At 43.4% G+C, this 56,608-nt stretch carries 62 protein-coding genes, 7 tRNA genes, 3 rRNA genes and 2 pseudogenes (1 of these 74 running past the window's edge); 66 read left to right on the top strand and 8 right to left on the bottom strand.

The features are described from left to right. The 54 genes and pseudogenes from rplL to NSS92_RS13405 form a co-directional block, all read left to right on the top strand. Window positions 1–237 carry the 3' portion of a 50S ribosomal protein L7/L12 gene (gene rplL, locus NSS92_RS13670; protein WP_008345418.1) on the top strand. The gene continues 129 nt to the left of window position 1, outside the view, so only the last 237 of its 366 coding nucleotides appear in the window; its start codon lies beyond the left edge, outside the window; its stop codon occupies window positions 235–237. Between the two features lie 96 nt (window positions 238–333). Further along, on the top strand, window positions 334–939 hold the full coding sequence (locus tag NSS92_RS13665) for a class I SAM-dependent methyltransferase (RefSeq protein ID WP_024425591.1): 606 nt from the start codon (window positions 334–336) through the stop codon (window positions 937–939). Window positions 940–1,194: 255 nt separating this feature from the next. After that, complete coding sequence (gene rpoB, locus NSS92_RS13660; RefSeq protein WP_007496297.1) at window positions 1,195–4,776, top strand: DNA-directed RNA polymerase subunit beta; 3,582 nt, start codon at window positions 1,195–1,197, stop codon at window positions 4,774–4,776. Between the two features lie 61 nt (window positions 4,777–4,837). Beyond that, window positions 4,838–8,437: a DNA-directed RNA polymerase subunit beta' gene (gene rpoC / locus NSS92_RS13655; protein WP_041115160.1), complete on the top strand. Its 3,600-nt coding sequence runs from the start codon at window positions 4,838–4,840 to the stop codon at window positions 8,435–8,437. A gap of 145 nt (window positions 8,438–8,582) precedes the next feature. Further along, on the top strand, window positions 8,583–8,831 hold the full coding sequence (locus NSS92_RS13650; RefSeq protein WP_340868619.1) for a 50S ribosomal protein L7ae-like protein: 249 nt from the start codon (window positions 8,583–8,585) through the stop codon (window positions 8,829–8,831). Window positions 8,832–8,944: 113 nt separating this feature from the next. Next, window positions 8,945–9,364, top strand: coding sequence for a 30S ribosomal protein S12 (rpsL, locus tag NSS92_RS13645; RefSeq protein WP_003216962.1), 420 nt, complete (start codon window positions 8,945–8,947; stop codon window positions 9,362–9,364). Window positions 9,365–9,485: 121 nt separating this feature from the next. Continuing rightward, entirely contained in the window at window positions 9,486–9,956 is a 471-nt protein-coding gene (rpsG, locus tag NSS92_RS13640; RefSeq protein WP_003216884.1) for a 30S ribosomal protein S7, read from the top strand. A gap of 54 nt (window positions 9,957–10,010) precedes the next feature. Then, complete coding sequence (gene fusA / locus NSS92_RS13635) at window positions 10,011–12,089, top strand: elongation factor G (protein WP_267588125.1); 2,079 nt, start codon at window positions 10,011–10,013, stop codon at window positions 12,087–12,089. 118 nt (window positions 12,090–12,207) lie between these two features. Continuing rightward, window positions 12,208–13,398, top strand: coding sequence for an elongation factor Tu (gene tuf, locus NSS92_RS13630; protein ID WP_047203802.1), 1,191 nt, complete (start codon window positions 12,208–12,210; stop codon window positions 13,396–13,398). A 109-nt stretch (window positions 13,399–13,507) separates the two neighbouring features. Further along, window positions 13,508–14,467 carry an alpha/beta fold hydrolase gene (locus NSS92_RS13625; protein ID WP_340868615.1) on the top strand — a complete coding sequence of 320 codons (960 nt, stop codon included), beginning with the start codon at window positions 13,508–13,510 and terminating at the stop codon, window positions 14,465–14,467. 218 nt (window positions 14,468–14,685) lie between these two features. Further along, complete coding sequence (gene rpsJ / locus NSS92_RS13620) at window positions 14,686–14,994, top strand: 30S ribosomal protein S10 (protein ID WP_003156464.1); 309 nt, start codon at window positions 14,686–14,688, stop codon at window positions 14,992–14,994. 37 nt (window positions 14,995–15,031) lie between these two features. After that, a complete protein-coding gene (rplC, locus tag NSS92_RS13615) occupies window positions 15,032–15,661 on the top strand; it encodes a 50S ribosomal protein L3 (RefSeq protein ID WP_024425597.1) in 630 nt (209 codons plus the stop codon). Between the two features lie 27 nt (window positions 15,662–15,688). After that, a complete protein-coding gene (rplD, locus tag NSS92_RS13610) occupies window positions 15,689–16,312 on the top strand; it encodes a 50S ribosomal protein L4 (RefSeq protein WP_007496312.1) in 624 nt (207 codons plus the stop codon). After that, on the top strand, window positions 16,312–16,599 hold the full coding sequence (gene rplW, locus NSS92_RS13605) for a 50S ribosomal protein L23 (protein ID WP_142946781.1): 288 nt from the start codon (window positions 16,312–16,314) through the stop codon (window positions 16,597–16,599). Before rplD ends, rplW begins: the two co-directional genes overlap by 1 nt. A gap of 28 nt (window positions 16,600–16,627) precedes the next feature. Then, on the top strand, window positions 16,628–17,461 hold the full coding sequence (rplB, locus tag NSS92_RS13600) for a 50S ribosomal protein L2 (protein WP_024425599.1): 834 nt from the start codon (window positions 16,628–16,630) through the stop codon (window positions 17,459–17,461). 57 nt (window positions 17,462–17,518) lie between these two features. Beyond that, complete coding sequence (gene rpsS, locus NSS92_RS13595) at window positions 17,519–17,797, top strand: 30S ribosomal protein S19 (protein ID WP_003216920.1); 279 nt, start codon at window positions 17,519–17,521, stop codon at window positions 17,795–17,797. 17 nt (window positions 17,798–17,814) lie between these two features. Continuing rightward, window positions 17,815–18,156 (top strand): 50S ribosomal protein L22, encoded by a 342-nt coding sequence (gene rplV / locus NSS92_RS13590; protein ID WP_007496316.1) that lies wholly within the window; start codon window positions 17,815–17,817, stop codon window positions 18,154–18,156. A gap of 3 nt (window positions 18,157–18,159) precedes the next feature. Then, window positions 18,160–18,816: a 30S ribosomal protein S3 gene (gene rpsC, locus NSS92_RS13585; RefSeq protein WP_003217241.1), complete on the top strand. Its 657-nt coding sequence runs from the start codon at window positions 18,160–18,162 to the stop codon at window positions 18,814–18,816. Window position 18,817: 1 nt separating this feature from the next. Beyond that, complete coding sequence (gene rplP, locus NSS92_RS13580) at window positions 18,818–19,252, top strand: 50S ribosomal protein L16 (RefSeq protein WP_003156478.1); 435 nt, start codon at window positions 18,818–18,820, stop codon at window positions 19,250–19,252. Beyond that, window positions 19,242–19,442, top strand: a complete 201-nt coding sequence (gene rpmC, locus NSS92_RS13575) for a 50S ribosomal protein L29 (protein WP_003217155.1) — start codon at window positions 19,242–19,244, stop codon at window positions 19,440–19,442. The genes rplP and rpmC overlap by 11 nt, the downstream gene beginning before the upstream one ends. 25 nt (window positions 19,443–19,467) lie before the next feature. After that, entirely contained in the window at window positions 19,468–19,731 is a 264-nt protein-coding gene (rpsQ, locus tag NSS92_RS13570) for a 30S ribosomal protein S17 (RefSeq protein WP_012008705.1), read from the top strand. A 39-nt stretch (window positions 19,732–19,770) separates the two neighbouring features. Next, on the top strand, window positions 19,771–20,139 hold the full coding sequence (gene rplN, locus NSS92_RS13565; protein WP_003216882.1) for a 50S ribosomal protein L14: 369 nt from the start codon (window positions 19,771–19,773) through the stop codon (window positions 20,137–20,139). A gap of 35 nt (window positions 20,140–20,174) precedes the next feature. Continuing rightward, window positions 20,175–20,486 (top strand): 50S ribosomal protein L24, encoded by a 312-nt coding sequence (rplX, locus tag NSS92_RS13560; protein WP_003217151.1) that lies wholly within the window; start codon window positions 20,175–20,177, stop codon window positions 20,484–20,486. 25 nt (window positions 20,487–20,511) lie between these two features. Then, window positions 20,512–21,051 carry a 50S ribosomal protein L5 gene (gene rplE, locus NSS92_RS13555; protein WP_003217159.1) on the top strand — a complete coding sequence of 180 codons (540 nt, stop codon included), beginning with the start codon at window positions 20,512–20,514 and terminating at the stop codon, window positions 21,049–21,051. Window positions 21,052–21,073: 22 nt separating this feature from the next. Beyond that, window positions 21,074–21,259, top strand: coding sequence for a 30S ribosomal protein S14 (rpsN, locus tag NSS92_RS13550; RefSeq protein ID WP_008356542.1), 186 nt, complete (start codon window positions 21,074–21,076; stop codon window positions 21,257–21,259). 31 nt (window positions 21,260–21,290) lie between these two features. Beyond that, window positions 21,291–21,689 carry a 30S ribosomal protein S8 gene (rpsH, locus tag NSS92_RS13545; RefSeq protein ID WP_007496327.1) on the top strand — a complete coding sequence of 133 codons (399 nt, stop codon included), beginning with the start codon at window positions 21,291–21,293 and terminating at the stop codon, window positions 21,687–21,689. Between the two features lie 31 nt (window positions 21,690–21,720). Beyond that, window positions 21,721–22,257, top strand: a complete 537-nt coding sequence (rplF, locus tag NSS92_RS13540) for a 50S ribosomal protein L6 (protein ID WP_142946780.1) — start codon at window positions 21,721–21,723, stop codon at window positions 22,255–22,257. Window positions 22,258–22,289: 32 nt separating this feature from the next. Beyond that, window positions 22,290–22,652, top strand: a complete 363-nt coding sequence (rplR, locus tag NSS92_RS13535) for a 50S ribosomal protein L18 (RefSeq protein ID WP_008356544.1) — start codon at window positions 22,290–22,292, stop codon at window positions 22,650–22,652. Between the two features lie 24 nt (window positions 22,653–22,676). Further along, window positions 22,677–23,177, top strand: a complete 501-nt coding sequence (rpsE, locus tag NSS92_RS13530) for a 30S ribosomal protein S5 (RefSeq protein WP_007496332.1) — start codon at window positions 22,677–22,679, stop codon at window positions 23,175–23,177. A 13-nt stretch (window positions 23,178–23,190) separates the two neighbouring features. Further along, window positions 23,191–23,373, top strand: coding sequence for a 50S ribosomal protein L30 (gene rpmD, locus NSS92_RS13525; RefSeq protein WP_003217067.1), 183 nt, complete (start codon window positions 23,191–23,193; stop codon window positions 23,371–23,373). A 30-nt stretch (window positions 23,374–23,403) separates the two neighbouring features. Next, entirely contained in the window at window positions 23,404–23,844 is a 441-nt protein-coding gene (gene rplO, locus NSS92_RS13520; protein ID WP_003216888.1) for a 50S ribosomal protein L15, read from the top strand. A 1-nt stretch (window position 23,845) separates the two neighbouring features. Beyond that, complete coding sequence (gene secY, locus NSS92_RS13515; RefSeq protein WP_267588123.1) at window positions 23,846–25,138, top strand: preprotein translocase subunit SecY; 1,293 nt, start codon at window positions 23,846–23,848, stop codon at window positions 25,136–25,138. 55 nt (window positions 25,139–25,193) lie between these two features. After that, window positions 25,194–25,847 carry an adenylate kinase gene (locus NSS92_RS13510; RefSeq protein WP_024425604.1) on the top strand — a complete coding sequence of 218 codons (654 nt, stop codon included), beginning with the start codon at window positions 25,194–25,196 and terminating at the stop codon, window positions 25,845–25,847. After that, window positions 25,844–26,590, top strand: a complete 747-nt coding sequence (gene map, locus NSS92_RS13505; RefSeq protein WP_003217210.1) for a type I methionyl aminopeptidase — start codon at window positions 25,844–25,846, stop codon at window positions 26,588–26,590. Before NSS92_RS13510 ends, map begins: the two co-directional genes overlap by 4 nt. 27 nt (window positions 26,591–26,617) lie before the next feature. Continuing rightward, window positions 26,618–26,924 (top strand): annotated as a pseudogene (locus NSS92_RS13500) (KOW domain-containing RNA-binding protein). Continuing rightward, complete coding sequence (infA, locus tag NSS92_RS13495; RefSeq protein ID WP_003217190.1) at window positions 26,902–27,120, top strand: translation initiation factor IF-1; 219 nt, start codon at window positions 26,902–26,904, stop codon at window positions 27,118–27,120. Before NSS92_RS13500 ends, infA begins: the two are co-directional and overlap by 23 nt. A 31-nt stretch (window positions 27,121–27,151) precedes the next feature. After that, complete coding sequence (rpmJ, locus tag NSS92_RS13490) at window positions 27,152–27,265, top strand: 50S ribosomal protein L36 (protein ID WP_003156543.1); 114 nt, start codon at window positions 27,152–27,154, stop codon at window positions 27,263–27,265. 21 nt (window positions 27,266–27,286) lie between these two features. After that, window positions 27,287–27,652: a 30S ribosomal protein S13 gene (rpsM, locus tag NSS92_RS13485; protein ID WP_003217023.1), complete on the top strand. Its 366-nt coding sequence runs from the start codon at window positions 27,287–27,289 to the stop codon at window positions 27,650–27,652. 20 nt (window positions 27,653–27,672) lie between these two features. After that, the gene (gene rpsK, locus NSS92_RS13480) at window positions 27,673–28,068 is read left to right on the top strand and encodes a 30S ribosomal protein S11 (protein WP_003217231.1); all 396 of its coding nucleotides are present in this window, start codon (window positions 27,673–27,675) and stop codon (window positions 28,066–28,068) included. A gap of 175 nt (window positions 28,069–28,243) precedes the next feature. Beyond that, entirely contained in the window at window positions 28,244–29,188 is a 945-nt protein-coding gene (locus NSS92_RS13475; RefSeq protein ID WP_003217009.1) for a DNA-directed RNA polymerase subunit alpha, read from the top strand. Between the two features lie 75 nt (window positions 29,189–29,263). After that, window positions 29,264–29,626 carry a 50S ribosomal protein L17 gene (gene rplQ / locus NSS92_RS13470; RefSeq protein ID WP_003216944.1) on the top strand — a complete coding sequence of 121 codons (363 nt, stop codon included), beginning with the start codon at window positions 29,264–29,266 and terminating at the stop codon, window positions 29,624–29,626. 125 nt (window positions 29,627–29,751) lie between these two features. After that, window positions 29,752–30,594, top strand: coding sequence for an energy-coupling factor ABC transporter ATP-binding protein (locus NSS92_RS13465; RefSeq protein WP_267588122.1), 843 nt, complete (start codon window positions 29,752–29,754; stop codon window positions 30,592–30,594). Then, window positions 30,570–31,439 carry an energy-coupling factor ABC transporter ATP-binding protein gene (locus tag NSS92_RS13460; RefSeq protein ID WP_039175989.1) on the top strand — a complete coding sequence of 290 codons (870 nt, stop codon included), beginning with the start codon at window positions 30,570–30,572 and terminating at the stop codon, window positions 31,437–31,439. The genes NSS92_RS13465 and NSS92_RS13460 overlap by 25 nt, the downstream gene beginning before the upstream one ends. Then, a complete protein-coding gene (locus NSS92_RS13455; RefSeq protein ID WP_340868603.1) occupies window positions 31,436–32,233 on the top strand; it encodes an energy-coupling factor transporter transmembrane component T family protein in 798 nt (265 codons plus the stop codon). Before NSS92_RS13460 ends, NSS92_RS13455 begins: the two co-directional genes overlap by 4 nt. Window positions 32,234–32,244: 11 nt before the next feature. Next, window positions 32,245–32,988, top strand: coding sequence for a tRNA pseudouridine(38-40) synthase TruA (truA, locus tag NSS92_RS13450; protein ID WP_267588120.1), 744 nt, complete (start codon window positions 32,245–32,247; stop codon window positions 32,986–32,988). 165 nt (window positions 32,989–33,153) lie between these two features. Beyond that, window positions 33,154–33,591 (top strand): 50S ribosomal protein L13, encoded by a 438-nt coding sequence (rplM, locus tag NSS92_RS13445; protein ID WP_003217042.1) that lies wholly within the window; start codon window positions 33,154–33,156, stop codon window positions 33,589–33,591. Window positions 33,592–33,611: 20 nt separating this feature from the next. Then, entirely contained in the window at window positions 33,612–34,004 is a 393-nt protein-coding gene (rpsI, locus tag NSS92_RS13440; protein ID WP_039175996.1) for a 30S ribosomal protein S9, read from the top strand. 176 nt (window positions 34,005–34,180) lie between these two features. Next, on the top strand, window positions 34,181–34,705 hold the full coding sequence (locus tag NSS92_RS13435; protein WP_267588119.1) for a GNAT family N-acetyltransferase: 525 nt from the start codon (window positions 34,181–34,183) through the stop codon (window positions 34,703–34,705). Window positions 34,706–34,796: 91 nt separating this feature from the next. After that, a pseudogene (locus tag NSS92_RS13430) lies at window positions 34,797–34,895 on the top strand (amidohydrolase family protein); the annotation flags it as partial. Between the two features lie 105 nt (window positions 34,896–35,000). Continuing rightward, entirely contained in the window at window positions 35,001–35,474 is a 474-nt protein-coding gene (locus NSS92_RS13425) for a GNAT family N-acetyltransferase (protein ID WP_324290949.1), read from the top strand. A 109-nt stretch (window positions 35,475–35,583) separates the two neighbouring features. Continuing rightward, window positions 35,584–36,663 (top strand): serine hydrolase, encoded by a 1,080-nt coding sequence (locus tag NSS92_RS13420; RefSeq protein ID WP_340868598.1) that lies wholly within the window; start codon window positions 35,584–35,586, stop codon window positions 36,661–36,663. Window positions 36,664–37,014: 351 nt separating this feature from the next. Further along, window positions 37,015–37,458, top strand: a complete 444-nt coding sequence (locus tag NSS92_RS13415; RefSeq protein WP_340868597.1) for a DUF2521 family protein — start codon at window positions 37,015–37,017, stop codon at window positions 37,456–37,458. A gap of 58 nt (window positions 37,459–37,516) precedes the next feature. Further along, complete coding sequence (gene cwlD, locus NSS92_RS13410) at window positions 37,517–38,230, top strand: N-acetylmuramoyl-L-alanine amidase CwlD (protein ID WP_034283867.1); 714 nt, start codon at window positions 37,517–37,519, stop codon at window positions 38,228–38,230. Window positions 38,231–38,333: 103 nt separating this feature from the next. Then, the gene (locus tag NSS92_RS13405; RefSeq protein ID WP_024425873.1) at window positions 38,334–39,392 is read left to right on the top strand and encodes an Mrp/NBP35 family ATP-binding protein; all 1,059 of its coding nucleotides are present in this window, start codon (window positions 38,334–38,336) and stop codon (window positions 39,390–39,392) included. Window positions 39,393–39,429: 37 nt separating this feature from the next. On the opposite strand, the gene gerD is transcribed toward NSS92_RS13405, so the two are convergent. Next, window positions 39,430–40,008, bottom strand: a complete 579-nt coding sequence (gene gerD, locus NSS92_RS13400; protein ID WP_041105690.1) for a spore germination lipoprotein GerD — start codon at window positions 40,006–40,008, stop codon at window positions 39,430–39,432. 90 nt (window positions 40,009–40,098) lie between these two features. On the opposite strand from gerD, the gene kbaA reads away from it, so the two are divergent. Next, window positions 40,099–40,701 carry a KinB-signaling pathway activation protein gene (gene kbaA / locus NSS92_RS13395; RefSeq protein ID WP_003217204.1) on the top strand — a complete coding sequence of 201 codons (603 nt, stop codon included), beginning with the start codon at window positions 40,099–40,101 and terminating at the stop codon, window positions 40,699–40,701. Here the strand turns inward: kbaA and pdaB are convergent. Continuing rightward, window positions 40,694–41,458 carry a polysaccharide deacetylase family sporulation protein PdaB gene (gene pdaB, locus NSS92_RS13390; RefSeq protein ID WP_065215437.1) on the bottom strand — a complete coding sequence of 255 codons (765 nt, stop codon included), beginning with the start codon at window positions 41,456–41,458 and terminating at the stop codon, window positions 40,694–40,696. The genes kbaA and pdaB overlap by 8 nt on opposite strands. Before the next feature lie 376 nt (window positions 41,459–41,834). Here pdaB and NSS92_RS13385 point away from each other — a divergent pair. The 6 genes from NSS92_RS13385 to NSS92_RS13360 all read left to right on the top strand — a co-directional run bounded on the left by NSS92_RS13385 (window position 41,835) and on the right by NSS92_RS13360 (window position 48,151). Beyond that, window positions 41,835–43,383, top strand: a 16S ribosomal RNA gene (locus NSS92_RS13385). A 182-nt stretch (window positions 43,384–43,565) separates the two neighbouring features. Continuing rightward, window positions 43,566–46,496 (top strand): 23S ribosomal RNA (locus tag NSS92_RS13380). 61 nt (window positions 46,497–46,557) lie between these two features. Then, window positions 46,558–46,673, top strand: a 5S ribosomal RNA gene (rrf, locus tag NSS92_RS13375). The 16S, 23S and 5S rRNA genes sit together here with 2 tRNA genes alongside, the layout of an rRNA operon. Before the next feature lie 42 nt (window positions 46,674–46,715). Beyond that, window positions 46,716–46,790, top strand: a tRNA-Asn gene (locus NSS92_RS13370). Between the two features lies 1 nt (window position 46,791). Continuing rightward, window positions 46,792–46,864 (top strand) — tRNA-Thr (locus tag NSS92_RS13365). A gap of 321 nt (window positions 46,865–47,185) precedes the next feature. Beyond that, on the top strand, window positions 47,186–48,151 hold the full coding sequence (locus NSS92_RS13360; protein ID WP_267588165.1) for a bile acid:sodium symporter family protein: 966 nt from the start codon (window positions 47,186–47,188) through the stop codon (window positions 48,149–48,151). 43 nt (window positions 48,152–48,194) lie between these two features. On the opposite strand, the gene NSS92_RS13355 is transcribed toward NSS92_RS13360, so the two are convergent. The 6 genes from NSS92_RS13355 to murQ are packed head-to-tail and all read right to left on the bottom strand — an operon-like array spanning window position 48,195 to window position 55,927. Further along, the gene (locus NSS92_RS13355; RefSeq protein ID WP_340868592.1) at window positions 48,195–49,442 is read right to left on the bottom strand and encodes an exo-beta-N-acetylmuramidase NamZ family protein; all 1,248 of its coding nucleotides are present in this window, start codon (window positions 49,440–49,442) and stop codon (window positions 48,195–48,197) included. 11 nt (window positions 49,443–49,453) lie between these two features. Continuing rightward, the gene (locus tag NSS92_RS13350) at window positions 49,454–51,373 is read right to left on the bottom strand and encodes a glycoside hydrolase family 3 protein (RefSeq protein WP_340868590.1); all 1,920 of its coding nucleotides are present in this window, start codon (window positions 51,371–51,373) and stop codon (window positions 49,454–49,456) included. 13 nt (window positions 51,374–51,386) lie between these two features. After that, window positions 51,387–52,742 (bottom strand): penicillin binding protein PBP4B, encoded by a 1,356-nt coding sequence (gene pbp4b, locus NSS92_RS13345; RefSeq protein WP_340868588.1) that lies wholly within the window; start codon window positions 52,740–52,742, stop codon window positions 51,387–51,389. A gap of 13 nt (window positions 52,743–52,755) precedes the next feature. Then, window positions 52,756–54,135 (bottom strand): PTS transporter subunit EIIC, encoded by a 1,380-nt coding sequence (locus NSS92_RS13340; protein WP_340868586.1) that lies wholly within the window; start codon window positions 54,133–54,135, stop codon window positions 52,756–52,758. Further along, window positions 54,132–55,001 carry a MurR/RpiR family transcriptional regulator gene (locus tag NSS92_RS13335; RefSeq protein WP_340868584.1) on the bottom strand — a complete coding sequence of 290 codons (870 nt, stop codon included), beginning with the start codon at window positions 54,999–55,001 and terminating at the stop codon, window positions 54,132–54,134. The genes NSS92_RS13340 and NSS92_RS13335 overlap by 4 nt, the downstream gene beginning before the upstream one ends. 14 nt (window positions 55,002–55,015) lie before the next feature. Then, on the bottom strand, window positions 55,016–55,927 hold the full coding sequence (murQ, locus tag NSS92_RS13330; protein ID WP_251216742.1) for an N-acetylmuramic acid 6-phosphate etherase: 912 nt from the start codon (window positions 55,925–55,927) through the stop codon (window positions 55,016–55,018). 220 nt (window positions 55,928–56,147) lie between these two features. On the opposite strand from murQ, the gene NSS92_RS13325 reads away from it, so the two are divergent. From NSS92_RS13325 to NSS92_RS13305, 5 genes are all read left to right on the top strand, one after another. Beyond that, window positions 56,148–56,222: transfer RNA gene (locus NSS92_RS13325), tRNA-Glu, on the top strand. A gap of 6 nt (window positions 56,223–56,228) precedes the next feature. After that, window positions 56,229–56,304, top strand: a tRNA-Val gene (locus tag NSS92_RS13320). A gap of 3 nt (window positions 56,305–56,307) precedes the next feature. Beyond that, window positions 56,308–56,380 (top strand) — tRNA-Thr (locus NSS92_RS13315). Between the two features lie 28 nt (window positions 56,381–56,408). Continuing rightward, window positions 56,409–56,493: transfer RNA gene (locus NSS92_RS13310), tRNA-Tyr, on the top strand. A 4-nt stretch (window positions 56,494–56,497) separates the two neighbouring features. After that, window positions 56,498–56,569, top strand: a tRNA-Gln gene (locus NSS92_RS13305). The last annotated feature ends 39 nt before the right edge of the window (window positions 56,570–56,608 follow it).

Here is a 56,608-nt window from a genome sequence, read left to right as displayed (position 1 = left end):
GGTGGCGGTGCTGCTGCTGAAGAAAAAACTGATTTTGATCTAGTACTTGCTGGTGCTGGAGACCAAAAAATCAAAGTTATCAAAGTGGTTCGTGAAATCACTGGTCTTGGCTTGAAAGAAGCTAAAGAACTTGTTGACAATACTCCAAAACCACTTAAAGAAGGTATTGCTAAAGAAGAAGCTGAAGAACTTAAAGCTAAGCTTGAAGAAGTTGGCGCTTCTGTAGAAGTTAAGTAATCTTCGCCTAATCTTTTGGGAAAGCTCGCTTTTACTGGCGGGCTTTTTCTTTTCTAATCTCCTGAAACGATTGAATCCAGAGGAGGTCCATTCACCATGAGTGACCACTATTATACGGAAAAGCCATCAGTGAAAAGCAATAAACAGACATGGGACTTCACCTTGAGAAACCGTACCTTTACTTTTACAAGTGACAGTGGAGTGTTTTCTAAGAAAGAAGTCGACTTTGGTTCAAGGCTTTTAATTGAAGCTTTCGAAGAACCTGACTTGGATGGCGATGTCTTAGATGTCGGTTGCGGTTATGGACCGATCGGCTTATCGTTAGCAAACGAAATGACTAGCCGTACCATTCATATGATTGATGTGAACGAAAGAGCAGTCGAACTTTCAAAGGAAAACGCTAAACATAATCGCATTGATAATGTCCGCATCTATCAAAGTGATTTGTTCTCGAATGTTCATTCCTCAGCTGCTTTTGCCTCTATACTGACCAATCCCCCAATACGGGCAGGGAAGAAAGTTGTACATGCGATCTTTGAAAAAAGTGCTGATCATTTATTGCCGGAAGGTGAGTTGTGGGTGGTTATTCAGAAAAAGCAAGGTGGACCATCTGCGATTGAAAAATTAGAGCAGCTCTTTGGAGAAGTCGAGGTTGTGCTGAAAAAAAAGGGCTACTATATAATCAAAGCTAAAAAAGTTTGACGCAGTTTCTTAGCTGTGTTAACATTATAAAATGCCAATGTGTATATTTTGCTTGATAGGCTTAAAAAACAACTATTTTGTATAAATTATGCATACTTGGGAAAACTAATAAAATCGGTATTTGTTTTTGGATGTGGTTTTCTTATTTTAGAAACCCTTTTTTCTTTTGTCTTGTAAAAGTATTTCTTTACTGACATTTGAAAGACAGAAATACTTTTTACACATATAATACGCATGATTTGAGGGGTGAATCAGTTGACAGGTCAACTAGTTCAGTATGGACGACACCGCCAGCGCAGAAGCTACGCACGCATAAGCGAAGTGTTAGAATTACCAAATCTCATTGAAATTCAAACCTCTTCTTATCAGTGGTTTCTTGATGAGGGTCTTAGAGAGATGTTTCAAGATATATCCCCAATTGAGGATTTTACTGGTAACCTTTCTCTTGAATTCATTGATTACAGCCTAGGGGATCCTAAGTATCCTGTAGCAGAATCAAAAGAACGTGATGTAACTTACTCTGCTCCACTAAGAGTAAAAGTTCGTTTAATTAACAAAGAAACTGGAGAAGTAAAAGACCAAGATGTGTTCATGGGGGATTTCCCAATCATGACAGACACAGGTACTTTTATCATTAATGGTGCGGAACGTGTAATCGTTTCTCAGTTAGTGCGTTCTCCAAGTGTATATTTCAGTGGTAAAGTAGACAAAAACGGTAAAAAAGGTTTTACTGCGACTGTCATTCCAAACCGTGGCGCATGGTTAGAATACGAAACTGATGCGAAGGATGTAGTCTATGTACGCATCGATCGCACACGTAAGTTGCCGGTTACGGTTCTTTTGCGTGCTCTCGGCTTCAGCTCTGATCAAGAGATTCTTGACCTCATTGGCGAGAATGAATACTTACGCAATACGCTGGAAAAAGACAATACAGAGAATGCAGATAAAGCACTTCTCGAAATCTACGAGCGCCTCCGTCCTGGAGAGCCGCCAACTGTTGAAAATGCGAAAAGCTTGCTAGACTCTCGCTTCTTCGATCCGAAGAGATATGACTTAGCAAATGTTGGACGCTACAAGATTAATAAGAAGCTTCATATTAAAAATAGACTGTTCAATCAAAAATTGGCTGAAACGTTAGTTGACCCTGAAACAGGTGAGATTCTAGCAGAAAAAGGTCAAATTTTAGACAGAAGAGTTCTTGATAAAGTTCTTCCATACTTAGAAAACGGCATCGGATTTAGAAAGCTTTATCCTAATGGTGGCGTAGTAGAAGATGAAGTAGAACTTCAATCTATTAAGATTTATGCACCGACTGATCAAGAAGGCGAGCAAGTGATCAACGTGATTGGAAATGCATATGTAGAGGAAGCTGTGAAAAACATCACGCCTTCTGACATCATTGCATCAATCAGTTACTTCTTCAACCTTCTTCATGGTGTAGGTGACACAGATGATATCGATCACCTTGGTAACCGTCGTCTGCGTTCTGTAGGTGAACTTCTGCAAAACCAATTCCGTATTGGTTTAAGCAGAATGGAGCGTGTTGTTCGTGAAAGAATGTCAATTCAAGACACAAACACGATCACACCTCAGCAGCTGATCAACATTCGTCCTGTGATCGCTTCTATCAAAGAGTTCTTTGGTAGTTCTCAGCTTTCTCAGTTCATGGATCAAACAAACCCGCTTGCTGAATTGACGCACAAACGTCGTCTGTCAGCGCTTGGGCCGGGTGGTTTGACACGTGAGCGTGCAGGAATGGAAGTTCGTGACGTTCACTACTCTCACTATGGACGTATGTGTCCGATTGAAACACCAGAGGGTCCAAACATTGGTTTGATCAACTCTCTATCTTCATTTGCAAAAGTGAATCGCTTCGGATTTATCGAAACACCTTACCGCCGGGTTGATCCTGAAACTGGTAAAGTGACACCGAGAATCGATTACTTAACAGCTGATGAAGAGGATAACTACGTAGTAGCACAAGCGAACGCTATATTAGGCGAAGATGGTTCGTTTATCGATGATAATATCATTGCTCGTTTCAGAGGGGAAAACACCGTTGTTCCTCGAAACCGCGTTGACTACATGGACGTTTCGCCTAAGCAGGTTGTTTCTGCAGCGACAGCATGTATCCCATTCTTAGAAAACGATGACTCTAACCGTGCTCTAATGGGAGCGAACATGCAGCGTCAGGCTGTGCCTTTGATGCAGCCAGAATCACCGATTGTTGGTACAGGTATGGAGTACGTATCAGGTAAAGACTCTGGTGCTGCTGTCATCTGCCGCTACCCAGGTGTTGTAGAACGTGTAGAAGCAAAAAATATTTGGGTTCGCCGTTATGAAGACGTTGACGGACAACAAGTCAAAGGAAACCTAGACAAATACAGCTTGCTGAAATTTGTCCGCTCTAACCAAGGGACTTGCTACAACCAGCGTCCTATCGTAAGTGTTGGAGATGAAGTCGTTAAAGGAGAAATCCTTGCAGACGGACCTTCTATGGAAAAAGGTGAATTGGCTCTAGGACGTAACGTTATGGTCGGATTCATGACTTGGGACGGTTACAACTACGAGGATGCGATCATCATGAGTGAGCGCCTTGTAAAAGATGACGTCTACACGTCTATTCATATTGAAGAATATGAATCAGAAGCTCGTGATACAAAGCTTGGACCAGAAGAAATCACTCGTGATATTCCAAACGTTGGGGAAGATGCTTTACGCAACCTCGATGAGCGCGGAATCATCCGTATTGGTGCAGAAGTAAAAGACGGAGACCTTCTTGTAGGAAAAGTAACGCCTAAAGGTGTAACTGAACTAACAGCTGAAGAACGTCTATTACATGCAATCTTCGGTGAAAAGGCTCGTGAAGTTCGTGATACGTCACTGCGTGTTCCACACGGCGGCGGCGGAATTATCCACGATGTAAAAGTCTTTAACCGTGAAGATGGAGATGAATTACCTCCAGGTGTAAACCAATTAGTCCGCGTATACATCGTTCAGAAGCGTAAGATTTCTGAAGGTGACAAAATGGCCGGACGACATGGTAACAAAGGGGTTATCTCTAAAATCCTTCCAGAAGAAGATATGCCTTATCTTCCAGACGGAACACCGATCGATATCATGTTGAACCCTCTAGGGGTACCATCTCGTATGAACATCGGTCAGGTACTTGAGCTTCATATGGGTATGGCTGCACGTTACCTTGGCATCCACATTGCGTCACCAGTATTTGATGGTGCGCGCGAGGAAGATGTTTGGGAAACGCTTGAAGAAGCAGGTATGTCCCGTGATGCGAAAACAGTCCTTTATGACGGTCGAACTGGTGAACCATTCGACAACCGTGTATCTGTCGGAATCATGTACATGATCAAACTGGCTCACATGGTTGACGATAAACTTCACGCTCGTTCAACTGGACCATACTCACTTGTTACGCAGCAGCCACTTGGCGGTAAAGCACAGTTTGGTGGTCAGCGTTTCGGAGAGATGGAAGTATGGGCACTTGAAGCTTACGGTGCAGCATATACACTTCAAGAGATCTTAACAGTTAAATCGGATGACGTTGTGGGTCGTGTGAAAACATACGAAGCCATCGTCAAAGGGGATAACGTACCTGAACCAGGTGTCCCTGAATCATTTAAAGTGTTAATCAAAGAACTTCAAAGTTTAGGTATGGATGTCAAAATCCTATCTGGCGATGAAGAAGAGATAGAAATGAGAGATTTAGAAGACGATGAGGAAACGAAGAAAGCAGACGGATTAGCGTTATCTAATGACGAAGATGCTGCAGACCTCGCACCTGTCGATCTTGAACGTGACGCAGTCACAAAAGAATAGCAGAAACGATTAGAGCAAGTGACTAGGGTATAACCCGAAGATTAAAAGGGAGGTAGGCCCCTTGCTAGATGTGAACAATTTTGAGTATATGAACATCGGTCTCGCATCACCTGATAAAATCCGTTCTTGGTCTTTTGGTGAAGTGAAAAAGCCTGAAACGATTAACTATCGTACACTGAAACCTGAAAAAGATGGTCTCTTTTGTGAACGTATCTTTGGACCGCAAAAAGACTGGGAATGTCATTGTGGGAAGTATAAACGCGTTCGGTATAAGGGTGTTGTATGTGACCGTTGTGGTGTAGAAGTAACACGGGCAAAAGTCCGTCGTGAGAGAATGGGGCATATCGAACTGGCTGCCCCAGTTTCCCACATTTGGTATTTCAAAGGTATCCCAAGCCGTATGGGTCTTGTTCTTGATATGTCACCACGTGCGTTAGAAGAAGTGATCTACTTCGCTTCTTACGTCGTGACAGATCCGGGCAACACACCGCTTGAGAAGAAACAACTTCTTTCTGAGAAAGAATTCCGTGCTTATTTAGATAAATATGGTAATACATTCCAAGCAGCTATGGGTGCAGAAGCAATCAACAAACTTCTTCAAGATATCGATCTTGTAAAAGAAGTAGATACACTGAAAGAAGAGCTGAAAACTGCTCAAGGACAGCGCCGTACACGTGCGATCAAACGCCTTGAAGTATTAGAAGCCTTCCGTAACTCAGGAAACAAACCATCTTGGATGATTCTTGATGTACTTCCGGTTATTCCGCCAGAATTACGCCCAATGGTTCAACTTGATGGTGGACGTTTTGCTACTTCTGACTTGAACGATCTTTATCGTCGTGTCATCAACCGTAACAATCGTCTGAAGCGTTTATTAGATCTTGGCGCGCCAAGCATCATCGTTCAGAACGAGAAGCGTATGCTTCAAGAAGCTGTCGATGCCTTGATTGATAATGGACGTAGAGGCCGACCAGTAACAGGACCTGGAAATAGACCATTGAAATCTCTCTCTCACATGCTGAAAGGGAAACAAGGACGTTTCCGTCAAAACTTGCTTGGTAAACGTGTTGACTATTCTGGACGTTCCGTTATCGTCGTAGGACCACATTTGAAAATGTATCAGTGTGGACTTCCGAAAGAAATGGCTCTTGAATTATTCAAACCATTCGTGATGAAGGAGCTTGTTGAAAAAGGATTAGCTCACAACATCAAGAGTGCGAAGCGTAAAATTGAGCGTGTGCAGCCGGAAGTATGGGATGTTTTAGAATCAGTTATTCGTGAGCATCCAGTCTTACTAAACCGTGCACCGACTCTTCACAGACTTGGTATTCAAGCGTTTGAACCTACACTTGTGGAAGGACGCGCAATTCGTCTTCATCCACTTGTATGTACAGCCTACAACGCTGACTTTGACGGTGACCAAATGGCGGTTCACGTACCATTATCTGCTGAAGCTCAAGCTGAAGCTCGTATCTTAATGCTTGCTGCTCAAAACATTTTGAACCCGAAAGATGGAAAACCAGTTGTTACGCCATCTCAGGATATGGTGCTTGGTAACTACTACCTTACACTTGAGCGCAAAGGTGCTATCGGAGAAGGTATGGTCTTCAAAGATACTGACGAAGCCCTTCTAGCTTATCAAAATGGTTATGTGCATCTTCATACACGTGTAGCTGTTGCAGCTAGCTCGTTGAAGAATGTGACATTCACTGATGAACAGCGTTCTAAATTGTTGATTACAACAGTTGGAAAACTGATCTTTAACGAAATCTTACCGGAATCATTCCCATACATGAATGAGCCGACAAAGAGCAATATTGAAGAAAAAACGCCTGATCGTTTCTTCCTTGAAAAAGGTGAGGATGTAAAAGCTGCGATCGAGAAACAAGAAATCAATGCGCCGTTCAAAAAAGGTATTTTAGGTAAAATCATTGCGGAAATCTTTAAGAGATTCCATATCACTGAGACATCTAAAATGCTTGACCGCATGAAAAATCTTGGTTTCAGATACTCTACTAAAGCCGGTATTACGGTTGGTGTGTCTGATATCGTCGTACTAGATGATAAACAGAAGATCCTTGAAGAAGCACAAGCAAAAGTAGATAACGTCATGAAGCAATTCAGACGTGGTTTGATTACTGAAGAAGAGCGTTATGAGAGAGTTATTTCAATCTGGAGTTCTTCTAAAGATGTCATCCAAGGTAAACTGATGAAGTCCCTTGATGAAGTCAACCCAATCTACATGATGAGTGACTCTGGAGCGCGTGGTAACGCATCTAACTTCACTCAGCTGGCTGGTATGCGTGGTCTGATGGCCAACCCGGCTGGACGTATCATTGAACTTCCGATTAAATCTAGTTTCCGTGAAGGTTTAACCGTATTGGAATACTTTATTTCCACTCACGGTGCGCGTAAAGGTCTTGCCGATACAGCCCTTAAAACAGCTGACTCAGGTTACCTCACGCGTCGTCTCGTTGACGTTGCACAGGATGTCATCATCCGTGAAACAGATTGCGGTACAGACCGTGGAATCTTGGCGAAGTCCATTAAAGAAGGAAATGAAATTATTGAGAAACTTGAAGAACGTCTGATCGGGCGTTTTGCAAGAAAACCAATTGTTCATCCTGAAACAGGCGAAGTCATCGTAGCCGAAAACGAACTAATTGATGAAGATAAAGCACTTGAAGTAGTTGAAGCAGGAATTGAGGAAGTATGGATCCGTTCTGCATTTACATGTAACACGCCTCATGGTGTATGTAAACGATGCTACGGCCGTAACCTTGCAACTGGTACTGACGTTGAAGTCGGTGAAGCAGTTGGAATCATCGCTGCACAATCAATCGGTGAGCCAGGAACACAGCTTACAATGCGTACGTTCCACACCGGTGGGGTAGCAGGAGACGATATCACACAAGGTCTACCTCGTATCCAAGAGCTATTTGAAGCGCGTAATCCGAAAGGGCAAGCGACAATTTCTGAAATTGATGGTGTCGTTGCTGAAATTAACGATGTTCGTGACAAGCAGCAGGAAATTGTGGTTCAAGGCGAAGTTGAAACTCGTTCTTATACAGCTCCTTACAATGCACGTCTGAAAGTTGTTGAAGGTGACACAGTTACTCGTGGTCAAGTACTTACAGAAGGTTCGATCGATCCGAAAGAACTTCTTAAAGTGACTGACATGACAGCTGTTCAAGAATATCTGCTTCATGAAGTGCAAAAAGTATACCGTATGCAAGGGGTAGAAATCGGAGATAAGCACGTAGAGGTAATGGTTCGCCAAATGCTTCGTAAAGTGCGTGTCGCTGATGCAGGGGATACAGATGTATTACCAGGCACACTTCTTGATGTACATCAATTCACTGAAGCGAACAAAAAAGTACTATTCGAAGGCAAACGTCCTGCAACAGGCCGTCCAGTTCTTCTTGGTATTACAAAAGCTTCACTTGAAACAGACTCATTCTTGTCTGCGGCATCCTTCCAAGAAACGACTCGTGTCCTAACAGATGCGGCGATCAAAGGAAAACGTGATGAACTGCTTGGCTTGAAAGAGAATGTTATCATTGGTAAACTTGTTCCTGCTGGAACGGGAATGCCAAACTACCGTAAAGTTAAGCCGGTTTCGCAAGTGCAGCCGTCTGACGACATGGTTCCTGTAGAGTAATCTTTCTCGTGAGATTCCTATAAAATCATCAAAAAATGGTGAAGGATGTCAAGATAATCTGTCATACGATATTGACATCCTTCTGCCATGATGATAATATAACCAAGGTGCTCAAAATAAAACCTGTTACTTTGGAGGATATTCGATGTCTTATGATAAAGTATCACAGGCTCAATCCATTATTATTGGTACGAAGCAAACAGTAAAAGCTCTGAAACGAGATTCAGTTAAGGAAGTCGTCGTAGCGAATGATGCTGATCCTGCTTTAACCGCTAGTGTATTGAAACTAGCGCAAGAGAAGGGTGTAGACATCTTAGTGGTAGATTCCATGAAAAAGCTCGGCAAGGCCTGCGGAATTGAAGTTGGGGCAGCAGCTGTTGCCATTATGTTATAGCGTACTTGTTTTGTTTTTGCATGTATAAAATGCAAAAGCATTGTTTTTTGCCTTTTGATGAACCACCTGGGTATGTGGGTTATAAAAAAAGTAATGAAGGGAGGAATAACAACATGCCTACAATTAATCAGCTAATACGCAAAGGACGCGTGAGTAAAGTTGAAAACTCAAAGTCACCTGCACTTAACAAAGGATACAACAGTTTCAAAAAAGAGCACACTAACGTAACATCTCCACAGAAGCGCGGGGTTTGTACTCGTGTCGGTACAATGACACCGAAAAAACCAAACTCAGCACTACGTAAATATGCTCGTGTACGTTTGTCTAACCTGATTGAGGTAACAGCTTACATTCCTGGTATCGGACATAACCTACAAGAGCACAGTGTAGTACTTATCCGTGGCGGACGTGTAAAAGACTTACCGGGTGTACGTTACCACATCGTTCGTGGTGCGCTTGATACTGCCGGAGTTGACGGTCGTATGCAAGGACGTTCTAAATACGGAACAAAACGCCCTAAACAAAGCAAATAATACAAACAAACATAAGGGTTTTTAGAAGTTGATATCAGATCAGTGGAGTCAGGTAACTGACAATGATATTGAGATGAGAGACAGATAGAAATCCTTTTAAAAGAGAAGGGAGGCTATTCAGATGCCACGTAAAGGTCCTGTAGCAAAAAGAGACGTATTGCCAGATCCAATTTACAATTCTAAACTTGTATCTCGTTTGATCAACAAAATGATGATCGACGGTAAAAGAGGAAAGTCACAAACAATCCTCTACAAGTCTTTTGATATCATCAAAGAACGTACTGGTAATGAAGCGATGGAGGTTTTCGAACAAGCCTTGAAAAACATCATGCCAGTTCTTGAAGTTAAAGCACGTCGTGTAGGTGGAGCTAACTACCAAGTTCCTGTAGAAGTTCGCCCAGACCGTCGTACTACTTTAGGTCTTCGCTGGTTAGTAAACTATGCTCGTCTTCGTGGAGAAAAAACGATGGAAGAGCGTCTTGCTAACGAAATCCTTGACGCAGCTAACAACACTGGTGCTGCTGTTAAGAAACGTGAAGATACACACAAAATGGCAGAAGCGAACAAAGCATTCGCTCACTACCGCTGGTAGGATTTATACCAAACTAAAAAAACTATTCCCTAATGAGGAAGGAGAAATTACCCAATGGCAAGAGAGTTCTCCTTAGACAAAACTCGTAATATTGGTATCATGGCTCACATCGATGCCGGTAAAACGACAACGACTGAGCGTATCTTGTACTACACTGGTCGTATCCATAAAATTGGTGAAACTCACGAAGGAGCTTCACAAATGGACTGGATGGAGCAGGAGCAAGAACGTGGTATTACAATCACTTCTGCTGCTACTACAGCACAATGGAAGGGTTACCGTGTAAACATCATCGATACACCAGGACACGTAGACTTCACTGTTGAAGTTGAACGTTCTTTACGTGTACTTGATGGTGCGGTTGCTGTTCTTGATGCACAATCAGGTGTAGAGCCACAAACTGAAACAGTTTGGCGCCAAGCAACAACTTACGGAGTACCTCGTATCGTATTCGTTAACAAAATGGATAAAACCGGTGCGGACTTCCTTTACTCTGTAAGCACATTAAGAGATCGTCTTCAAGCGAACGCTCATGCAATTCAATTGCCGATCGGCGCTGAAGATCAATTCGAAGGAATCATCGACCTTGTAGAAAACGTAGCATACTTCTACGAAGATGACCTTGGAACTCGCTCTGATGCTAAAGAAATCCCTGCTGAGTATAAAGACAAAGCTGAAGAGCTTCGCAACAGCCTAATTGAAGCTGTCGCTGAGCTTGATGAAGAGCTTATGGAAAAATACCTTGAGGGTGAAGAAATCACAATTCCTGAATTGAAAGCTGCAATCCGTAAAGGAACGTTGAATGTTGAATTCTACCCAGTTCTAGTTGGATCTGCTTTCAAAAACAAAGGTGTTCAGCTTGTACTTGACGCTGTGCTTGACTACCTTCCTGCACCAACTGATGTTGCTGCAATCAAAGGTATCCTGCCAGATTCAAATGAAGAGGTTGTTCGTGAGTCTACTGATGACGCACCATTTGCAGCTCTTGCATTTAAAGTTATGACTGACCCTTATGTTGGGAAACTAACTTTCTTCCGCGTATACTCTGGAACACTTGATTCTGGTTCATACGTGAAGAACTCTTCTAAGAACAAGCGTGAACGTGTGGGACGTATCCTTCAAATGCACGCAAACAGCCGTGAAGAAATCTCTACTGTATACGCAGGGGATATCGCAGCAGCTGTAGGTCTTAAAGATACATCTACTGGTGACACTCTTTGTGACGAGAAAGATCTTGTTATCCTTGAGTCTATGGAATTCCCAGAGCCAGTTATCGATGTAGCTATCGAGCCTAAATCAAAGGCTGACCAAGATAAAATGGGTATCGCTTTAGCTAAACTAGCTGAAGAGGATCCAACATTCCGTACACAAACAAACCCTGAAACTGGTCAAACGATCATCTCTGGTATGGGTGAGCTTCACCTTGATATCATTGTTGACCGTATGAAGCGTGAGTTCAAGGTTGAAGCTAACGTAGGTGCTCCTCAAGTTGCGTACCGTGAAACATTCCGTTCTGGTGCAAAAGTTGAAGGTAAATTCGTACGTCAGTCTGGTGGACGCGGTCAGTTCGGACACGTTTGGATCGAATTCGAACCAAACGAAGAAGGCGCAGGCTTCGAATTTGAAAATGCAATCGTCGGTGGGGTTGTTCCGCGTGAATACATCCCAGCAATTCAAGCAGGTCTTGAAGATTCACTTGAAAATGGTGTATTAGCTGGATTCCCATTAATCGACATCAAAGCAAAATTATTTGATGGATCTTACCACGATGTTGACTCGAACGAAATGGCGTTCAAAATTGCTGCTTCTATGGCTTTGAAAAATGCTGTCAGCAAATGTAACCCAGTTCTACTTGAGCCAATGATGAAAGTGGAAGTCGTTATCCCTGAAGAATACATGGGAGACATCATGGGTGATATCACATCTCGTCGTGGACGTGTAGAAGGTATGGAAGCTCGCGGTAACGCTCAAGTTGTTCGCGCTATGGTTCCACTTTCTGAAATGTTCGGATATGCAACTGCACTCCGTTCTAACACACAAGGACGCGGTACTTTCACTATGCACATGGATCACTACGAAGAAGTGCCTAAGAGCATCAGTGAAGAAATCATCAAAAAAAATAAAGGTGAATAATTGATTTTGCCTTTAAACTAAAGTATAACTACTATTGAAGATCAGAAAGTGAGAGGTAACTCTTCACTTTCTATCACTCTATACCAAATACAATGAACCTTTAAGGAGGATTTTTAGAATGGCTAAAGAAAAATTCGACCGTTCCAAATCGCATGCTAACATTGGTACAATTGGACACGTTGACCATGGTAAAACAACTCTAACTGCTGCTATCTCAACAGTTCTTCATAAGAAATCTGGTAAAGGTACAGCTATGGCTTATGACCAAATCGATGGTGCTCCAGAAGAGCGCGAGCGTGGAATCACAATCTCAACTGCACACGTTGAGTATGAAACTGAATCTCGTCACTATGCACACGTAGACTGCCCAGGACACGCTGACTATGTTAAAAACATGATCACTGGTGCTGCTCAAATGGACGGCGCGATCTTAGTAGTATCTGCTGCTGACGGTCCAATGCCACAAACACGTGAGCACATCCTACTTTCTCGTAACGTAGGTGTACCATACATCGTAGTATTCCTTAACAAATGTGACATGGTTGACGATGAAGAGTTACTTGAACTTGTTGAAATGGAAGTTCGTGACCTTCTTTCTGACTATGACTTCCCTGGTGACGATGTACCAGTTATCAAAGGTTCTGCTCTTAAAGCTCTTGAAGGAGATGCTGATTACGAAGCAAAAATCTTTGAACTTATGGATGCGGTTGATGAGTACATCCCAACTCCAGAGCGTGACACTGAGAAGCCATTCATGATGCCAGTTGAGGACGTATTCTCAATCACTGGTCGTGGAACAGTTGCTACTGGTCGTGTTGAGCGTGGACAAGTTAAAGTCGGTGACGAAGTTGAAATCATCGGTCTTCAAGAAGAAAACGGTAAAACAACTGTTACAGGTGTTGAAATGTTCCGTAAACTTCTTGACTATGCTGAAGCTGGTGACAACATCGGTGCACTACTTCGTGGTGTATCTCGTGAAGATATCCAACGTGGTCAAGTACTTGCTAAACCAGGTACAATCACTCCACATAGCCGTTTCAAAGCTGAAGTTTATGTACTTTCTAAAGAAGAGGGTGGACGTCATACTCCATTCTTCGCTAACTACCGTCCGCAGTTCTACTTCCGTACAACTGACGTAACTGGTATCGTACATCTTCCAGAAGGTACTGAAATGGTAATGCCTGGCGATAACACTGAGATGGAAGTTGAACTTATCTCTACTATCGCTATCGAAGAAGGAACTCGTTTCTCTATCCGTGAGGGTGGACGTACTGTAGGTTCTGGCGTCGTTTCAACTATCATTAAGTAATAAACATACAAAAGAGACTCCTTGCAAAAGGGTCTCTTTTTTTGCTTTTCCAGATCAGAACGGCTACTATAAGCTATAGAATCTAAATGGAACCGAGAGGATCGCTGGAATGGCAAAGACATATTTGAAAAAATGGTTGATCGGCGGGGTTGACCAATGGATTATGATGAAAGAAGACCAAGCGAGTGAATCGAAGCCTGTACTTTTATTTTTACACGGCGGGCCCGGCTCGGCTCAAATCAGTTATATTGATTCCTTTCACGAGGAACTTGATCAGGACTTTACAGTTGTGCATTGGGATCAGCGAGGTGCAGGACTTTCTTATCAAGAGAATCTTCCCGATGGATCGATGACCATTCAGCAATTTATTGAAGACACGATTGAACTGACTGAGAAGATCCTATCTTATTTAGGTCATTCAAAATTGTATATTGCGGGATACTCGTGGGGATCATTAATTGCCATACAAGCAGTACATAAGCGTCCAGATCTATATCATGCTTATTATGGGATTAGTCAGGTAGTAGATGTGTTAAAGGAAGATATCGTATCGTACGAGCTCCTTTTGAAGAAATACCATCGCAATCGGCTGTTTACTGGGTGTCTGCGATTACTGACTCCTCCTCCATGGAAACGGATATCAGCTCATGCCTTGTTTTCACTATATAAAGAATTCGCAAGCGTGGGTCTCACACATAGATGGAAGCCGGTTTTTCAAATGCTAAAAGGGTTTCTTTTTAGTAAGCAATATCAGCTGAAAGATAAATGGAAGTTCATTAAAGGGCAGAAGTTTAGTCAAGACAAGCTATGGGATCAGCTAATGAATGAGAGTATTCAATACCGAGTTTCTACTATATTAATACCGTGCTACTTTCTCATTGGCGACCACGACATGATTACACCAGCTGCTGTATCAAAACCATATGTTGATCAATTAAAAGCTCCACTCAAAGAATGGTTTACCTTTAAAGAATCTGCACATTCCCCGCATATCGAAGAGCCAGATGAATTTATACGCATCATAAGAAAGACTGCTATACATCATCTTCAGGGAAAGCTTGATTTATAGGCTGAATCCCTGTATAATATGAAAAGTGTGCAAATCATAAATTTATCCGATTTATTATTGCAACACGCAGGCCAATTTGGTACAATAGTGCATGTTGGTCTTTGACTGCGATGAAGTGAGAGGTTGCTGACACACCCGGCCGCTTTGCCATGGCAAGGTGATCAGGTTTTTCTCACGGAGAACTGTCTAACGTAAGTAGGCGAAAAGGAGGGAAAATAATGGCAAAACAAAAAATTCGTATTCGTTTAAAAGCATATGATCATAGAATTCTTGATCAATCTGCTGAGAAGATTGTTGAAACGGCTAAGCGTTCTGGTGCTAGTGTATCTGGTCCAATCCCGCTTCCAACTGAAAAATCAGTTTACACAATCCTTCGTGCGGTGCATAAGTACAAAGATTCTCGTGAGCAATTCGAGATGCGTACTCACAAACGTCTAATCGACATCGTGAATCCAACTCCACAAACAGTTGATGCACTTATGCGTTTAGATTTACCATCTGGTGTAGATATCGAAATCAAACTTTAATTCAAATAGAAAACACATATTATAGGAGGTGTGACTAATGACCAAAGGAATCTTAGGTAGAAAAATTGGTATGACGCAAGTATTCGCAGAAAACGGTGATCTTATCCCTGTAACTGTTGTTGAGGCTGCTGCTAACGTTGTTCTTCAAAAGAAGACTGTTGACACGGATGGCTATGAAGCAATCCAAATCGGTTTTGATGACAAACGTGAAAAGCTTTCTAACAAACCAGAGAAAGGCCACGTTGCTAAAGCGGAAACTGCTCCTAAGCGCTTCGTAAAAGAATTACGCGGTGCGGAGTTAGATGCGTATGAAGTTGGTCAGGAAGTCAAAGTTGATATTTTCGCAAATGGAGATATCGTAGATGTAACAGGAACATCAAAAGGTAAAGGATTCCAAGGGGCTATCAAACGCCACGGACAATCACGCGGACCAATGACTCACGGTTCACGTTACCACCGTCGTCCTGGTTCAATGGGACCTGTTGATCCAAACCGTGTATTCAAAGGTAAACTTCTTCCAGGTCGTATGGGCGGAGAGCAAATCACTGTCCAAAACCTTGAGATCGTTAAAGTTGATGCAGAGCGCAATCTTCTATTGATCAAAGGAAACGTACCAGGAGCTAAAAAATCTCTAGTAACTGTAAAGAGTGCAGTTAAATCTAAATAACTCTCTTAGGAAAGGAGGAAACAAGTCATGCCAAAAGTAGCATTATTTAACCAAAACGGTTCTACTAACGGTGAAATCGAATTAAACGCTTCTGTGTTTGGAATTGAACCAAACGAAAGCGTAGTATTCGATGCTATTCTTATGCAAAGAGCTTCCTTACGTCAAGGAACTCACAAAGTAAAAACTCGTTCTGAAGTACGTGGCGGAGGTCGTAAGCCTTGGAGACAGAAGGGTACAGGTCGTGCTCGTCAAGGTTCTATCCGTTCACCACAATGGCGCGGAGGCGGTATCGTATTCGGTCCAACACCACGCAGCTATTCTTATAAATTACCTAAAAAAGTTCGCCGCTTGGCTATCAAGTCAGTATTGTCTTCTAAAGTAATCGACAACAACATCATCGTTCTTGAAGATCTGACTCTTGATGCAGTGAAAACGAAAGAATTCGCAGGCATCCTTAAAGGATTATCTGTTGAGAAGAAAGCGTTGATCGTCACTGCGGATGCAAACGAAACAGTTGCTTTATCTGCTCGTAACATCCCTGGAGTAACAGTTGTTGAAGCTAACGGTATCAACGTTCTTGACGTTGTCAACCACGACAAACTTCTGATCACTAAAGCAGCGGTTGAAAAAGTAGAGGAGGGACTTGCATAATGAAAGATCCTCGTGATGTTCTAAAGCGCCCTATCATTACTGAACGTTCTGCTGATCTAATGACAGAGAAGAAGTACACGTTCGAAGTTGATGTCAGAGCTAACAAAACAGAAGTGAAAGACGCTGTTGAAACTATCTTTGGAGTGAAAGTTGAGAAAGTCAACGTTCAAAACTACAAAGGGAAATCTAAACGCGTTGGACGCTACACTGGTATGACTAGCCGTCGCAGAAAAGCGATCGTGAAATTAACTGCTGACAGCAAAGAAATCGAAATTTTTGAAGCGTAAATCTTAAAAAGAAGGAGGGAAATTCAAAATGGCGATTAAAAAGTATAAACCAACCAGTAATGGTCGTCGTGGCATGACTACTTCAGATTTTGCTGAAATCACGACTGACAAACCAGAAAAATCGTTGCTTGCACCGCTACACAAAAAAGGCGGACGTAACAACCAAGGTAGATTGACTGTTCGTCATCAAGGTGGCGGTCACAAACGTCAATACCGTATCATCGACTTTAAGCGTGATAAAGACGGTATACCTGGACGCGTTGCTACAATCGAGTATGATCCAAACCGTTCAGCGAACATCGCTCTTGTAAACTATGCAGATGGTGAGAAACGTTACATTCTTGCTCCGAAAGGAATCCAAGTTGGTACTGAAGTTACTTCTGGACCAGAAGCTGACATCAAACCAGGTAATGCTCTTCCACTTATCAACATCCCAGTTGGTACAGTTGTGCATAACATTGAATTAAAACCAGGTAAAGGTGGACAATTAGTTCGTTCTGCTGGTACTTCTGCTCAAGTTCTTGGTAAAGAAGGTAAATACGTTCTTGTACGTTTGAACTCAGGAGAAGTTCGCATGATTCTTTCTGCTTGCCGTGCGACTATCGGTCAAGTTGGAAACGAGCAACACGAATTAATTAACATCGGTAAAGCTGGACGTTCTCGCTGGAAAGGCGTACGCCCAACAGTTCGTGGTTCTGTAATGAACCCTAACGATCACCCACACGGTGGTGGTGAAGGACGCGCTCCAATCGGACGTAAATCACCAATGTCTCCATGGGGTAAACCGACTCTTGGATTCAAGACTCGTAAGAAAACCAACAAGTCTGATAAATTCATTGTACGTCGTCGTAAAAACAAGTAACGGGGTTGTCTACGGTTCATTTAGGACCGTAGTTCAATCACGAAGGGAGGTTCCACAATGGCTCGCAGCTTAAAAAAAGGACCATTTGTTGATGATCATTTGATGGCTAAAGTCGAGAAATTGAATGAAACTGACAAAAAGCAAGTCGTAAAAACTTGGTCTCGTCGTTCTACAATTTTCCCACAATTCATCGGTCACACAATCGCTGTCTATGATGGACGCAAACATGTACCTGTTTTCATTTCTGAAGATATGGTAGGTCACAAATTGGGCGAATTCGCACCAAGCCGTACTTACAAAGGTCATGCTAGTGACGATAAAAAAACAAGACGCTAATGAGAGGAGGCTTTTAAATGCAAGCTAAAGCTGTCGCAAGAACAGTCCGTATTGCTCCTCGTAAAGCACGTCTAGTAATGGACCTGATCCGAGGTAAGCAAGTAGGAGAAGCAGTTTCTATCTTAAACCTTACACCTAAGGCTGCTTCACCAATTATTGAAAAAGTATTAAAATCTGCTATCGCAAACGCTGAGCACAACTACGAGTTGGACGCTAACAGCCTAGTGATTACTCAAGCATTCGTTGACGAAGGTCCAACACTTAAGAGATTCCGTCCACGTGCTATGGGTCGTGCGAGCGCAATTAACAAACGTACTAGCCACATTACAATCGTTGTATCAGAAAAGAAGGAGGGATAATCCGTGGGTCAAAAGGTAAATCCAGTAGGTCTTCGTATTGGCGTCATTCGTGATTGGGAATCTAAATGGTTCGCAGGAAAAGATTACGCTGACTTCTTACATGAAGACTTGAAAATCCGTGAATTCATCAGCAAGCGTTTGTCTGACGCGTCTGTTTCTAAAGTAGAAATCGAACGTGCTGCAAACCGCGTAAATATCACAATCCACACGGCTAAACCAGGTATGGTAATTGGTAAAGGCGGATCTGAAGTTGAAGCACTTCGTAAAGCTCTTAACAGCCTAACTGGCAAACGTGTACACATCAACATTCTTGAAATCAAGAGAGCAGATCTTGATGCTCAGCTAGTTGCTGAAAACATCGCTCGTCAACTTGAAAATCGTATTTCATTCCGTCGTGCACAAAAACAAACAATCCAACGCACAATGCGTGCTGGAGCACAAGGAATCAAAACAATGGTTTCTGGTCGTCTTGGCGGTGCAGATATTGCTCGTTCTGAATATTACAGTGAAGGTACTGTTCCATTGCACACACTTCGTGCTGACATCGACTATGCTACTGCTGAAGCTGACACTACTTATGGTAAGCTTGGCGTAAAAGTATGGATCTATCGTGGAGAAGTCCTTCCAACTAAGAAGAATACTGCGGAAGGAGGAAAATAATATGTTATTGCCAAAACGCGTGAAGTATCGCAGAGAACATCGTGGAAAAATGCGTGGTCGTGCAAAAGGCGGTACTGAAGTACATTTCGGTGAGTACGGTATCCAAGCTCTTGAAGCTTCTTGGATCACGAACCGTCAAATCGAAGCTGCTCGTATTGCTATGACTCGTTACATGAAACGTGGCGGTAAAGTTTGGATTAAAATTTTCCCTTCTAAGCCATACACAGCTAAACCTCTAGAGGTCCGCATGGGTTCCGGTAAAGGTGCTCCAGAAGGATGGGTAGCTGTAGTAAAACCGGGCAAAGTTTTATTTGAAATTTCTGGTGTGTCTGAAGAAGTTGCTCGTGAAGCTCTTCGTCTTGCATCTCACAAATTGCCAATTAAAACGAAGTTCGTAAAACGTGAAGAAATTGGTGGTGAATCAAATGAAAGCTAATGAAATTCGTGACCTTACCACTGCTGAAATTGAACAAAAAGTAAAGTCTCTTAAAGAAGAACTTTTCAATCTTCGTTTCCAATTAGCGACTGGGCAGCTTGAAAATACTGCTCGCATTCGTGAAGTGCGTAAATCAATCGCACGCATGAAAACTGTGATTCGTCAAAGAGAAATCGCTGCTAATAAATAATAATTAGAGGGGAGGCCCCGCAAACATGAGCGAACGTAACCAACGTAAAGTGTATCAAGGTCGTGTTGTTTCTGACAAAATGGATAAAACCATCACTGTTGTAGTTGAAACATACAAAAAGCATTCACTTTATGGAAAACGTGTAAGATACTCTAAAAAGTTAAAAGCACATGATGAAAACAACCAAGCAAAAATCGGAGACATCGTAAAGGTCATGGAAACTCGTCCTTTATCTGCGACTAAACGCTTTCGTCTAGTTGAAGTTGTCGAAGAAGCTGTTATTATCTAATAAAGTTCGGATTTCTTTTTCCGAAAGGAGGTAACATTAATGATTCAACAGGAGACTCGTTTAAAAGTAGCTGACAACTCTGGCGCACGCGAAGTACTAACGATTAAAGTTCTTGGTGGCTCTGGACGTAAGACGGCTAACATCGGTGATGTCATTGTTTGTACGGTTAAACAAGCAACACCTGGAGGCGTTGTCAAAAAAGGTGAAGTTGTGAAAGCAGTTATCGTTCGTACTAAGAGCGGAGCTCGCAGAAACGATGGATCTTACATCAGTTTCGACGAAAATGCTTGTGTCATCATCCGTGACGACAAGAGCCCACGTGGAACTCGTATCTTCGGACCAGTAGCACGTGAACTTCGTGAAAACAACTATATGAAAATTGTTTCTCTAGCACCAGAAGTACTTTAATGAATACAATCCGCGACTCAAGGAGGTGCGATTAAATGCATGTTAAAAAGGGCGATAAAGTAGTGGTTATCTCTGGTAAAGATAAAGGTAAACAAGGAGTCATCCTTGCTGCTTTCCCTAAGAATGACCGTGTTTTAGTAGAAGGTATTAACCTTGTGAAAAAACACTCTAAACCAACCCAAGCTAACCCTCAAGGCGGAATTTCTGAACAAGAAGCGCCGATCCACGTATCAAACGTTATGCCGCTTGATCCTAAAACGGGTGAAGTGACACGTGTTGGGTATAAAGTTGAGGACGGAAAGAAAGTCCGTGTAGCGAAAAAATCTGGGCAAGTTCTAGATAAATAGTAAATAAGGAAGGGAGGTCTTTCTCATGAACCGCCTTAAAGAAAAGTATGTAAAAGAAATTACACCTGCATTAGTTTCTAAGTTTGAATACAAATCAGTAATGCAAGTGCCAAAAATCGAAAAAATCGTGATCAACATGGGTGTTGGTGACGCCGTTCAAAACGCTAAAGCAATCGATACTGCTGTTGAAGAATTAACGTTTATCGCTGGTCAAAAACCTGTCGTTACTCGTGCGAAGAAGTCTATTGCTGGATTCCGTCTACGTGAAGGAATGCCAATCGGTGCGAAAGTAACACTTCGCGGAGAGCGCATGTACGATTTCCTTGATAAACTTATTTCTGTATCTTTACCACGTGTACGTGACTTCCGCGGGATTTCTAAGAAATCTTTCGACGGTCGTGGAAACTACACGCTTGGTATTAAAGAACAGTTAATCTTCCCAGAAATTGATTACGATAAAGTAACAAAGGTCCGCGGTATGGATATCGTTATCGTTACTACTGCCAATACGGACGAAGAAGCACGTGAGTTATTAACTCAAGTAGGTATGCCGTTCCAGAAATAATCAATGAAAGGGAGGCGAAATCGTGGCTAAAAAGTCTATGATTGCGAAACAACAACGCAAACAAAAGTTTAAAGTTCAAGAGTATACGCGCTGCGAACGATGTGGTCGTCCACATTCAGTTATTCGTAAGTTTAAACTTTGCCGTATTTGTTTCCGCGAACTTGCATATAAAGGACAAATTCCTGGCGTTAAAAAAGCCAGCTGGTAATCCCCATAAATGGGAAGGAGGTTATTAAATAATGGTTATGACAGATCCGATTGCAGATTTGCTGACTCGTATTCGCAATGCGAACATGGTACGTCATGAGAAGCTAGAAGTACCGGCTTCAAAAATCAAAAGAGAAATTGCTGAAATCTTAAAGCGTGAAGGTTTTATCCGTGACGTTGAGTACGTCGAAGACAGCAAACAAGGAATTATCCGTTTGTTCCTTAAATACGGCCAAAACAACGAACGTGTTATCACTGGTCTTAAAAGAATCAGTAAACCTGGTTTACGCGTATATGCGAAATCAAATGAAGTACCACGTGTACTTAACGGACTTGGAATCGCAATTATTTCTACATCACAAGGTGTTTTATCGGACAAAGAAGCCCGTGCTAAACAAGCTGGTGGAGAAGTACTTGCTTACGTATGGTAAAAAAAGTTTAAGATGAATGGAGGTGCTTGGTATGTCTCGTATAGGTAAAAAACTAATCGAGATCCCTTCAGGAGTTACTGTGACAAACAACGATAACACAGTGACAGTAAAGGGACCAAAAGGTGAACTAACTCGTGCATTTCACCCTGATATGGAAATTAAAATTGAGGACAACGTCTTAACTGTAAGCCGTCCGTCTGAAAATAAAGAACACCGTGCATTACATGGTACAACACGTAGCTTGATTGCAAACATGGTTGAAGGTGTATCTAAAGGTTTCGAAAGAGGTTTAGAACTTATCGGTGTCGGTTACCGTGCAGCTAAATCTGGAAACAAACTTGTTCTTAACGTTGGATACTCTCATCCAGTTGAAATCGTTCCTGAGGCTGGAGTTGAAATCGAAGTTCCATCTCAAACGAAAGTAGTCATTAAAGGTATCGATAAAGAGCGTGTAGGAGCTCTAGCTTCTAACATCCGCGCTGTCCGTGCTCCAGAGCCTTACAAAGGTAAAGGAATTCGTTACGAAGGTGAATTCGTTCGCCGTAAAGAAGGAAAAACTGGTAAGTAAGATCGCTTAAAGTGAAGAAAGGAGTGACTCGGATGATTACGAAAACTAGCAAAAACGCTACTCGTCTTAAAAGACATGCTCGTGTTCGTGCGAAACTTTCAGGTACTGCTGAAAGACCTCGCCTTAACGTTTTCCGTTCTAACAAGAATATCTACGCTCAAGTAATTGATGATGTTAACGGTGTAACACTTGTAAGTGCTTCTACTCTTGATAAAGAGTTAAAGATCGAGAATAGTTCTGACACTGCAGCTGCTACTAAAGTTGGCGAACTTGTTGCAAAACGTGCTGTTGAAAAAGGAATCTCTAACGTGGTATTTGACCGCGGAGGATACCTATATCATGGACGTGTAAAAGCTCTAGCTGAAGCTGCTCGTGAGGCTGGACTGAAATTTTAATAAAAGAAGGAGGGACACATCCGAATGAGTCGTATTGACCCAAGCAAATTAGAGTTAGAAGAACGCTTAGTTACGGTTAACCGCGTAGCGAAAGTTGTTAAAGGTGGACGTCGTTTCCGTTTTGCAGCTTTAGTTGTTGTCGGTGACAAAAACGGTCATGTAGGTTTCGGTACTGGTAAAGCACAAGAAGTACCAGAAGCGATCCGTAAAGCTGTTGAAGATGCGAAAAAGAATTTAATTGAAGTACCAATGGTTGGAACTACAATTCCACATGAAATCATCGGTCGATTCGGTGCAGGAAACGTTCTATTGAAGCCTGCTTCAGAAGGTACAGGAGTTATCGCTGGAGGCCCAGTGCGTGCGGTACTTGAGCTTGCTGGTCTAGCTGATATCCTTTCTAAATCTCTAGGTTCTAATACACCGATCAACATGATCCGCGCAACACTTCAAGGTTTAAGTGAGCTTAAACGTGCTGAAGATGTAGCGAAGCTTCGTGGAAAATCTGTAGAAGACCTGTTAGGATAAGGAGGGAACAATAATGGCAAATAAATTAGAAATTACCCTCAAACGCAGTGTAATCGGTCGCCCTGAAGATCAGCGTGTCACTGTTCGTACTCTTGGTCTTAAGAAAACAAACCAAACAGTCGTACATGAAGACAATGCAGCGATCCGCGGCATGATTAACAAGGTGTCTCATTTAGTTTCTGTTAAAGAACAATAAAACATTTTTAATCGATAAGGAGGTGCCCAAATGAAACTTCATGAATTGAAGCCTTCAGAAGGTTCACGTAAAGTACGCAACCGTGTTGGTCGTGGTATTGGATCAGGTAACGGTAAAACTTCTGGTAAAGGTCATAAAGGTCAAAACGCTCGTTCTGGCGGCGGTGTACGCCCTGGTTTCGAAGGTGGTCAGATGCCTTTATTCCAACGCCTTCCAAAACGTGGTTTTACAAACATCAACCGTAAAGATTACGCGGTAATCAACTTAGACAGATTAAACAGTTTTGACGAAGGAACGGAAGTAACTCCTGAACTTCTTCTAGAGACTGGTGCAATAAGCAAGTTAAAAGCAGGAGTAAAAATTCTTGGCAACGGTAAATTAGAAAAAAAATTAACTGTAAAAGCCAATAAATTCTCTGCTTCTGCGAAAGAAGCGATTGAAGCTGCTGGCGGTACAGCCGAGGTGATCTAACTTGTTTAAGACAATCTCCAATTTTATGCGCGTGAAAGATATACGGAATAAGATTATATTCACACTTTTAATGTTAGTCGTCTTTCGTATAGGTGCTTTCATCCCTGTGCCTAATGTGAACGCCGATGTTCTCCAGGCACAGGATCAAATGAGTGTTTTCGGAATCCTCAACACGTTTGGGGGCGGGGCACTTTTCCAATTCTCCATTCTTGCAATGGGGATTATGCCGTATATCACTGCTTCGATCATCATTCAGCTCTTGCAGATGGATGTTGTTCCGAAGTTTACTGAGTGGTCAAAGCAAGGAGAGGTTGGCCGCCGAAAATTAGCACAATTCACAAGGTATTTTACAATTGTTCTAGGATTTATCCAGGCGTTAGGAATGTCATATGGATTCAACAATATGGCAGGAGGCATGCTGATTGAAAACCCTGGTGTTTCAACGTATCTCTTAATTGCGGTCGTACTCACTGCGGGAACAGCATTTTTAATGTGGCTGGGTGAGCAGATTACTGCTCACGGTGTTGGTAACGGGATTTCGATTATTATCTTTTCCGGTATTATCGCTGGTATCCCTCAAACATTAAAACAAGTGTACGCTCAACAATTTGTAGGTGGAGATGGACAGCTGTTCATGCAAATCCTTAAAATTGCCCTTATTGTAATTGCCATTCTTGTCATTGTTGTCGGTGTTATTTACATTCAAATGGCAGTGAGAAAGATTGCAATTCAATATTCAAAAGGAACTGGCCGTGCACAAATGTCTGCTAGTCAAGCAACGCACCTTCCATTGAAAGTGAATCCAGCAGGGGTGATTCCAGTCATCTTTGCCGTTTCTTTCATTATTACTCCGCAGACGATTGCATCGTTCTTCGGAACCAATAATGTGACAACTTGGATAACCAACAACTTTGACTATACTAAGCCAATCGGTATGACGATTTATGTAGCACTGATTGTTGCTTTCACATATTTTTATGCCTTTGTCCAAGTCAATCCTGAACAAATGGCTGAAAATCTGCAAAAGCAGGGTGGCTATATCCCGGGAGTTCGTCCAGGGAAAATGACTCAAGATAGAATTACGAGCATTTTGTACCGACTCACGTTTGTGGGCGCCATTTTCTTAGCCGTGATTTCAATACTTCCTATCTTTTTCATTCAATTCGCTGGATTACCTTCCGCTGCACAAATTGGCGGCACAAGTCTTCTCATTGTTGTAGGTGTTGCACTTGAAACAATGAAACAGCTTGAAAGCCAATTAGTGAAACGAAACTACCGTGGATTTATGAAATAAAACAGAGGGCTGGGCAGCTGCCCAACCTCTCTAAGTAAGGAAGGGGAAATCCGAAATGAACTTAGTCTTAATGGGGCTTCCGGGTGCTGGTAAAGGCACTCAGGCAGAACGAATTGTTGATGATTATGGGATCCCTCATATCTCAACAGGAGATATGTTCCGCGCTGCTATGAAAGAGGAGACACAACTTGGGCTCGAAGCAAAATCCTTTATCGATAAAGGAGAGCTTGTTCCTGATGAGGTCACAATCGGTATTGTTAGAGAAAGACTTGGCAAAAATGATTGTGAACAAGGTTTTCTTCTGGACGGATTTCCGCGAACAGTCGCTCAGGCTGAAGCTTTAGAAGAAATTCTAAAGGACCTTGGCCGAACGATTGATTATGTCATTAATATTAAAGTCGATAAAGATGCTTTGATGGAGCGTCTGACTGGCCGAAGAATTTGCAAAAATTGCGGAGCAACATATCATTTAGTATTCAATCCACCTGCGAAAGAAAATGTTTGCGACAAGTGTGGAGGCGAGCTTTATCAACGTGCAGATGATAATGCAGAAACCGTTTCGACTAGACTTGAAGTAAACTTAAAGCAGACTGAACCTTTACTGAACTTCTATTCAGAAAAAGGATATCTTGCAAACATTGATGGTGCGAAGCACATTAACGATGTGTATGCAGATATCAAGGACCTGCTTGGAGGATTAAATAAATGATTATCTGTAAAACTCCTCGCGAGCTTGAGATTATGAGAGAAGCTGGACGTATTGTCGCACTGACTCATGAAGAGCTGAAGAAACATATAAAACCAGGTATTTCGACAAAAGAATTGGATCAAATTGCCGAACGTTTTATTACAAAGCAGGGTGCAATCCCATCTTTTAAAGGGTATAATGGTTTTCGCGGGAGCATTTGCGTTTCGGTGAATGAAGAACTCGTTCACGGTATTCCTGGTAAACGGGTTTTACGTGATGGTGACATCATTAGTATCGATATTGGCGCAAAGTTAAATGGCTATCATGGTGACTCTGCTTGGACTTATCCAGTTGGGGTAATCAGTGATGAAGACCGCAAACTACTGGAAGTCACAGAGGAATCTCTATATAAAGGCTTACAGGAAGCAAAGCCAGGCGAACGTCTGTCGAACATTTCCCATGCCATACAAACGTATGTTGAAAATGAGAATTTTTCAGTTGTTAGAGAATATGTTGGACATGGGGTCGGACAGGATCTTCATGAGGACCCTCAAATTCCTCATTATGGTCCGCCCAACAAAGGCCCGCGGCTAAAACCTGGGATGGTGTTGGCCATCGAACCGATGGTGAACGCAGGCAGCCGATATGTGAAAACATTGGCTGATAACTGGACGGTTGTAACGGTTGATGGGAAAAAGTGTGCTCACTTTGAGCATACGATTGCGATTACAGATACAGGTTTTGATATACTGACTAAGATTTAGGTCTTCACTGAAGCCTTTCAGGCCCAAATCGGGCAGGTTGTCTGTATAGTCCAAAGAAAGAACAAGATCAGTATACAGGTGTCATCGGCATGTTCGTTGGCTGCCATGTACTAATCGCAGACGGAGAAAAGCGTAAATTTCATTCTCCTAAGAAAAAATATCAATCATATAACCTTTTATGATTGCGTATCTCCGGAAGTTCAGAACAGTATATTCAAAACAGGTCGGGTGATAGATGGACAATTGAGAGATTCTCATTTGGACATTTGTCAGAGAGCAAGTTACTGATTTGAAGAAGGGAGAACACTTGAATGGCGAAAGACGATGTAATTGAAGTGGAAGGTACTGTAGCAGAAACTTTGCCAAATGCAATGTTCAAAGTTGAACTAGAGAATGGTCATACAGTTTTGGCTCATGTATCAGGAAAAATCCGTATGCACTTCATTCGCATTTTACCTGGAGACAAAGTTACGGTAGAATTATCTCCATATGACTTAACTCGTGGTAGAATTACGTACCGTTACAAATAAAGCAACTCCGGAAGAAGGAGGTTGGAAACACATGAAAGTGAGACCATCTGTTAAACCTATCTGTGAAAAATGTAAAGTGATTCGCAGAAAAGGAAAAGTAATGGTGATCTGTGAAAACCCAAAACATAAACAAAAACAAGGCTAATAACAAGGAGGTGCCCAAATCATGGCTCGTATTGCTGGTGTAGATATTCCACGTGATAAACGTGTTGTCATTTCTTTAACATATGTTTTTGGAATTGGTCGTACGACTGCGCAACAAGTCCTTAAAGAAGCAGGTGTTTCTGAAGACACTCGCGTTCGCGATCTAACTGAAGACGAACTTGGTAAAATCCGTGATATCATTGACAAACTTAAAGTAGAAGGTGACCTTCGTCGTGAAGTTTCACTTAACATTAAGCGTCTAATTGAAATCGGAAGCTACCGCGGAATCCGTCATCGTAGAGGACTTCCTGTTCGTGGACAAAACACAAAAAACAACGCGCGTACTCGTAAAGGTCCGCGTCGTACTGTAGCTAACAAGAAAAAATAAGTAAAGGAGGTAGTTAAAGAATGGCTGCTGCTCGTAAACAAAATACGCGTAAACGTCGCGTGAAAAAGAATATTGAAGCTGGAATCGCTCATATCCGTTCCACTTTCAACAACACGATTGTAACGATTACTGATGTTCATGGAAACGCAATTTCTTGGTCAAGTGCTGGTGCATTAGGATTCAGAGGTTCTCGTAAATCTACTCCTTTCGCTGCACAAATGGCTGCTGAAACTGCTGCTAAAGGTTCTATCGAACATGGTCTTAAAACACTTGAAGTAACTGTTAAAGGTCCTGGTTCTGGTCGTGAAGCTGCAATTCGTGCGCTTCAAGCTGCAGGTCTTGAAGTTACTGCAATTAGAGACGTAACTCCAGTTCCTCATAACGGATGCCGTCCACCAAAACGTCGCCGCGTGTAATTTGTTTGTATAGATTTTGTGTCCCTGTCAATAATGGGTTATGATACAGTTATTTATGAGACGAATACACGACTCGTTGCCTGAGCACATACGGGACTAAACAATGAGGAATTTCGGATGGAATCTCATATGATTCTATTCGAGGTTTCGACGTTTTGAAGGAGGGTTTTATTAGATGATCGAAATTGAAAAACCAAAAATCGAAACGGTTGAAATCAGCGACGATGCCAAGTATGGCAAGTTTGTCGTAGAGCCACTTGAGCGTGGATATGGTACCACTTTAGGGAACTCCCTTCGTCGTATCCTTTTATCCTCACTTCCTGGTGCAGCTGTAACATCGATCCAGATAGATGGTGTCTTACACGAATTCTCAACGATCGAAGGCGTGGTTGAAGATGTTACAACGATTATCTTAAACATTAAAAAGCTTGCACTCAAAATCTACTCTGAAGAAGAGAAGACGCTTGAAATTGATGTACAAGATGAAGGTACTGTAACAGCTGCTGATATTACACACGACAGCGATATTGAAATCTTAAATCCAGATCTTCACATCGCAACTCTTGGCAAGAATGCGAGCTTCCGTGTTCGTTTAACTGCACAAAGAGGTCGCGGATATAATCCTGCTGATGCAAACAAAAGAGACGATCAGCCAATCGGTGTGATTCCGATCGACTCAATCTATACACCTGTATCTCGCGTGACTTATCAAGTGGAGAACACCCGTGTTGGGCAAATCACAAACTATGATAAACTAACACTAGATGTATGGACTGATGGAAGCACAGGACCGAAAGAAGCGATCGCTCTAGGTTCTAAGATTTTAACTGAACACCTGAATATTTTCGTTGGGTTAACTGACGAAGCTCAGCATGCTGAAATCATGGTTGAGAAAGAAGAAGACCAAAAAGAAAAAGTGCTTGAAATGACAATTGAAGAGCTTGATCTTTCTGTTCGTTCTTACAACTGTTTGAAGCGTGCGGGTATTAACACTGTTCAAGAGCTTGCTAACAAGACAGAAGAGGATATGATGAAAGTTCGTAACCTTGGACGTAAATCTCTTGAAGAAGTGAAAGCGAAACTAGAAGAACTTGGACTGGGTCTTCGTAAAGACGATTGACTAGTTTCATTGTGAACTAGGATTTTCGTGTGTTTTTTATTCATACAGCATCTCTAATTAAGGAGGGGACATCACATGGCATACAGAAAGCTAGGACGCACTAGTGCACAACGTAAAGCAATGCTTCGTGACCTAACGACTGATTTGATCATCAACGAACGCATCGAAACAACTGAAACACGTGCGAAAGAACTTCGCTCTGTAGTTGAAAAAATGATCACTCTTGGCAAACGCGGAGATCTTCATGCTCGCCGTCAAGCTGCAGCTTACATTCGTAATGAAGTAGCTAACGCTGAAACAAACCAAGATGCACTTCAAAAATTATTCGCTGACGTTGCAACTCGCTACGAAGATCGCCAAGGTGGATACACTCGTATCATGAAGCTTGGACCTCGTCGCGGCGATGGCGCACCAATGGCTGTCATTGAATTAGTTTAATCACATATCGTGTATCTAAGAAAGGGCGGGACAGTTCATAACTGGATCTATGCCCTTTTTTAGGTACTACGGCTTTTTTAGGAATAAGCAAAGAAGAGGTTGAGCTGAGAGGAGGTCCGGTAGAGATGGGGAAGACATTAATTGACGTAAAAGACATTGTATTTCGTTATCACAAGGATGCGGACAAGCCCGCTTTAGATCAAGTGTCACTGCATGTGAATCAAAATGAATGGCTCGCCATTGTTGGTCATAACGGTTCAGGTAAATCCACACTTGCCCGTGTGCTGAATGGGCTCATTTTACCGGATGCTGGTACGGTCAAGGTTGGAAAGATTGAGCTCAAAGAAGAAAGTGTGTGGGATATACGCAAAAAGGTCGGAATGGTCTTTCAAAACCCAGATAACCAATTTGTGGGCTCAACGGTTCGTGATGATGTGGCTTTTGGTTTAGAAAATAACGGGGTTGAGCGGGAATTGATGATAGAACGTGTAGATTGGGCTGTCAAACAGGTCAATATGCAGGAGTTTCTTGATCAAGAGCCGCACCATCTATCAGGCGGGCAGAAGCAGAGAGTCGCCATTGCAGGTGTGCTTGCCGCAAGCCCTGACATCATGATATTGGATGAAGCAACATCAATGCTTGATCCGATTGGCCGTGAAGAAGTGTTAGAGACTGTTAGACTTCTGAAGGAACAAGGAACAGTCACAGTCATTTCCATCACACATGATTTAGACGAGGCTGCCAAGGCGGACCGCGTCATTGTGATGAATGGCGGGAAGAAATTTGCCGAGGGAACGCCAGAGGAAGTATTTGAACTAGATGAACAGCTGGTTCAGATTGGACTTGATCTGCCATTCTCCTATCGATTGAGCAAGCAATTGAAGCAGCAAGGTGTGCCGCTTGCAAATGCCCATTTGACACAAGAAGGATTGGTGAAAGAGCTATGGACATTACGATCAAAGAATTAGAGCATCGTTATCAAATGAAAACGCCGTTTGAGCGTCTCGCTTTGTATGATGTCAATGCTTCCATCAAAGAGGGCAGCTATGTCGCTGTCATTGGTCATACGGGCTCTGGCAAGTCGACATTGCTGCAGCACTTAAATGGATTGCTCAAACCAACGAAGGGGAGCATTGCGCTTGGAGAGACAGTTTTACAAGCCAATAAAAAGCAGAAGGATATGAAACCCCTCCGGAAAAAGGTAGGCATTGTGTTTCAGTTTCCTGAGCATCAGCTCTTTGAGGAAACCATCCTCAAGGATATCTGCTTTGGCCCGATGAACTTCGGCGTTCCTCAAGAGAAGGCAGAAGCGAAGGCGAAGGAGATGCTGAAACTGGTTGGTCTTCCTGAGTCCCTATTATCTCGATCTCCCTTTGAACTAAGCGGCGGTCAAATGAGACGTGTGGCGATTGCAGGCGTTTTGGCGATGGAGCCAGAGGTGCTTGTGCTTGATGAGCCGACTGCTGGGCTGGATCCACGCGGGCGGAAGGAAATCATGGACATGTTCTATGACCTTCATCAAAAGGCAAACCTCACCACGATTCTGGTCACACACAGTATGGAAGATGCCGCTCATTATGCGGATCAAATGATTGTGATGCATAAAGGGACAGTGAAGGCGACAGGTACGCCGAGAGAGTTGTTTGCCAATCGTACAGACATGTCTTCGTTTGGTCTCGACCTCCCAGAAACGATTAAATTCCAGCAGACTGTAGAAGAAAAGCTTGGTATTACGTTTCCAAGGCCGCTTCTGACCATGGATGAAATGGCAGAAGCCTTAACAGCTCTTTATCAGGAGGACACGACATCATGATGGATAGTATGATTATCGGCAAATATGTGCCAGGTTCATCCTTTGTCCATCGTCTTGATCCAAGGACAAAGCTGTTATCAATTTTCTTTTTTGTCTTTATTGTCTTTTTTGCTAATAATTACATCACTTACGGGCTTTTAGGTGTCTTTACCATCCTTGTGGTGATGGTTTCTCATGTGCCGCTATACTTTATTCTCAAGGGGATGAAGCCGATCCTATGGATTGTCCTGTTTACCTTTATTCTGCATATTTTCATGACAAAGGATGGCGCCTTGCTATTCCACTTTGGTTTTCTGAATATTTATGAAGAAGGTCTAAAGCAGGGGATCTTCATTTCACTCCGTTTTGTCTATCTCATCATGATGACGACACTTCTTACGTTAACCACAACGCCTATAGAAGTGACAGACGGGATGGAGAAGCTGCTGCACCCATTCCGTAAAATCAAACTGCCTGTTCATGAGCTTGCCCTCATGATGTCCATCTCTCTTCGGTTTATTCCGACGTTATTAGAAGAGACGGACAAAATCATGAAGGCACAAATGGCACGAGGCGTTGATTTTACAAGTGGACCTTTAAAGGATCGCATGAAAGCCGTCGTTCCTTTGCTTGTTCCGCTTTTCGTCAGTGCGTTTAAGCGTGCAGAAGAACTGGCGACCGCGATGGAAGCGAGAGGCTACCGCGGGGGAGAAGGACGGACGAAATACCGTCAGCTTGTCTGGGGCATGAAGGACACGTTCACGCTGCTTCTATTCATCCTGTTAACAGCACTCCTTGTGCTGCTTAGAAATTAGGTGATTCCTAGATGAAGGTCAAATGTACCGTATCCTACGATGGGACACATTTTAAAGGCTATCAGGTGCAGCCAGGGCAGCGAACCGTTCAGACGGAGATAGAGTCTGCCCTTGCAAGAATGCACAAACAGGATGAACTGATTCCGATTGTGGCTTCCGGCCGGACGGACAGCGGTGTCCATGCAAAGGGACAGGTCATCCATTTTGACACCCCGCTCTCGATCCCGAAGGAGAGATGGCCTTTTGCCCTTAACAGCCTGCTGCCGGATGATATCCGTATTTTAAAGGCCGAGGAAGTCGATGATTCGTTTCATGCCAGATTTGGTGTTGTTTCGAAGGAGTACCGTTATAAGGTCTCAACGGAAACGCACCAAAATGTGTTCACGAGACAGTATGCCTGCCACTATCCTTACCGGCTGGATATCGATAAAATGAGAAAAGCCGCTGAGCATCTGATTGGGACACATGACTTTACAAGCTTTTGTGCGGCCAATACAGAGGTTCAGGACAAGGTGAGGGTTATTTATGCCCTCGAGTGGAAAAACGTCTCAGACGGGCTTGAAATGCGTGTGAGAGGGAATGGTTTTTTATACAACATGGTGCGGATTATCGCTGGAACGTTGCTTGAAATCGGTTCTGGTAAATTTCACCCTGAGGAGATAAAAGCCATGCTTGCCGCCCGAAATCGCGAAGCGGCAGGCAAGACTGCGCCTAGTCACGGACTGTATTTATGGGAAGTTTTCTATGACAACTAAACCTGGTGTAACATGTTCTTGACACAGGAAGCAGAAAGTTATAAGATATCATATGGTATGTATTTCAACCCCACAAATAAGCCCCGGAAGACTTATCTGTGTTTTGAAATAGAACGTAGCATTTGATTCAAGGAAAATTCATTGATTTATTTAGGAGGGAAACTCATGCGTACAACACCAATGGCGAACGCAAGCACAATTGAGCGCAAATGGCTAGTTGTTGATGCGGCAGGCAAGACTCTAGGTCGTCTTTCTACTGAAGTAGCATCACTTTTGCGCGGTAAGCACAAACCAACTTATACACCACACGTTGATACAGGTGATCATGTCATCATCATCAATGCTGAGAAAATTGAATTAACAGGTAAGAAATTGACGGACAAAATTTACTACCGTCACACGATGCACCCAGGCGGTTTGAAACAAAGAACTGCTCTTGAGATGCGTACAAACTACCCTGAGAAAATGCTGGAGCTTGCTATCAAAGGTATGCTTCCAAAGGGTCCACTAGGTCGTCAAATGTTCAAAAAATTAAATGTGTACCGTGGTTCTGAGCATCCACATCAAGCACAACAACCTGAAGTTTACGAACTTCGCGGTTAATTATAAGGGAGGTTAACAATTTGGCACAGGTTCAATATTACGGTACAGGTCGTCGTAAAAGTTCTGTAGCGCGCGTTCGCTTAGTTCCAGGTGAAGGCCGTATCGTCGTTAATAATCGTGAAATTACTGAATACATTCCATTCGCTGCTTTAATCGAAGACGTGAAACAGCCTTTGAACATCACAGAAACAGCTAACAGCTACGATGTTCTTGTAAATGTTCACGGTGGTGGATTCTCTGGTCAAGCTGGAGCAATTCGTCACGGTATCTCTCGTGCTCTTCTAGAAGTAGATCCTGAGTACCGTACATCACTTAAACGTGCTGGACTTCTTACTCGTGACCCTCGTATGAAAGAGCGTAAGAAATACGGTCTTAAAGGCGCACGTAGAGCTCCTCAGTTCTCAAAACGTTAATCAATTTTATATTGTATGGACGTTTTACAAAGGTTTGTTACAGACAAACCATATATGAAAAGCATCAGCATCCTGCTGGTGCTTTTTTTATTTGTGTTTTTTTCTGTTTGGAAACATATAAAATAGGATCATAGCAAGGTTTCTACTTAAAAAACGAAGTCTATGGAGGGTGTCATATGAATCTAACAACAGAAAGGTGTTTCATTCGTCCATTTACTGAAGATGATTGGCAGGATTTTTATGCATATACATCTGATCCGGCAGTGATGAAGTATATTCCGGAAGGTGTTTTTTCTAAAGAAGATGCGAAGGAGTTTGTCAAAAATAATCGTCATGAAAATGCTAAGTATGTCGCTGTCCTATTAAAAGAAGATCAAACATGCATTGGGCATATCGCGTTTCATCCATACTTTGGTGAGCACACATATGAGATTGGCTGGGTCTTCAATCCTGCATATCAGAACAAGGGCTATGCATCAGAAGCGGCTTATGCCGTCCTGCATCATGGTTTTCACACACTGAACTTACATCGGATCATTGCCACTTGTCAGCCTGAAAATGTGCCATCGTGGAGAGTGATGGAGAAAATGGGGATGAGGAGAGAGGGGTATTTTAAAAAATGTATACCACAAGGAAATGAGTGGTGGGATGAGTTTTACTATGCCATCTTACAAGAGGAATGGTTCGTGAAGAGGGCATGATAAGTTTTCATGATATGAAGTAATTCGCCATTCCAAATATCCATTCGCTTTCGATGTTGATATAATCAGGTCAAATAAGCAGAAGAAGGGCATGACCATGAGGATCTTTGATGCACATTTTCATATCATTGATTTTCCCATTCAAGAAAACCAAGGGTACACACCGCGGCCTAGTTATGTGGTGAATGACAGCTGTTTAGTTAAAAAAGCAGCTGATCAAATCCTATAGAAGAACGCACTTATTGGTATGTTGGTAAGTGAAGATAGTTTCCGTCCATCCTAGGAGGTGCTTTCATTGAATTTAAATCAATTGACGTTTAGAGAAGCCGTGCAAGAAGATCTCGACAGGATCATCTTCATGCTTTCAGATGATAAGTTAGGTCAAAAGAGAGAGCGTTACACTCGCCCATTATTAGAAAGCTATATTAAAGCCTTTCATTCAATCGATGCTGATCCAAATATTGAACTCATTGTTGCGTGCGATCGTGAAGAAGCAGTTGGTGTTCTTCAGTTAACCATGACGCCTTTTCTTACATATCAAGGAGGATGGAGAGCATCCATCGAAGGAGTTCGTACGGCTTCGACCCATAGAGGAAAAGGAGTCGGTTCGCTGCTCATAAAGTGGGCCATTCAACGCGCCAGCGCCAGCGGCTGTCATATGATTCAGCTGACAACAGATAAACAGAGGCCAGAAGCACGCCATTTTTATGAAAAATTAGGGTTTGAAGCCACGCATGAAGGAATGAAGCTGCATCTGCCCCATGAATAAGGACATCAAGAAGCGGAGGATTCACGAACCTCTGCCTTTTTTGTGCCTTTATTAGAAATATTTGCTATATTTAATATATAAATTCTCTGTTATTTTGGAAAGGAGAAACATGTTACTCAAAATCGGTCTAGTTGTCATAGGTGTGGTCATACTTTACGTGGTGGTTCAAGTCTTGCTGTATAAAAGAGATATGAAGAAAACGAAGGAAGATCTTTTGACATTTGTCACAAAAAACAAAAAGGACGTATCAGTGACAATCATTGAAAATGATGATGTGGTGTTAGAGTGGAATGCTGATCAAAAAACGCCACTTGCAAGTACGGTGAAATTAGTGGTTTTATTTCATTTTGTTAAAGCTGTATCCAGCGGCGGCATCAAGCTGGAGGAAAAAGTGGCATTGCCTGATATAGAGCGGTTTTATATTGATAGAACAGACGGTGGTGCGCACGCGTACTGGCTGGAGGTCAATGATTTTTCTGAGCATGCGACTTTATTAGATGTTGCCAAAGGGATGATGCAAGTCAGCTCGAATGCTTGTACGGATTATTTGATTGACCGGCTGGGCTTAGAAAAGATCAATGATCAGATGAAACAAGCAGGTCTTACAGAACATGATGAACTCATGCCGCTGACGCCAATGATTTTGTGGTCCGCTTATGTATCTGATCGTCGGCGGGATGCATTCAAGAAAATGAGCGGTGTATCCGAAGAACAATACAAATCTCTAATGAATGAGATTTTTAATATCATGAAAAATGACCCAGTGCATAAAAAGGCGTTAGAAGAAAAAATGAAAAAAAAGAACTTATTAGGCTGGCGTATACAATCATTACTGACGCAAAAGATGACAAAGTCTACAACCAATGAATATACATATTTTATGAAACGTATTCATGACGAGCTGTTAACAACAGAAGAAAAGAGTCTTTTTAGCCAAATCGTACTGGGAGAAACATTGAAAAAGGAAACAGATCAATATTTTTGGTATAAAGGCGGAGCAACATTGTTTGTTTTCACAGGTGCTTTATATCGAAGAACAGATACATCCTCTATCTCCATCTCTCTTTTTATCAATGATCCTAAAGCGAACAATTCTCACTGGATTGAGGGAGTATTCAACGAATTTATGCTTACTGCAGCAGTGGACCAAAACTTTCGACAACGATTGATTCAGGCTTTTACTAAATAATCATCAAAAAAAACAGAGGGAGACTCCCCTCTGTTTTATTATTTCTGCATTGGAAACGTTTTGTATACATCTTGGCGTTTCTCTTTTGACTTCACAACTCCATCAACCAGTTCCTTTTGCCAAAGCGTTGTATCATCTTTGTACTTTTTAAAAGGGTGAGGGAGCTCTTTTTCTATCTGTTTTCTTTTAAAAGTGACGGACCGCTCGTCTTTAGAGGTCATCCTAAGTGTTACTTGCTCTACATTATCACAATTTTCCATTCCGGTCGTTCACTGACCGTCATTTCCATTTACTGAACTGCATGTTTTGTTCAAACCAACGAACAATACAAAGAAAAAAGGAGTTCAGTCCATGGCAGAAGTGCTTTCATTTTATCAACTGAAAACAAAACGAGATGTCACGCTTGAAAAGAAGCTTTTGCGTACATTGTCTCTTCAACAAGTAACGGCTGCTTCCGAGAAATTCACAAAGAAGCTGTTTCCATTTGCAGATGATCCAGCGGGTATTATGAGTGATGGTTGCATCGATTTCGCCATTGAAGCTTTTTTAGCTGGCGGAAGATACGGTGAGTCGAGTAAATACGGCGAGTCGTTTGACGATATCAAAAAGCGATCCTCAAAGGAGGAAGCTGAACTGATTGAAGAGCTCGCAGGGTGCTTGCAATCGTGGGGGAGTATGTTCCAAATGGAGCGGAAGATGTCATGTTTATATCCATTTGCGAGAGATTTTTTAAGCATGTGGTGGCAGGAAGGTTTTCGTGAATCAGAAAAAAGACACAAGCTTCGGCTGCACTAAGCATATTTCCAGCCCTTGTCCCATATCTATAAAATAATGGTGTATGGGAGGGACAGGGATGAAAAGAAAGCTGAAGTGGACAGGGTTTTTAATTGGGTTTATTGTCCTCTTATTCTTATTCAGGTTTCAATTTCTAAATGATGATTCGTGGAAATCGTGGAATTTGCCTCTAAGCGGGAAGATCATCTATTTAGATCCGGGGCACGGCGGTCCAGATGGAGGGGCTGTGGGAGGGGAGCTGCTTGAGAAAGAGATTGCACTGGATGTATCCATGAAGATACGGGACTATTTGCAGGAGCAGGGCGCGCTTGTTCTCATGACCCGAGAGGATGATTCTGATTTATCATCAAAGAATACAAGGGGGTATGCTCGAAAGAAAGCGGAGGATTTAAGGAACCGCGTAAAAGTCATCAATGAGTCTGAAGCAGACCTCTATTTAAGCATTCATTTAAATGCGATACCATCAAACAAATGGAGCGGGGCGCAGACGTTTTTTTATGGAAAGTATGAAGAGAATGAAAAGGCAGCGAAGTTCATTCAAGATGAATTACGCAGAAATCTTGAAAACACAGATCGAAAGGCGAAGCGGATCAACGGCATTTATTTAATGCAAAATGTCACAAAGCCAGGGGCCCTAGTGGAAATTGGATTTCTCTCCAACCCGAAAGAGGCTGGACAGCTGGCAACACCTAAATACCAGGATCAAATTGCTGCCTCTATTTATAAAGGGATTTTAAGATATTTAACAGAGCAAAAAGAGCCGCCTGAATAAGGGGCTTTTTCCTTTTGATCGCAGGCAAACAGGACAGACATTGTAAGGATATGTATGATATACTTGGATTGTAAACGAATTCAATAAAGGGTGAGGTTCTGCTATGATCGGACAAGATGATGTGAGAAAACTAGTTGGGAAGATGGACGAACCTTTCCTTCATATACCGCTTGGTGAGCTGGATGCCATCAAGGAAATCAGCCTAAAGCCTGAGAAAGAGCATGTGAGCCTAAAGGTGGCCATTGCCAAAACAGGCACTGCTGAGCAGATGAAGCTGCAGCAAGATATCGTACAAGCCTTGAAAGCAGCAGGCGCTAACACAGTAGGACTTCGTTTTGAGGAACTGCCTCAGGAAACACTTGAAAAGTTTATGCCATCACAAGATGAGGAAGAAACCCTGCTTAACTCTAAAAATCCGCCTGAGTTCTTAGCGATTGCGAGTGGAAAGGGCGGCGTTGGTAAATCGACCGTTTCTGTTAACCTTGCTGTAGCACTGGCTCGTCTAGGGAAAAAAGTCGGGCTGATTGATGCTGATATTTATGGCTTTAGTGTGCCGGATATGATGGGAATCACTGTCAGACCAACAGTTAAAGGGGAAAAAATCATTCCTGTGGAGCGCTTTGGTGTCAAAGTGATTTCAATGGGCTTTTTTGTTGAAGAAAATGCACCGGTTATTTGGAGAGGACCGATGCTTGGAAAAATGTTAAATAACTTCTTCCACGAAGTTGAGTGGGGAGAATTAGATTACTTACTATTAGACCTTCCGCCTGGAACGGGGGATGTAGCGCTTGATATTCATACAATGCTGCCTAGTTGTAAAGAAATCATTGTTACTACACCGCATCCAACGGCTGCCTTCGTTGCAGCAAGAGCAGGCGCAATGGCACTGCAAACAGATCATGAGGTGCTCGGGGTCGTTGAGAATATGAGCTATTATGAAAGCAAAAAAACAGGTGAAAAAGAATACGTCTTTGGAAAAGGCGGCGGGGACAAGCTGGCTGAAGAGCTTCGTGTATCAGTCCTTGGCCAAATTCCTTTAAGACAGCCTGATTGGAATGAGGATGATTTCGCGCCTTCTGTCTATGATGCGAGTCATCCGACAGGAGAAGTGTATCAACACATTGCGAATAAAGTCATTGAACAATTAGCAGTGAAAGCATAATGAAAGCCCGAGTGGATGAATGCCACTCGGGTGATGTTTAACTGTCGCTTCCTTGCGAACCGGAATCACTGCCGCTTTCGGATGCTGCCTTTTTGAGCTCATCTTCGAATTTCTTCTTATAAAGAGGGCTGCTTAATGTTTCCGTAATGACTTTTTCTAAGTGTTTTCTAAACTCTTTGCTTTTTACCAGTTCACCGTATTTCTTTTCCATCTCAGGATCCTTGAGAATATCCATCATCAACTGTTGATAATCAGGATCCTTCATTAACTGTTTTAACATTCTTTCATGCTGTTGCTGCATGGATTTTGCGAAAGTCTCGGCAAATTTAGAATCCTCAAAGACCTTCTTCCAGAACTCTTTGCCTTTATCAGAAGTCAGTGTTTTCTCTATCGTTTTTTTCACAGTTTGTTCATCCATTACCAAAGCTTCATTCATTGCCTCGTCATTTAATAACTGTTGAATGGCCTTTTTACCGTCATCTGTCTTTAATATATCGACGACCATTTTTTTTGTTTCGTCATAGTCCATATTAGATGAGGATTGGGTTTTGGGAGCACAAGCTGTTAGAGATAAAAGAAGAAAACAGCTCATTATACGCAAGATGCCTTTTGACATACTGTGGCTCCTTTCGTTACATGTCTTACTTTTAATATGAATGTTTCACGTAAATTTATACATAACAAAAATAGGGGTTGGATCAATTCAATGAAAAGTCGGGATTTAGTTCGTTTTTTCTTCTCTGTGCTAGCTGTTGGAGCGGTCATTACAAGCGTGGTAGGCTTTGCACTGGAGTGGGGGAAATATCAGAAGCTTTTTATATCGTTTGAAATTCTAGAGATCGCATCTGTGTTGTTTTGGTTCATTGGTGTAGGGATGATCTTTAGTGTAATTAGCCAGATGGGGTTTGTTGTCTTTTTGACGGTGCACCGGTTTGCGTTAGAGATTTTCCGGTCGCATTCTTTATGGAATACCATTCAGCTGTTTCTTGTGATTTTTGTGCTGTTTGATTTAGCTTACTTGCGATTTTTGTTTTTCGGAGAAAATGAATCATTTCTTCCATACTTATGGCTGCCTGTTTTTATCGGTGTGTTTGCATTGATCGTGGCTTACTTTAAACAGCAGCAGTCCTCTAAGAAAACATTTGTTTCTGCAATGTTTCTTATGGTTGTCATCACGTCGTTAGAATGGTTCCCGGCGCTCAGAGTCAATGAAGAGGACTGGCTGTATTTAATGCTATTCCCGCTATTAGGCTGTAATGCGTTTCAGCTGTTAGCTATGCCGCGGTTTTCAAAAGCGAAAGCTACTTAACTTCTGATGACTTTGTTTTCGTATTGGAGATCAGTTCGCCAACCGTCACATTTTTTAAATTCTTTTCTTTTATTTGTTTTAAAATAGCGGGTAAGGCTTGAGCGGTTTGGGTTGCTGAATCTGAGGCGTGAAGGAGAACGATGTCTCCGCTTTTCATTCGGTCATTTACATTCTGAACAATCTGGTCGACACCCGGATTCAGCCAATCCTGTGAATTGATGCTGTAATGAACAACGGTATAACCGTACTGTGTAGCAATTTTTAGTGCTGTTTCGTTAAACTGTCCAGTTGGCGGTCTTAATAGTTGAATGTCATCTAGTCCAAGCTTTTGAAATGTATTTTGTGCACGGACAAGATCTTGCTTGATTTCACTATCTTCAAGCTGGCTATAATTTTTATAAGCATAGCCGAGGCTTCCAATTTGATGGCCGTCCTCCCTAATTTGTTTCACGATATCAGGATGACGCTCAGCCCAAGAAGCAGACAGAAAGAAAGTGGCGTTCTTTATACCGTACTCTCGAAGGACATTTAAAATAGGAACAGCCTTCTCATCCCCCCAGCCAATATTAAAAGTGAGAGAGACATGTTTTGATGAAGTCTCACCTTTATAAATGGCTCGGGGTCCATGTTCAGTTTTAAATACCGACAGCGGCGGTGCCTTTTGTACATAAAAAAAGGTTGCAGCTGCAAGGGCTGCTACAAGAATAATGACAACTTGCTTCAGCCGTTTAATAGGCAACACATATAATCGACTCAATTCAAACACTCCTGCCTTGTCCAAGATTGTTACTTGATTGTATGCAGGACAAGGGTTTAAGATGCTTAATAAAACTATTTCAAAAAAAGTTATGAAAAGGCGTTGACCGATAGAATGTTTTCGTGATATATTATTAATCGTCGCTGACACACAGTGACAAACACAAAACGCTTCGGGAAATAAACTTGAAAAAAGTTATTGACATAAGATGAAGCGAAATGTTATATTATTAAAGCCGCTAAGAACGGCGAAGATGATCTTTGAAAACTAAACAAGACAAAACGTACCTGTTAATTCGAGTTTTTATAAAAAAATCCTATGATACTTCATAGGTAGTCAGTCAAACTGGCGAAAAGCAAAACTTCGGTTTTGTACTTTTTCGGAGAGTTTGATCCTGGCTCAGGACGAACGCTGGCGGCGTGCCTAATACATGCAAGTCGAGCGGACAGAAGGGAGCTTGCTCCCGGATGTTAGCGGCGGACGGGTGAGTAACACGTGGGTAACCTGCCTGTAAGACTGGGATAACTCCGGGAAACCGGAGCTAATACCGGATAGTTCCTTGAACCGCATGGTTCAAGGATGAAAGACGGTTTCGGCTGTCACTTACAGATGGACCCGCGGCGCATTAGCTAGTTGGTGGGGTAATGGCTCACCAAGGCGACGATGCGTAGCCGACCTGAGAGGGTGATCGGCCACACTGGGACTGAGACACGGCCCAGACTCCTACGGGAGGCAGCAGTAGGGAATCTTCCGCAATGGACGAAAGTCTGACGGAGCAACGCCGCGTGAGTGATGAAGGTTTTCGGATCGTAAAGCTCTGTTGTTAGGGAAGAACAAGTGCGAGAGTAACTGCTCGCACCTTGACGGTACCTAACCAGAAAGCCACGGCTAACTACGTGCCAGCAGCCGCGGTAATACGTAGGTGGCAAGCGTTGTCCGGAATTATTGGGCGTAAAGGGCTCGCAGGCGGTTTCTTAAGTCTGATGTGAAAGCCCCCGGCTCAACCGGGGAGGGTCATTGGAAACTGGGAAACTTGAGTGCAGAAGAGGAGAGTGGAATTCCACGTGTAGCGGTGAAATGCGTAGAGATGTGGAGGAACACCAGTGGCGAAGGCGACTCTCTGGTCTGTAACTGACGCTGAGGAGCGAAAGCGTGGGGAGCGAACAGGATTAGATACCCTGGTAGTCCACGCCGTAAACGATGAGTGCTAAGTGTTAGGGGGTTTCCGCCCCTTAGTGCTGCAGCTAACGCATTAAGCACTCCGCCTGGGGAGTACGGTCGCAAGACTGAAACTCAAAGGAATTGACGGGGGCCCGCACAAGCGGTGGAGCATGTGGTTTAATTCGAAGCAACGCGAAGAACCTTACCAGGTCTTGACATCCTCTGACAACCCTAGAGATAGGGCTTTCCCTTCGGGGACAGAGTGACAGGTGGTGCATGGTTGTCGTCAGCTCGTGTCGTGAGATGTTGGGTTAAGTCCCGCAACGAGCGCAACCCTTGATCTTAGTTGCCAGCATTTAGTTGGGCACTCTAAGGTGACTGCCGGTGACAAACCGGAGGAAGGTGGGGATGACGTCAAATCATCATGCCCCTTATGACCTGGGCTACACACGTGCTACAATGGACAGAACAAAGGGCTGCAAGACCGCAAGGTTTAGCCAATCCCATAAATCTGTTCTCAGTTCGGATCGCAGTCTGCAACTCGACTGCGTGAAGCTGGAATCGCTAGTAATCGCGGATCAGCATGCCGCGGTGAATACGTTCCCGGGCCTTGTACACACCGCCCGTCACACCACGAGAGTTTGCAACACCCGAAGTCGGTGAGGTAACCTTTATGGAGCCAGCCGCCGAAGGTGGGGCAGATGATTGGGGTGAAGTCGTAACAAGGTAGCCGTATCGGAAGGTGCGGCTGGATCACCTCCTTTCTAAGGATATATGGAGCAGCGTACGTTTTCGTCTTGTTTAGTTTTGAAGGATCATTCCTTCAAAACATGTCTCTAGCGAGACAGGATTGTTCTTTGAAAACTAGATAACAATAAGTAATACATTCACATTGAATGCAATGCAAAGTTCATCACACATAGTGATTCTTTCTAAAGTAAGAAATGGTTAAGTTAGAAAGGGCGCACGGTGGATGCCTTGGCACTAGGAGCCGATGAAGGACGGGACGAACACCGATATGCTTCGGGGAGCTGTAAGCAAGCTTTGATCCGGAGATTTCCGAATGGGGAAACCCACTGCTCGTAATGGAGTAGTATCCATACTTGAATACATAGAGTATGAGAAGGCATACCCGGGGAACTGAAACATCTAAGTACCCGGAGGAAGAGAAAGCAAATGCGATTCCCTGAGTAGCGGCGAGCGAAACGGGAACAGCCCAAACCAAGAGGCTTGCCTCTTGGGGTTGTAGGACACTCTATACGGAGTTACAAAGGAATGATATAAGCGAAGAGGTCTGGAAAGGCCCGCCAAAGAAGGTAACAGCCCTGTAACTGAAATGTCATTCTCTCCAGAGTGGATCCTGAGTACGGCGGAACACGTGAAATTCCGTCGGAATCCGGGAGGACCATCTCCCAAGGCTAAATACTCCCTAGTGACCGATAGTGAACCAGTACCGTGAGGGAAAGGTGAAAAGCACCCCGGAAGGGGAGTGAAATAGATCCTGAAACCGTGTGCCTACAAGTAGTCAGAGCCCGTTAACGGGTGATGGCGTGCCTTTTGTAGAATGAACCGGCGAGTTACGATCCCGTGCAAGGTTAAGCAGAAGATGCGGAGCCGCAGCGAAAGCGAGTCTGAATAGGGCGCATGAGTACGTGGTCGTAGACCCGAAACCAGGTGATCTACCCATGTCCAGGGTGAAGTTCAGGTAACACTGAATGGAGGCCCGAACCCACGCACGTTGAAAAGTGCGGGGATGAGGTGTGGGTAGGGGTGAAATGCCAATCGAACCTGGAGATAGCTGGTTCTCTCCGAAATAGCTTTAGGGCTAGCCTCAAGGTAAGAGTCTCGGAGGTAGAGCACTGATTGGACTAGGGGCCCCTACCGGGTTACCGAATTCAGTCAAACTCCGAATGCCGATGACTTATCCTTGGGAGTCAGACTGCGAGTGATAAGATCCGTAGTCGAAAGGGAAACAGCCCAGACCGCCAGCTAAGGTCCCAAAGTATACGTTAAGTGGAAAAGGATGTGGAGTTGCTTAGACAACCAGGATGTTGGCTTAGAAGCAGCCACCATTTAAAGAGTGCGTAATAGCTCACTGGTCGAGTGACTCTGCGCCGAAAATGTACCGGGGCTAAACGTATCACCGAAGCTGCGGACTGTTCTTACGAACAGTGGTAGGAGAGCGTTCTAAGGGCTGTGAAGCCAGACCGGAAGGACTGGTGGAGCGCTTAGAAGTGAGAATGCCGGTATGAGTAGCGAAAGACGGGTGAGAATCCCGTCCACCGAATGCCTAAGGTTTCCTGAGGAAGGCTCGTCCGCTCAGGGTTAGTCGGGACCTAAGCCGAGGCCGAAAGGCGTAGGCGATGGACAACAGGTTGATATTCCTGTACCACCTCCTCACCATTTGAGCAATGGGGGGACGCAGGAGGATAGGGTAAGCGCGGTATTGGATATCCGCGTCCAAGCAGTTAGGCTGGGAAATAGGCAAATCCGTTTCCCGTAAAGGCTGAGCTGTGATGGCGAGCGAAATTTAGTAGCGAAGTTCCTGATTCCACACTGCCAAGAAAAGCCTCTAGCGAGGTGAGAGGTGCCCGTACCGCAAACCGACACAGGTAGGCGAGGAGAGAATCCTAAGGTGATCGAGAGAACTCTCGTTAAGGAACTCGGCAAAATGACCCCGTAACTTCGGGAGAAGGGGTGCTTCTTAGGGTGTTAAAGCCCCGAGAAGCCGCAGTGAATAGGCCCAGGCGACTGTTTAGCAAAAACACAGGTCTCTGCGAAGCCGTAAGGCGAAGTATAGGGGCTGACGCCTGCCCGGTGCTGGAAGGTTAAGAGGAGCGCTTAGCGTAAGCGAAGGTGCGAATTGAAGCCCCAGTAAACGGCGGCCGTAACTATAACGGTCCTAAGGTAGCGAAATTCCTTGTCGGGTAAGTTCCGACCCGCACGAAAGGCGCAACGATCTGGGCACTGTCTCAACGAGAGACTCGGTGAAATTATAGTACCTGTGAAGATGCAGGTTACCCGCGACAGGACGGAAAGACCCCGTGGAGCTTTACTGCAGCCTGATATTGAATGTTGGTACAGCTTGTACAGGATAGGTAGGAGCCTTGGAAACCGGAGCGCTAGCTTCGGTGGAGGCATCGGTGGGATACTACCCTGGCTGTATTGACCTTCTAACCCGCTGCCCTTATCGGGCAGGGAGACAGTGTCAGGTGGGCAGTTTGACTGGGGCGGTCGCCTCCTAAAATGTAACGGAGGCGCCCAAAGGTTCCCTCAGAATGGTTGGAAATCATTCGCAGAGTGTAAAGGCACAAGGGAGCTTGACTGCGAGACCTACAAGTCGAGCAGGGACGAAAGTCGGGCTTAGTGATCCGGTGGTTCCGCATGGAAGGGCCATCGCTCAACGGATAAAAGCTACCCCGGGGATAACAGGCTTATCTCCCCCAAGAGTCCACATCGACGGGGAGGTTTGGCACCTCGATGTCGGCTCATCGCATCCTGGGGCTGTAGTCGGTCCCAAGGGTTGGGCTGTTCGCCCATTAAAGCGGTACGCGAGCTGGGTTCAGAACGTCGTGAGACAGTTCGGTCCCTATCCGTCGCGGGCGCAGGAAATTTGAGAGGAGCTGTCCTTAGTACGAGAGGACCGGGATGGACGCACCGCTGGTGTACCAGTTGTTCTGCCAAGGGCATCGCTGGGTAGCTATGTGCGGACGGGATAAGTGCTGAAAGCATCTAAGCATGAAGCCCCCCTCAAGATGAGATTTCCCATTCCGCAAGGAAGTAAGATCCCTGAAAGATGATCAGGTTGATAGGTCTGAGGTGGAAGCGTGGTGACACGTGGAGCTGACAGATACTAATAGATCGAGGACTTAACCTATATTCTAATGTGAAGTTTGAACATTGTTATCTAGTTTTGAGAGAACATTCTCTCCATCAGGTTTGGTGGCGATAGCGAAGAGGTCACACCCGTTCCCATACCGAACACGGAAGTTAAGCTCTTCAGCGCCGATGGTAGTTGGGGGTTTCCCCCTGTGAGAGTAGGACGCCGCCAAGCTTTTTGTTTATATCCTTCCAATGGAAGAAGTTACTTTATCATTCCGCAGTAGCTCAGTGGTAGAGCTATCGGCTGTTAACCGATCGGTCGTAGGTTCGAGTCCTACCTGCGGAGCCATGCTTCCATAGCTCAGTAGGTAGAGCACTTCCATGGTAAGGAAGAGGTCAGCGGTTCGAGCCCGCTTGGAAGCTTTCCTCTATATGTTGATATGACAAGGTTTCTCGATGATGAGAAGGCTTTTTTTTATGTCCTTTTTTATTGATTGCAGGTGTATTAAGGATCTTCAATCTGTTGTAATTGATTTGTCTGAAGCGCGTATGTATATGGGATGAATCAGCCGTGGCAGTGATAGAACGTAAGGAAAAGTATCAAGCCTATGGTGTTTAAGGTGGACATAGTTGGAATGGATACTTCAAATCAATAGCTTGAGAAACAGGTGAATGGTTCTTAAAAAGGTCATTCTGTCTGTTACAATAGAAAAGATAAGAAAGTGAAGGATGGAGGTGGCCGGCATGCTTGTGCGTTTGAATCAAGTGCTCGGCCGGATGATGCCGCTCATTACGCCTTTTAGTGTGCTACTCGGTGTTTTATTGGCGGCCTATTTAAAGGATTTTACGTTTTTGGTGCCATGGGTATTTGCTGTTATGACCTTTGCAGGGAGTTTGTCTTCAACTTTTTCGGCGTTAAAGCATACGGTGATGCACCCATTGCCTTTGATTTTATCGTTTATGATTTTGCACGTGTTGATGCCTCTTTATGCTTGGTCAGCGGGACATCTCATATTTGCGGGTGATGCCATGACGATCACCGGTTTGACACTTGCAATGGTGATTCCCACAGGAGTTTCTAGTTTAATATGGGCGGCAATGTATAAAGGGAATGTTGGGTTAACGTTATCCATTATTTTAATTGATACATTGCTTTCGCCATTGATAGTGCCAGCCAGTTTGTCACTTTTGGCCGGTACACAGGTTCACATGGACATGGTCGCGATCATGAAAGGGCTGTTTGGGATGGTGGTGCTTCCATCTATTTTAGGGATGCTCGTTCGTCAATATGCAAAGCCTGCTGTGACAAAAATGATCAGTCAGACACTGTCACCTTTTTCAAAAATAGGCTTGTTTGTAGTGGTGTCGATTAACAGTTCTGTTGTCGCGCCATACTTGCGTGAACTGGATGCCGCATTTTTTAGCAAGGCAGCGACTGTGTTTCTCATTGCGATGAGCGGATATGCGTTTGCATGGTTGATTGGGAAGGCGATGAAATGTACCCAAGGAGAGATTGTGGCCATCGTGTATACGGGCGGTATGAGAAACATTAGTGCGGGGGCTGTGCTTGCCATTAGCTTTTTCCCGCCTGCTGTCGCTGTTCCTGTAGTGATTGGCATGCTGTTTCAGCAAGTGCTTGCTGCCTTATTTGGCTTCTTACTCAATCGTTTTGAGCTGAAGGCACCTGCCGTGACCAAATCTTTCTCATGAAAAAAACCTCCATCCTTTGATAGATGGAGGTTTTTTCTGTGATTTAATAGATGAGATATTTTTTCCGTTTCTTTTCGAATGTTTTGAGGTCGTGATGAAAGCGTTTTATGATGTGTTTGACGGAAGTTCCTTTATTAATTTCTTCTTTCATCCAGCCGTTCCCGATGAGTTTGTCAAAGCTGCCTGTTTGAAGGAACTGAAAGTCATTAGGGTATAAATCATGTATTGCTTTGATGATGGATAACCCCGTTTTCACCGCTTCGAAGGATGAGCGGTCAGTAACGTATAACTGCACACCATGAGATAGTGTACCGGCATGTTTAGAAAATGTGGGGGTGAATGACACAGGTCTAAATTGAACGCCTTTTAGTTTTAGCTGATTTAAATGATCTGCCAGCTCGCTGCTATTGATATATGGTGCACCAATGAGCTCGAATGGTTTTGTTGTTCCTCTGCCTTCAGAGACATTTGTGCCTTCAATTAATCCTGTGGCAGGATATACAAAGGTACTATCCACTGTTGGCATGTTAGGAGAAGGAAGGACAAACGGCAGCTTTGTATCATCGAATGTCATGGACCGCTTCCAATTTTTCATTTTGACGACTGTTACATCAGCATTGATATGAAACTCTTTGTTAAACAGGTTTGCAAGCTCACCAGTAGTCATTCCATGTCTTAATGGGATTGGATAGAGCCCTACAAATGAGGCGTGTTCAGGCTCTAATACAGGTCCTTCTACTTTTAGTCCGCCAATGGGATTTGGGCGGTCTAGGACAACAAAGGGAATGTTGTTTTCCTTAGCGGCTTCCATCGCATAGGCCATCGTGTAAATATAGGTGTAATAACGAGCACCAACGTCTTGAATATCAAACAGCAGGACATCTACATTTTTCAGCATTTCAGGAGTTGGTTTTCTTGTTTTTCCATAAAGAGAGTAAACAGGAAGACCTGTTTTTTCATCGGTATAGGATTCGACGCCTTCTCCTGCTTGTGCATCGCCGCGCACGCCATGTTCAGGTCCATATAAAGCAGTGAGCTTGATATTTGGATGTTCAAATAGGAGATCGACACTGCTTTTCATATTTGCATCGATGCCAGTTGGGTTTGTAATGAGACCAATTCTTTTCCCTTTTAGCCATGAAAGATTACTTGAGAGTAGTGTTTCGATCCCTGTTTTGACTGCTGCTTTTTTTCCTTTTGTGTCTGTTCGTTCTTGATCTACGGGAGAGGCGGCGGTCAATGTGCTCATCATGAGAATGCTTGCGAGTATGAAGCTTGCTGTTTTTTTCAAGAGAATCCCTCCTATTTGATCTGTTTCCCTTTCAAGTTGAGTCCATAGCCGAATGGGTAAAGGGTTTGATTTGGATGAGTGACAGATGGGATATCAACTGGCAGTTTCCCTTTAGGTGATGCAGCTCCAAATATCACGTCTAGTCCAGCAGGAATATTTGGCTGATTAAATTGTCCGTTTGAGTAGCCTTTAAAACCGTACACAGCTAGTAAGGCATCAGCTTCTTCAAAATTTGCCGCATCATAAGGGTTTCTAAGACTCATGATGACCATTTTTTTGTTTTGTGCTGCTGCTTCTTTCATGACAGCACGAGGGAAGGCAGTAGCCCATTTTTTCGGATCCTGGATATTGTCATCAATTACGCCATCATTCACAGCTGGGTCATTTTGGACAACGTAAGAGCCAGTGATGACATAGTCAGCTTCTTGTATTAGTTTGGCCGATTCTTTGGTGAATGTTTTATCCGCAAAAGCATATGATTGGATGCGTACAGGCTTGATCTTTTTTTGTTTCATGAGAGATTCGACTGTGACAGACATCGCTTTTGTTTGATCTTCGTAAGGTGCCATGACCACAATTTTGTCATTCTTTTTAGGCTTGAAAGGTAAGGTTTTTTTGTTGTTTTTAAGCAGGGTGATCCCTTCACGTGCCATTTTTTGTTCTGCTTTAAGGTGCGACTTTTTCCCAACGACTTGAGTGGCTTTTTTGATTTTTTTCTCAAGACTGATCGGTTTTTTGGAGGAAATAATGCCACGTTTGATTTTTAATTGAAGAATTTTTTCGACAGATTCGTTGATCTGCGACATCGGAATCTCTTTCTTTAAAATCGCTTGTTTGACAGCATTGAATACATTCTCTAGGTTTTTCTCTGTTTTTAATGAGGTGACTGGTGCTGGCATGAGAGCGATGTCGACACCTGCTTTAATGGCCATCACTACGGCTTCTTCCTGTCCGAAATTATCTGCAATCGCTTTCATATTTAGAGCGTCTGTCACAACAACACCTTGAAAGCCCATCTCTTCTTTTAATAAGTTTGTGATGACTTTTTTTGATAAGGTTGCTGGAACCATGATGTCCTCGCCATCTTTTTTGCTTCGATACGTTGTGTCATCAATGGCAGGAAATTGCACATGAGCGGTCATGACCATATCTGCACCAGCATTGATAGCTTGTTGGAACGGATACAGCTCAACCTTTTTTAAACGATCTAGGTCATGCTCTACGAGCGGCAAGCCGTAGTGACTATCGACGGCTGTATCACCATGTCCCGGGAAATGTTTTAGTGTGGAAATGGTCTTTTCCTTTTGAAGTCCTTTCATGGTTTGAAGGCCAAGTCTAGAGACAAGAGCAGGATCAGAGCTAAAGGAACGGACACCAATGACGGGGTTGTTTGGGTTATTATTCACATCAAGCACAGGAGAGAAGTTTGTATTGATGCCTAAGGCGTTTAATTCTTTTCCGATGATTTTTCCTGTGTCATATGCATTTTTTTTGCTTCTAGAGGCACCAATCGACATATTTCCTGGGAAATGTGTTCCCTTTTGTAACCTTGTGACGATTCCGCCTTCTTGATCAATGGAAATGAGTAAAGGAATTTTTGGTGATGCTTTTTGAAATTCATGGGTGAGTTTCACGGTTTGTTTTGTATCAACGACATTCTCGGCAAATAAGATGACACCGCCTAGATGATATTTTTCTACAAGATGAGATACTTCGTTATTCATCTTTGTGAAGCCTGTAGGTGCGGATTCATCTTTTGTTTGCCAATTGCGAAAGTCCGGCATGAGCATTTGACCTATCTTTTCATCCAGTGACATGTCTTGAACCATTTGTTTGGCGGTGGGCAGAGAGGCAGAGCTAACCTTTTCCGTTGGAATGGAAGAGGTTAGCAGGGCTAAAACCAGTGCAGCGGGGAAGAGAGCTTTCAACATCGAATTCCTCCTTTTACTGAAAAGATTCGTAGATTGCGGTCATGATGCTTCCATAAGTACCAGTTGGGAACAGGTCGCCTTCAAATTGATTAGGATTTGTTTCTGGTGAAACAACGGGTGAATGTTTCTTATTTGTCAGCAAGACGACACCTAAATTGTGTTTAGGATCAATCAACGTCATGGTGCCAGTCCAGCCAGTATGTCCATATGCTTCGTTACTTGCATATTTTCCAAACATCCATTCCATGTCAGTATGACCGTTTTTTCGCCAGCCTAGCCCGTAAGTTGGGTTCGTATCAGATGAGGCTGTAAAGAGATCGATAGAAGCTTGATCAAAGATGGTTGTTTTTCCATAGCCTCCTTTGTTAAGCATCAGCTGTAGCAGCACGGCCATATCTGAGGTGTTCGAGAATAGACCAGCGTGGCCGGAGATACCTGCCATTGAGTAATATGCTTTCTCATCGTGTACTTCACCTAGCAGGGTGTACCGTCGGATGTTTTCAAATTCGATCACACCGTCTCGTGAATTGCCTAAACGTTCGGTTGCTGCAAAATGCTTCGGCTTGAACCCTTTTTGCAGCGGATTGAACATTGTATGTTTGAGACCTAGCGGCCGATAAATCGTTGACTCGACATATTGATCAAGAGGCATGCCTGTTTTTTTCTCGATGATCATGCCTAGCAGCATGTAATCAATGTCACTATAAATGTGCTGGGTACCTGGCTTGTATTGCAGCGGTACCTTTGGCAGCCATTTCATTGTTGTTTTTCTGTCTTGAGAGAAAAAAGAGCCAGCTGATTCTTTGCTATAAAATAAGACACTGGAAGGGAGACCGGCAGAATGGGTGAGAAGATCCTTTACCCGAAGCTGATCTTTACCGGTTACCTTTGCATCAGGTTCATCCTGAAAATCTGGAAGGATGGCCTGTATTTTTTCGTTGACATCAAGTTTTTTCTCGTAGACAAGCTTTTGCAGGGCATAGTTGGTCGCATACATTTTTGTATTGGATGCCAAATCAAATAGTGTATCTTTTTTCATTTTTTTATACGATTTGAGTTCTGTTGTGCCATCATATTTTTGCCGGTAGCCATAGGCTTTTTGATGGACGATCTTTCCGTCCTTGATAATGATGAGAGCGGCTCCTGGAAATCCTGCTTTGATGTCATTTTGAATCATTTGATCAACCTTCCTCAGCTGCCTGGAAGAAAAACCTACTTGTTCCGGTCGTTTTGCTTTTTTTAAGACGGGATATTCTTCAGGTGCTGTTTTAGACAAAGACGATACAGGATGGGAGCTAGTTGCAAATGTTTGTACTGGTAACCCAAGGAGCATGAACAGACATAAGATCAAAAGAAAACATTTCTTCAAGGTCTAGACCTCCTTATTGATTGTTATCCTCGAATTCAACAGCCATATCATCATGAAATCCAAATAAGTATGTGAAGAAAAATCCAGCAACATATGCAATAAATAGTCCAATTAAGTAAAGAAGCATTTGATGTGTGTGAACAATAAAGGTTAATGGAAGACCGGATACTCCGATGGCTTTCGTCGCGATTTGGAAGTAGGCTTGAAATGCGCCGCCGATTCCTGCACCAAGACAAGCGGTGAGGAATGGTCGTCCCAGCGGGAGTGTGACACCGAAAATGAGTGGTTCACCAATGCCCAGCATCCCTGAAGGAAGTCCACCAGCAATGGCTCTTTTGAGCTTTTTCTTTTTTGTTTTCATATAAATGGCGAATGCAGCGCCTACCTGTCCTGCACCGCCCATAGCGAGAATTGGCAGAAGCGGGTCATCTCCAATTGAATTGATGAGTTCCATATGAATCGGTGTCAGCCCTTGGTGAAGTCCTGTTACAACAAGTGGGAGGAAGGTCGCACCAAGAACAAACCCTGCGAAGATACCGCCCATATTTAATAGGTAAGTCAGTCCTGAGGTGATGGCATCAGATATAAATCCGCCGACTGGCATGAAGACAACGTACGTGAAAATGCCTGTAATGAGTAGTGTGATGGTTGGTGTGACGATGATATCAAGTGATTGCGGGACGAAGCGTCTAATTCGAGTTTCCACAAGTGCCATAAAGATGGCGGCTAGCAGAACACCGATGAGTCCGCCTCTGCCTGGTAGAATATTTGTGCCAAATAACATAATGTCTGCGGAGGCTGGGTTAATAATGAGGATACCAGCTAAGGCGCCTAATGCAGGAGAGCCTCCAAATTCCTTTGCGGCATTTGTTCCGACTAATATACCGAGATAAGCGAACAGGCCAGACCCTATAACCGTTAAAATAATCGCGGCTTGAGATTTTTCGTCAAGCCAGCCTGCTTGCACGATTGCTTTTGTAATCCCGGTAATCAGACCTGAGGCAACTAGTGCCGGAATGATTGGAATGAAAATGCTGGCAATCCGCCGTAAGAACAGCTTGAACGGTGTGCGGTTCTTTTGTGAAATGGCTTGCTTGTTTTTTTGTGCTTCGTTGTTTAAATCATAAGAGCCAGCGGCATTTAGCAGCTCTTCAAACGCACTTGATACTTGGTTGACAACACCAGTGCCTAAAATGATTTGAAGCGTTTCTGCTTCGACGACGCCAATGACGCCATCGAGTTCTTTGATTGCTGTGACGCGAACTTTTTCATTGTCCATCGGTGTAATTCGGAGCCTTGTCATACAATGTGTATGGGAAGAGATATTTTCAGAACCACCACAGAGTGAAAGAATGTCTTTCGCCAACTGCTGATATTTCTTTTGATGACTCATGTTGAATCCCCCTTTGATTTTCGTTTCATGGAGCGGATGGCATGCCTTGTCTTGTCAATATATTGCGCTGTCTCTTCATATTGACGGGAAGCTAAACTGAGAAACAAGACATCAATTAAGTAGAGCTGTGCCATTCTAGAGGAAGTGGCAGCACTGCGAAAAGGTGCTTCATTGGAACCAGACGTCGATAGGTGAACATCACATAAAGCAGAAACGCTTGTATGACCTGGATGTGTTAAAGCAATGGTTTTCACTTGATTATCTTTTGCGAGCTGAAGAGCTTGAATGATGTCTAACGTTTCTCCTGAAAAGGATATACCAAACACAATGTCATTCTCTCCCGCATTTGCGATGACTGTGGATGCGATGTGCATGTCAGTGAAAGCTGTCGCTGCATAGTTAATTCTGAGAAATTTCTGCTGGGCATCAGCTGCGACGATGCCAGATGCACCAACACCGATAAAATGAATTTGATTTGCATTCAGTAGTAATTGAACAGCCTTTTCTAAAGCATCTGCATTTAAAATAGAAGCGGTGTCCTTAATCGATTGAATCGAGTTTCCTGCCGTTTTTTGAATAATGGATTGAAGCGGTTCATCTTGTTCGATATCTCTGTAGCCTTGTTTATCGTCATGCATCAAGTCTCCAGCGATCCGCATTTTTAAATCGTGATAGCCATCCAGCCCGAGAGATTTACAAAGGCGGATGACTGCAGAGCTGCTTGCGCCAGCTGCCTGACTAATTTCGTGTACTGTGCTTTTAATGACTTTGTCAGGATGGGCAAGGATATAGTCTGCAATAATTTTTTCAGATTGGGGAAGCTTTGATTTGATTGTGTGTAGTAGGGTAAGTCCACCTGCTGACATGAGCTCTGCCTCCTTTAGGATTGATAACGTGAGATCGCTTTGTCGATATGGCCATTCGTTTTATTGAGTAAATCTTTGGCTGTTTTCTTGTCTGTGTTTGTTTGGAGCATGACGATGGCGGTTTTGACTTCTAAGTCTGCTGCTTCGAGAGTCTTCACGGCTTGTTCGTAGGAAGCGTTTGTCACATGTTGAATGATGGTGATGGCGCGTTCTTTTAATTTATGATTGCTGACTTTTACATCAACCATCAGGTTTTCATATACTTTGCCTTGTCTGATCATGACTGAGGTGGAAAGCATATTTAAAATCATTTTATGAGCGGATGCCGCTTTCATTCTTGTTGACCCAGTGATGGCTTCTGGTCCTACAATGACCTCAATGGCGCAATCTGCCAGTTCACTAATTTCTGCTTGTTCATTGCAGCTGAGGGCTACTGTTTTTGCTCCAATTGACTTTGCGTAGTTTAAAGCGCCGATGATATAAGGTGTTCTGCCGCTTGCGGCAATACCGACGACTGTATCTTTTGATGTCAGGTGAATGTGTACTAAATCCTGTTTGCCAGCTTCTTCACTGTCTTCCACATCTTCGGCAGCTTGAGAAAAAGCAGAGTCTCCGCCTGCCATAATACCTACAATCACATCAGGTGAGACGCTATAGGTTGGGGGACATTCGACAGCATCCATTACGCCAATTCTGCCGCTTGTTCCGGCGCCTAAATAAACGAGTCTGCCTCCATTTGAGATGGATTCATAGGCAAAGTCACTAGCTGTTTTGACATGTGGAAGTACAAGGTTGACTGCTTGAGCGACCTTCATATCTTCTTCATTGATCATCTGGAGCATTTCCAGCGGGTCTGCTTGTGAAATTCCCATTGTGTTGGGGTTTCTTGATTCTGTTGTCAAAGAACGCAGTTGAGATGGCTGCATGTGACATACCTCCTTATTTCTTCATTTTCAGTATATTGAGTATGATATGAAATTTCAATATTATATTTGAATATTGAAATTATATTTCAATCAAAATGTTGAACGAATAGGTGGTAAATAGTTAGAAAATAAAAAAAATAAAAATCCCCTTTACAAAAGGGGGACAACCTGTATATAATAAATTTTGTCAGCTTCACGGAAACAACAAACTTGACAAACTGGCCCGTTGGTCAAGCGGTTAAGACACCGCCCTTTCACGGCGGTAACACGGGTTCGAATCCCGTACGGGTCACCATAATGTGGAGGATTAGCTCAGCTGGGAGAGCATCTGCCTTACAAGCAGAGGGTCGGCGGTTCGAGCCCGTCATCCTCCACCATATGCCGGTGTAGCTCAACTGGTAGAGCAACTGACTTGTAATCAGTAGGTTGGGGGTTCAAGTCCTCTTGCCGGCACTGTTTTTTCTTTATCAATTCCATATGTGGAGGGGTAGCGAAGTGGCTAAACGCGGCGGACTGTAAATCCGCTCCCTCCGGGTTCGGCGGTTCGAATCCGCCCCCCTCCACCATTTTTGGGCTATAGCCAAGCGGTAAGGCAACGGACTTTGACTCCGTCATGCGTTGGTTCGAATCCAGCTAGCCCAGTTAAGACACCTTTTTCAAAAAGGTGTCTTTTTTTTTATG

This window comes from Bacillus sp. FSL M8-0166 (assembly GCF_038008825.1).
GTDB classification, from domain to species: domain Bacteria; phylum Bacillota; class Bacilli; order Bacillales; family Bacillaceae; genus Bacillus; species Bacillus safensis.
Note: the sequence above shows the minus strand (reverse complement) of the source record. Positions and strands in the feature narration are given on the sequence as shown.

Bases quoted from the DNA above. Each gene is read 5' to 3' on its own strand.
- NSS92_RS13665 (WP_024425591.1), top strand. From the start codon at position 334: ATGAGTGACCACTATTATACGGAAAAGCCATCAGTGAAAAGCAATAAA.
- NSS92_RS13650 (WP_340868619.1), top strand. From the start codon at position 8,583: ATGTCTTATGATAAAGTATCACAGGCTCAATCCATTATTATTGGTACG.
- rpsL (WP_003216962.1), top strand. From the start codon at position 8,945: ATGCCTACAATTAATCAGCTAATACGCAAAGGACGCGTGAGTAAAGTT.
- rpsG (WP_003216884.1), top strand. From the start codon at position 9,486: ATGCCACGTAAAGGTCCTGTAGCAAAAAGAGACGTATTGCCAGATCCA.
- fusA (WP_267588125.1), top strand. From the start codon at position 10,011: ATGGCAAGAGAGTTCTCCTTAGACAAAACTCGTAATATTGGTATCATG.
- tuf (WP_047203802.1), top strand. From the start codon at position 12,208: ATGGCTAAAGAAAAATTCGACCGTTCCAAATCGCATGCTAACATTGGT.
- NSS92_RS13625 (WP_340868615.1), top strand. From the start codon at position 13,508: ATGGCAAAGACATATTTGAAAAAATGGTTGATCGGCGGGGTTGACCAA.
- rpsJ (WP_003156464.1), top strand. From the start codon at position 14,686: ATGGCAAAACAAAAAATTCGTATTCGTTTAAAAGCATATGATCATAGA.
- rplC (WP_024425597.1), top strand. From the start codon at position 15,032: ATGACCAAAGGAATCTTAGGTAGAAAAATTGGTATGACGCAAGTATTC.
- rplD (WP_007496312.1), top strand. From the start codon at position 15,689: ATGCCAAAAGTAGCATTATTTAACCAAAACGGTTCTACTAACGGTGAA.
- rplW (WP_142946781.1), top strand. From the start codon at position 16,312: ATGAAAGATCCTCGTGATGTTCTAAAGCGCCCTATCATTACTGAACGT.
- rplB (WP_024425599.1), top strand. From the start codon at position 16,628: ATGGCGATTAAAAAGTATAAACCAACCAGTAATGGTCGTCGTGGCATG.
- rpsS (WP_003216920.1), top strand. From the start codon at position 17,519: ATGGCTCGCAGCTTAAAAAAAGGACCATTTGTTGATGATCATTTGATG.
- rplV (WP_007496316.1), top strand. From the start codon at position 17,815: ATGCAAGCTAAAGCTGTCGCAAGAACAGTCCGTATTGCTCCTCGTAAA.
- rplP (WP_003156478.1), top strand. From the start codon at position 18,818: ATGTTATTGCCAAAACGCGTGAAGTATCGCAGAGAACATCGTGGAAAA.
- rpmC (WP_003217155.1), top strand. From the start codon at position 19,242: ATGAAAGCTAATGAAATTCGTGACCTTACCACTGCTGAAATTGAACAA.
- rpsQ (WP_012008705.1), top strand. From the start codon at position 19,468: ATGAGCGAACGTAACCAACGTAAAGTGTATCAAGGTCGTGTTGTTTCT.
- rplN (WP_003216882.1), top strand. From the start codon at position 19,771: ATGATTCAACAGGAGACTCGTTTAAAAGTAGCTGACAACTCTGGCGCA.
- rplX (WP_003217151.1), top strand. From the start codon at position 20,175: ATGCATGTTAAAAAGGGCGATAAAGTAGTGGTTATCTCTGGTAAAGAT.
- rplE (WP_003217159.1), top strand. From the start codon at position 20,512: ATGAACCGCCTTAAAGAAAAGTATGTAAAAGAAATTACACCTGCATTA.
- rpsH (WP_007496327.1), top strand. From the start codon at position 21,291: ATGGTTATGACAGATCCGATTGCAGATTTGCTGACTCGTATTCGCAAT.
- rplF (WP_142946780.1), top strand. From the start codon at position 21,721: ATGTCTCGTATAGGTAAAAAACTAATCGAGATCCCTTCAGGAGTTACT.
- rplR (WP_008356544.1), top strand. From the start codon at position 22,290: ATGATTACGAAAACTAGCAAAAACGCTACTCGTCTTAAAAGACATGCT.
- rpsE (WP_007496332.1), top strand. From the start codon at position 22,677: ATGAGTCGTATTGACCCAAGCAAATTAGAGTTAGAAGAACGCTTAGTT.
- rpmD (WP_003217067.1), top strand. From the start codon at position 23,191: ATGGCAAATAAATTAGAAATTACCCTCAAACGCAGTGTAATCGGTCGC.
- rplO (WP_003216888.1), top strand. From the start codon at position 23,404: ATGAAACTTCATGAATTGAAGCCTTCAGAAGGTTCACGTAAAGTACGC.
- NSS92_RS13510 (WP_024425604.1), top strand. From the start codon at position 25,194: ATGAACTTAGTCTTAATGGGGCTTCCGGGTGCTGGTAAAGGCACTCAG.
- map (WP_003217210.1), top strand. From the start codon at position 25,844: ATGATTATCTGTAAAACTCCTCGCGAGCTTGAGATTATGAGAGAAGCT.
- infA (WP_003217190.1), top strand. From the start codon at position 26,902: ATGGCGAAAGACGATGTAATTGAAGTGGAAGGTACTGTAGCAGAAACT.
- rpmJ (WP_003156543.1), top strand. From the start codon at position 27,152: ATGAAAGTGAGACCATCTGTTAAACCTATCTGTGAAAAATGTAAAGTG.
- rpsM (WP_003217023.1), top strand. From the start codon at position 27,287: ATGGCTCGTATTGCTGGTGTAGATATTCCACGTGATAAACGTGTTGTC.
- rpsK (WP_003217231.1), top strand. From the start codon at position 27,673: ATGGCTGCTGCTCGTAAACAAAATACGCGTAAACGTCGCGTGAAAAAG.
- NSS92_RS13475 (WP_003217009.1), top strand. From the start codon at position 28,244: ATGATCGAAATTGAAAAACCAAAAATCGAAACGGTTGAAATCAGCGAC.
- rplQ (WP_003216944.1), top strand. From the start codon at position 29,264: ATGGCATACAGAAAGCTAGGACGCACTAGTGCACAACGTAAAGCAATG.
- NSS92_RS13465 (WP_267588122.1), top strand. From the start codon at position 29,752: ATGGGGAAGACATTAATTGACGTAAAAGACATTGTATTTCGTTATCAC.
- NSS92_RS13460 (WP_039175989.1), top strand. From the start codon at position 30,570: ATGGACATTACGATCAAAGAATTAGAGCATCGTTATCAAATGAAAACG.
- NSS92_RS13455 (WP_340868603.1), top strand. From the start codon at position 31,436: ATGATGGATAGTATGATTATCGGCAAATATGTGCCAGGTTCATCCTTT.
- truA (WP_267588120.1), top strand. From the start codon at position 32,245: ATGAAGGTCAAATGTACCGTATCCTACGATGGGACACATTTTAAAGGC.
- rplM (WP_003217042.1), top strand. From the start codon at position 33,154: ATGCGTACAACACCAATGGCGAACGCAAGCACAATTGAGCGCAAATGG.
- NSS92_RS13435 (WP_267588119.1), top strand. From the start codon at position 34,181: ATGAATCTAACAACAGAAAGGTGTTTCATTCGTCCATTTACTGAAGAT.
- NSS92_RS13420 (WP_340868598.1), top strand. From the start codon at position 35,584: ATGTTACTCAAAATCGGTCTAGTTGTCATAGGTGTGGTCATACTTTAC.
- NSS92_RS13415 (WP_340868597.1), top strand. From the start codon at position 37,015: ATGGCAGAAGTGCTTTCATTTTATCAACTGAAAACAAAACGAGATGTC.
- cwlD (WP_034283867.1), top strand. From the start codon at position 37,517: ATGAAAAGAAAGCTGAAGTGGACAGGGTTTTTAATTGGGTTTATTGTC.
- NSS92_RS13405 (WP_024425873.1), top strand. From the start codon at position 38,334: ATGATCGGACAAGATGATGTGAGAAAACTAGTTGGGAAGATGGACGAA.
- gerD (WP_041105690.1), bottom strand. From the start codon at position 40,008: ATGTCAAAAGGCATCTTGCGTATAATGAGCTGTTTTCTTCTTTTATCT.
- kbaA (WP_003217204.1), top strand. From the start codon at position 40,099: ATGAAAAGTCGGGATTTAGTTCGTTTTTTCTTCTCTGTGCTAGCTGTT.
- NSS92_RS13360 (WP_267588165.1), top strand. From the start codon at position 47,186: ATGCTTGTGCGTTTGAATCAAGTGCTCGGCCGGATGATGCCGCTCATT.
- NSS92_RS13350 (WP_340868590.1), bottom strand. From the start codon at position 51,373: ATGTTGAAAGCTCTCTTCCCCGCTGCACTGGTTTTAGCCCTGCTAACC.
- NSS92_RS13340 (WP_340868586.1), bottom strand. From the start codon at position 54,135: ATGAGTCATCAAAAGAAATATCAGCAGTTGGCGAAAGACATTCTTTCA.
- NSS92_RS13335 (WP_340868584.1), bottom strand. From the start codon at position 55,001: ATGTCAGCAGGTGGACTTACCCTACTACACACAATCAAATCAAAGCTT.
- murQ (WP_251216742.1), bottom strand. From the start codon at position 55,927: ATGCAGCCATCTCAACTGCGTTCTTTGACAACAGAATCAAGAAACCCC.